Origin of the sequence: Shewanella algidipiscicola (assembly GCF_003605125.1) — a bacterium.
Lineage (GTDB): Bacteria > Pseudomonadota > Gammaproteobacteria > Enterobacterales > Shewanellaceae > Shewanella > Shewanella algidipiscicola.
The window spans coordinates 230,687-288,357 of record NZ_QPQT01000003.1; the positions used below are offsets into that span (position 1 = coordinate 230,687).

48 protein-coding genes and 1 pseudogene (2 of these 49 running past the window's edge) are annotated in these 57,671 nt (G+C 40.3%); 47 read left to right on the top strand and 2 right to left on the bottom strand.

Annotation, left to right across the window (positions count from 1 at the left end):
- The 45 genes and pseudogenes from DVO77_RS04700 to DVO77_RS04920 form a co-directional block, all read left to right on the top strand.
- Positions 1-464: the 3' portion of a prepilin-type N-terminal cleavage/methylation domain-containing protein gene (locus DVO77_RS04700; RefSeq protein ID WP_119977511.1), read on the top strand. Its footprint begins 175 nt before the window's first position; only the last 464 of its 639 coding nucleotides appear in the window; its start codon lies beyond the left edge, outside the window; it ends in the stop codon at positions 462-464.
- Positions 465-471: 7 nt separating this feature from the next.
- On the top strand, positions 472-906 hold the full coding sequence (locus DVO77_RS04705) for a PulJ/GspJ family protein (RefSeq protein WP_162924143.1): 435 nt from the start codon (positions 472-474) through the stop codon (positions 904-906).
- Positions 903-1,598, top strand: a complete 696-nt coding sequence (locus DVO77_RS04710; protein WP_119977513.1) for a prepilin-type N-terminal cleavage/methylation domain-containing protein — start codon at positions 903-905, stop codon at positions 1,596-1,598. Before DVO77_RS04705 ends, DVO77_RS04710 begins: the two co-directional genes overlap by 4 nt.
- 74 nt (positions 1,599-1,672) lie before the next feature.
- Positions 1,673-2,503 (top strand): type II secretion system protein GspK, encoded by an 831-nt coding sequence (locus DVO77_RS04715; RefSeq protein WP_162924144.1) that lies wholly within the window; start codon positions 1,673-1,675, stop codon positions 2,501-2,503.
- A 343-nt stretch (positions 2,504-2,846) separates the two neighbouring features.
- Entirely contained in the window at positions 2,847-4,079 is a 1,233-nt protein-coding gene (locus DVO77_RS04720) for a hypothetical protein (protein WP_162924145.1), read from the top strand.
- Positions 4,079-4,645, top strand: a complete 567-nt coding sequence (locus DVO77_RS04725) for a hypothetical protein (RefSeq protein WP_119977516.1) — start codon at positions 4,079-4,081, stop codon at positions 4,643-4,645. The genes DVO77_RS04720 and DVO77_RS04725 overlap by 1 nt, the downstream gene beginning before the upstream one ends.
- On the top strand, positions 4,645-5,328 hold the full coding sequence (locus DVO77_RS04730) for a hypothetical protein (protein ID WP_119977517.1): 684 nt from the start codon (positions 4,645-4,647) through the stop codon (positions 5,326-5,328). The genes DVO77_RS04725 and DVO77_RS04730 overlap by 1 nt, the downstream gene beginning before the upstream one ends.
- 152 nt (positions 5,329-5,480) lie before the next feature.
- A complete protein-coding gene (locus DVO77_RS04735) occupies positions 5,481-7,595 on the top strand; it encodes a type II secretion system protein GspD (RefSeq protein ID WP_119977518.1) in 2,115 nt (704 codons plus the stop codon).
- Between the two features lie 914 nt (positions 7,596-8,509).
- Positions 8,510-9,934, top strand: coding sequence for a hypothetical protein (locus DVO77_RS04740; protein ID WP_119977519.1), 1,425 nt, complete (start codon positions 8,510-8,512; stop codon positions 9,932-9,934).
- Between the two features lie 152 nt (positions 9,935-10,086).
- Complete coding sequence (locus DVO77_RS04745) at positions 10,087-11,721, top strand: tetratricopeptide repeat protein (RefSeq protein WP_119977520.1); 1,635 nt, start codon at positions 10,087-10,089, stop codon at positions 11,719-11,721.
- Positions 11,722-12,017: 296 nt separating this feature from the next.
- Positions 12,018-12,734: a glycosyltransferase family 2 protein gene (locus tag DVO77_RS04750; protein WP_119977521.1), complete on the top strand. Its 717-nt coding sequence runs from the start codon at positions 12,018-12,020 to the stop codon at positions 12,732-12,734.
- Between the two features lie 10 nt (positions 12,735-12,744).
- A complete protein-coding gene (locus DVO77_RS04755; protein WP_249038102.1) occupies positions 12,745-13,098 on the top strand; it encodes a DUF2304 domain-containing protein in 354 nt (117 codons plus the stop codon).
- Positions 13,099-13,161: 63 nt separating this feature from the next.
- A complete protein-coding gene (locus DVO77_RS04760; RefSeq protein WP_119977523.1) occupies positions 13,162-14,568 on the top strand; it encodes a mannose-1-phosphate guanylyltransferase/mannose-6-phosphate isomerase in 1,407 nt (468 codons plus the stop codon).
- Between the two features lie 103 nt (positions 14,569-14,671).
- Positions 14,672-15,445, top strand: a complete 774-nt coding sequence (locus tag DVO77_RS04765; RefSeq protein ID WP_119977524.1) for an ABC transporter permease — start codon at positions 14,672-14,674, stop codon at positions 15,443-15,445.
- The gene (locus tag DVO77_RS04770) at positions 15,442-16,149 is read left to right on the top strand and encodes an ABC transporter ATP-binding protein (RefSeq protein WP_119977525.1); all 708 of its coding nucleotides are present in this window, start codon (positions 15,442-15,444) and stop codon (positions 16,147-16,149) included. The genes DVO77_RS04765 and DVO77_RS04770 overlap by 4 nt, the downstream gene beginning before the upstream one ends.
- Positions 16,150-16,151: 2 nt before the next feature.
- A complete protein-coding gene (locus tag DVO77_RS04775) occupies positions 16,152-17,291 on the top strand; it encodes a coiled-coil domain-containing protein (protein ID WP_119977526.1) in 1,140 nt (379 codons plus the stop codon).
- 2 nt (positions 17,292-17,293) lie between these two features.
- Complete coding sequence (locus DVO77_RS04780) at positions 17,294-18,250, top strand: hypothetical protein (RefSeq protein WP_119977527.1); 957 nt, start codon at positions 17,294-17,296, stop codon at positions 18,248-18,250.
- Between the two features lie 62 nt (positions 18,251-18,312).
- A complete protein-coding gene (locus DVO77_RS04785; RefSeq protein WP_119977528.1) occupies positions 18,313-18,696 on the top strand; it encodes a hypothetical protein in 384 nt (127 codons plus the stop codon).
- A complete protein-coding gene (locus DVO77_RS04790; RefSeq protein ID WP_119977529.1) occupies positions 18,689-21,682 on the top strand; it encodes a glycosyltransferase family protein in 2,994 nt (997 codons plus the stop codon). The genes DVO77_RS04785 and DVO77_RS04790 overlap by 8 nt, the downstream gene beginning before the upstream one ends.
- Before the next feature lie 8 nt (positions 21,683-21,690).
- The gene (locus DVO77_RS04795) at positions 21,691-22,410 is read left to right on the top strand and encodes a sulfotransferase family protein (RefSeq protein ID WP_119977530.1); all 720 of its coding nucleotides are present in this window, start codon (positions 21,691-21,693) and stop codon (positions 22,408-22,410) included.
- Positions 22,411-22,421: 11 nt separating this feature from the next.
- Positions 22,422-23,537 carry a GDP-mannose 4,6-dehydratase gene (gmd, locus tag DVO77_RS04800; protein ID WP_119977531.1) on the top strand — a complete coding sequence of 372 codons (1,116 nt, stop codon included), beginning with the start codon at positions 22,422-22,424 and terminating at the stop codon, positions 23,535-23,537.
- Between the two features lie 84 nt (positions 23,538-23,621).
- Positions 23,622-24,581 carry a GDP-L-fucose synthase gene (gene fcl, locus DVO77_RS04805; RefSeq protein WP_119977532.1) on the top strand — a complete coding sequence of 320 codons (960 nt, stop codon included), beginning with the start codon at positions 23,622-23,624 and terminating at the stop codon, positions 24,579-24,581.
- A 556-nt stretch (positions 24,582-25,137) separates the two neighbouring features.
- Positions 25,138-25,863: a hypothetical protein gene (locus DVO77_RS04810; RefSeq protein ID WP_119977533.1), complete on the top strand. Its 726-nt coding sequence runs from the start codon at positions 25,138-25,140 to the stop codon at positions 25,861-25,863.
- A 17-nt stretch (positions 25,864-25,880) separates the two neighbouring features.
- A complete protein-coding gene (locus DVO77_RS04815; RefSeq protein WP_119977534.1) occupies positions 25,881-26,789 on the top strand; it encodes a hypothetical protein in 909 nt (302 codons plus the stop codon).
- A 65-nt stretch (positions 26,790-26,854) separates the two neighbouring features.
- Positions 26,855-29,005 (top strand): glycosyltransferase, encoded by a 2,151-nt coding sequence (locus DVO77_RS04820; protein ID WP_119977535.1) that lies wholly within the window; start codon positions 26,855-26,857, stop codon positions 29,003-29,005.
- A gap of 7 nt (positions 29,006-29,012) precedes the next feature.
- Complete coding sequence (locus DVO77_RS04825; RefSeq protein ID WP_119977536.1) at positions 29,013-29,777, top strand: glycosyltransferase family 2 protein; 765 nt, start codon at positions 29,013-29,015, stop codon at positions 29,775-29,777.
- 114 nt (positions 29,778-29,891) lie between these two features.
- Positions 29,892-30,797 carry a sulfate adenylyltransferase subunit CysD gene (gene cysD / locus DVO77_RS04830; RefSeq protein WP_119977537.1) on the top strand — a complete coding sequence of 302 codons (906 nt, stop codon included), beginning with the start codon at positions 29,892-29,894 and terminating at the stop codon, positions 30,795-30,797.
- Between the two features lie 66 nt (positions 30,798-30,863).
- Positions 30,864-32,273 (top strand): sulfate adenylyltransferase subunit CysN, encoded by a 1,410-nt coding sequence (gene cysN / locus DVO77_RS04835; RefSeq protein WP_119977538.1) that lies wholly within the window; start codon positions 30,864-30,866, stop codon positions 32,271-32,273.
- 159 nt (positions 32,274-32,432) lie between these two features.
- A complete protein-coding gene (locus DVO77_RS04840; protein ID WP_119977539.1) occupies positions 32,433-34,160 on the top strand; it encodes an SLC13 family permease in 1,728 nt (575 codons plus the stop codon).
- Between the two features lie 135 nt (positions 34,161-34,295).
- Positions 34,296-34,928, top strand: coding sequence for an adenylyl-sulfate kinase (gene cysC, locus DVO77_RS04845; RefSeq protein WP_119977540.1), 633 nt, complete (start codon positions 34,296-34,298; stop codon positions 34,926-34,928).
- Between the two features lie 131 nt (positions 34,929-35,059).
- Complete coding sequence (locus DVO77_RS04850) at positions 35,060-36,028, top strand: DHHA1 domain-containing protein (protein ID WP_119977541.1); 969 nt, start codon at positions 35,060-35,062, stop codon at positions 36,026-36,028.
- A 437-nt stretch (positions 36,029-36,465) separates the two neighbouring features.
- Positions 36,466-37,854: a phosphohexomutase domain-containing protein gene (locus tag DVO77_RS04855; RefSeq protein WP_119977542.1), complete on the top strand. Its 1,389-nt coding sequence runs from the start codon at positions 36,466-36,468 to the stop codon at positions 37,852-37,854.
- Positions 37,855-37,856: 2 nt separating this feature from the next.
- A complete protein-coding gene (locus DVO77_RS04860) occupies positions 37,857-39,014 on the top strand; it encodes a glycosyltransferase (RefSeq protein ID WP_119977543.1) in 1,158 nt (385 codons plus the stop codon).
- Between the two features lie 328 nt (positions 39,015-39,342).
- Positions 39,343-40,311: a Wzz/FepE/Etk N-terminal domain-containing protein gene (locus DVO77_RS04865; protein WP_373317405.1), complete on the top strand. Its 969-nt coding sequence runs from the start codon at positions 39,343-39,345 to the stop codon at positions 40,309-40,311.
- Positions 40,311-41,636, top strand: a complete 1,326-nt coding sequence (locus DVO77_RS04870; protein WP_119977545.1) for a flippase — start codon at positions 40,311-40,313, stop codon at positions 41,634-41,636. The genes DVO77_RS04865 and DVO77_RS04870 overlap by 1 nt, the downstream gene beginning before the upstream one ends.
- Positions 41,637-42,698 carry a nitroreductase family protein gene (locus DVO77_RS04875; RefSeq protein WP_119977546.1) on the top strand — a complete coding sequence of 354 codons (1,062 nt, stop codon included), beginning with the start codon at positions 41,637-41,639 and terminating at the stop codon, positions 42,696-42,698.
- Entirely contained in the window at positions 42,699-43,838 is a 1,140-nt protein-coding gene (locus DVO77_RS04880; protein ID WP_119977547.1) for a polysaccharide pyruvyl transferase family protein, read from the top strand.
- A gap of 15 nt (positions 43,839-43,853) precedes the next feature.
- A complete protein-coding gene (locus tag DVO77_RS04885) occupies positions 43,854-45,077 on the top strand; it encodes a hypothetical protein (protein WP_162924146.1) in 1,224 nt (407 codons plus the stop codon).
- Between the two features lie 34 nt (positions 45,078-45,111).
- Positions 45,112-45,990 (top strand): glycosyltransferase, encoded by an 879-nt coding sequence (locus DVO77_RS04890; RefSeq protein ID WP_119977549.1) that lies wholly within the window; start codon positions 45,112-45,114, stop codon positions 45,988-45,990.
- Positions 45,991-46,068: 78 nt separating this feature from the next.
- Positions 46,069-47,175, top strand: coding sequence for a glycosyltransferase (locus tag DVO77_RS04895; RefSeq protein ID WP_119977550.1), 1,107 nt, complete (start codon positions 46,069-46,071; stop codon positions 47,173-47,175).
- A 57-nt stretch (positions 47,176-47,232) separates the two neighbouring features.
- Positions 47,233-48,459, top strand: a complete 1,227-nt coding sequence (locus DVO77_RS04900; protein WP_119977551.1) for a glycosyltransferase family 4 protein — start codon at positions 47,233-47,235, stop codon at positions 48,457-48,459.
- Positions 48,452-49,051, top strand: coding sequence for a sugar transferase (locus DVO77_RS04905; RefSeq protein ID WP_119977552.1), 600 nt, complete (start codon positions 48,452-48,454; stop codon positions 49,049-49,051). The genes DVO77_RS04900 and DVO77_RS04905 overlap by 8 nt, the downstream gene beginning before the upstream one ends.
- Complete coding sequence (locus tag DVO77_RS04910) at positions 49,048-49,674, top strand: acetyltransferase (protein WP_119977553.1); 627 nt, start codon at positions 49,048-49,050, stop codon at positions 49,672-49,674. The genes DVO77_RS04905 and DVO77_RS04910 overlap by 4 nt, the downstream gene beginning before the upstream one ends.
- Positions 49,675-49,682: 8 nt before the next feature.
- Positions 49,683-50,861, top strand: a complete 1,179-nt coding sequence (locus DVO77_RS04915) for a DegT/DnrJ/EryC1/StrS family aminotransferase (RefSeq protein ID WP_119977554.1) — start codon at positions 49,683-49,685, stop codon at positions 50,859-50,861.
- A gap of 275 nt (positions 50,862-51,136) precedes the next feature.
- Positions 51,137-53,104 (top strand): annotated as a pseudogene (locus DVO77_RS04920) (polysaccharide biosynthesis protein).
- Positions 53,105-53,564: 460 nt separating this feature from the next.
- Here DVO77_RS04920 and galU read toward each other — a convergent pair.
- Positions 53,565-54,503 (bottom strand): UTP--glucose-1-phosphate uridylyltransferase GalU, encoded by a 939-nt coding sequence (gene galU / locus DVO77_RS04925; protein ID WP_119977555.1) that lies wholly within the window; start codon positions 54,501-54,503, stop codon positions 53,565-53,567.
- Positions 54,504-55,078: 575 nt separating this feature from the next.
- A complete protein-coding gene (locus tag DVO77_RS04935; protein WP_119977585.1) occupies positions 55,079-56,245 on the bottom strand; it encodes a nucleotide sugar dehydrogenase in 1,167 nt (388 codons plus the stop codon).
- 94 nt (positions 56,246-56,339) lie between these two features.
- Between DVO77_RS04935 and rfbB the strand changes: the two genes are divergently transcribed.
- Positions 56,340-57,416, top strand: a complete 1,077-nt coding sequence (gene rfbB / locus DVO77_RS04940) for a dTDP-glucose 4,6-dehydratase (RefSeq protein WP_119977556.1) — start codon at positions 56,340-56,342, stop codon at positions 57,414-57,416.
- Positions 57,413-57,671, top strand: the 5' end (the start) of a protein-coding gene (gene rfbA / locus DVO77_RS04945; protein ID WP_119977557.1) for a glucose-1-phosphate thymidylyltransferase RfbA. The gene runs 617 nt beyond the window's last position; the window shows 259 of its 876 coding nt (coding positions 1-259); it begins with the start codon at positions 57,413-57,415; its stop codon lies off the right edge, out of view. Before rfbB ends, rfbA begins: the two co-directional genes overlap by 4 nt.

Below are 57,671 nucleotides of genomic sequence, written 5' to 3' on the forward strand. Positions count from 1 at the left end.
TGCTACAGCGCTGGTTGCAAAGGCAGAGTTTCAGTGCGTTCACCAGCGACAGCCCGATACAGTTAAGGTTTGACGGCAAAGCGGTTTATCGAACCTTGTTACCCGGCACGCCACTGTATAACCAGGAGGTTCTTGGTAGCGCTCAAGGGATAGATAGTTCAGATCACGGTACCGGCTATGGTAGCAGTTTTGGTGAGAGTTATGACTCTGTCGCAGGGAATGAAATGGCTCCACAGTTTAATGACCTGAATGATTACCTTAACCATGATAAGTACCTTACCAGCCAGAATAACAGTGACTATGTCGTTCCTGATATTATCTTTAACCATATTTTTTTTGAGCCTCAAATACTTAAGATAAATAATCATGGTTACATCAAAGCTGAGACATTAAATTATCACTATCGCGGAACTGAGGTCTCTTTGAATCTTTCAAATCTATTAACAAACCCCCATGGTGGCTAAGCAAATAATGAATTGCCGTTATAGTCGTCCTCAAAAGGGCTTTACCTTAATCGAGGTACTTATTGCCGCAACCATCTTGTTTGCCGTTATCGGGGTGGTCAGCCAAACCTATCGCGGTGCCACGATAGCAAGCAGTAAGGCAACACGCTCGGCTGAACTTCTGGGTATCACACCACTATTGCTTGATACTATACGTTTCAGGCTTAAGATGGAGCAAACCGATAAACAGATAGACGATGAGGGAGTACTCAACGGCTTTGAGTTTCAGTGGCGTGCCAACGTTATCAAGAAAGGGGCACCGCCTTCAAGATTCAGCCCGGATGATGGAAGAGTGGTTACTTTTGACAATAAGTTTTATTTATGGCAAGTGAGCCTGACGTTAAAAAAGCAGGATTATAGTCAGACCTTCGAGTTTGAAGAGTTGACCTGGGGCACACAATGATAAGGCGAAAAAAATCATCGGGCTTCACCCTGATTGAGATCCTGATCGCTATGCTTGTGCTGAGTATAGTGATGTTTATCGGTAGCCTTAGCTTCTCAACCTTTAGCCAACGCTGGCAACAAGATATGGGCAGTTTTACCCAAGAGGTTGCTACTGCCAAAAACTTAGTGCTGTTGCAAAAAGCGTTGAATGGCGCCTCCAACTATATAGTAAAAGATGACAAAGATGACAAAGATGAGGCAGTCTATTTTTTCAAGGGTAATGATAAATATCTTCTGTTCGTTACTAATAATCCTGTTTTTAATACCGATGGCCAAGCTTTAATCAGACTCAGTGTTACTGTCTTAGCGGATGGCAAGCAACAACTAAGGTATGAGGAGACGCCATTTGGGCTATCCCCACTGCTGAGGTTAAGCTCACTGCCTAAATCGAATTACAGTCAAATACTGCTCACAGACAATGATATCCGCTTTAATTTTTATGGCTGGGAAGATCAAAAACAACGGACTGCATTTTTTGAAGGGGAGCCTATGGCCCCCAAATGGATGAAGGAATATTTTGGCGAGAAAACTGGCATGTTACCCTATGCAGTTAATATTACATGGGGCAACAATGAACCCATTATATTCCCACTGCTTAACGATAACAGATATCAAATGTTCTATGCCCGTGAGAAAAGTACTGATGCTTAATTTATTCATTTTTATCGTCGTTAATCATTAAGATGCAATCAATAAGGTTGAATGTTGCTCAACGAGGCGTAGCCTTGATTCAGGTACTGCTTCTTACCGCCATTTTATCTATGATGGCCCTGCAGTTTACCCTGTCCAGCCGACAGCAGGTGACTATTGCTACCGATCTGCAGCACAAGATACAGGCCGAAGTAAAACTACGGACTCTGGAAAGTCGGCTGCTTTTTGCTCTGTTGACAATTTCTAAAAATGATGTTGACCGCGCATTGCAGCAACAAGATGAAATAGGTCGGTTATGGAACTTTTATGGCAAGCCATTCACAGTTTCAGATGGGGCTACTGTGTCCATTCAGGATATTAATGGCTTGCTATCGGTTTATGGTGTGCATAATTCATCACAATTGCAGCAATTACTACAGTTTCTTGGTAAGCAGCCTCAAGAGGCTCAAACTATTGCCTCAAATTTACAGTATTGGCAAGGCTATGAAAGTAATCAATTTACAACTATGAATGGAAGCGTTGTCAGGGGCGAACACATACTCAGTGTCGGTGAGTTAAGAAATGTTGACGGTATCGACGATAAGCTTTATCAGCAACTCTCGCCCCTTGTTACCACATTACAACAACTCATGTTCAACCCCATGACGGCGCCACTGCCTCTGTTGCAGGCTAAGTTAACTCCTGAAATCGCCATGGAAGTCGACAAGCTGCGCAGAGAAGGGAGATTAACCCGTCAACGTTTTTCCGAGCTGACGCAGATAGAGGAGGGAGATACCATAATTTTTGCACCAGGGAGACGCCTTCAAATTGAGTTGACGGCCTCTGTTGGCACAGCGGTAGCAAAGCGGCGCTTCATTGCTTACCTTCGGCCCGAGAATAGGTTTCCGGTGGTATGGTTTCAATAAGGTGGAATGAAGTGCATAAAACAACAGGTGTATAGTTGCTCTCCACTGCCATTGACGATATGACTTTTCCTCTTATTCTCGATAAATGGCGCAGAATGGAGGGGGCGCAGCAATAAAGTGAGATTTAGGCATTATTTAAGCTGGCCTTAATTTCATTTTGTTTTAATGCTTCGCCAGTTACTGATATGATGCACGCTGTTTTGTTGAGAGAAACGCCAAATCAACAATCGAACATAATGGTAGCCTAAGCAGCTCGTATGGACGTTAAAAGAACCCAAGATGATAAGAATGAATGATGCTAAGTGCTAGTCCAAAAATAATCAATAAAATCAAAAGAATGGTTTTGAATCAGGTTATCTATGTCGATAGCCGAATTTACCGTTTCAATCAAACAGCAGCTGATGCTGTTCTTTCATTTGAAACCATCAAAGCTAGTGCTAATCAAGATTCTCAATCTGAGTCTAAAGAGGAAACTCTCACTTCGGTTAATGCCCATCTACATAAAGGCAAAATTGCCATCTTGAGTCGTAACTGTTATCGCGAACAGCTGCAATGGTATCCGATAGCTAAAAAATCCGATGTGGTTAAGTTGGTCAAATTACAGGTACAAAATAGCCCTTCTCAGGTGTTATTTATTGTAGGGACAATCATCAATGGTAAAACGCCCGTCACCTATTATTACCTCAATGAGCTAACTCATGGGTTGAAAGCCTGGTTATTGATCCCCGAAACAAGTTTATTAGGTCATGGGCTTTCATCAGATAGCTTATTAAGCTATCAAACGGTAAACCCTTGTAACACCGTATTTGTCTCTAACAGTGTTGCCGGTATTGTGTCAGCACTACAGGGCGGGATAATTCAAAATCTCGAGCAGTTTGCTTTGTCACAAGGGGTGACAGCTCAACATAAAGTTCACCTTTCGGCTCAAGAGCATATATTGTCGTTAAAAGCGCGATTGAAGCACCTTTATCAACTGCCGCTAAATGGTCTGGTAAACAGAGCGGCTCTGTCATTTGACGCGAGCTCTACAGTCTTATATCGCATGGCTTTGCCTGGACTTGTCGTGATCACCCTTTATCTTGTGTTAGCCGCGCAGGTATCGGAATTTAAAGCCGATAGCACCAAGCAAGAGTTGCGCGCAGCCACCAAAGAAGCCAACCAAGTATTAAACCAATATCAGGATATCAATGAGATGATTGACCGCTATGGTCAATTGGCAGAGAACCGGCCGCAAAGTACTCAACTGCTCAGTGTGTGGAAGATACTTGCCCCCATGTATGAATTGGGGGTGATTTTTAGTGATGTGCAGCAGCAACAGCAAACAGTCACCTTACGTTTTACCGCAGAGTCTGCCTCGCAAGCCCTGCAGCAACTCATTAAACAAGCTGGCGTAACCAATGCTAAATTTGTCGGCTCTGTACGCCGCCAGCGTAATATGGACGCAGCAACGGTTCAGTTTGAGCTACTACAAGTCAAACCAACCTCAGTTCATACTGCTTCGGCTATGAAGGCCGAAACTGAAAGTGACAAGATGATCGACTCGGCTGCATATAAGCCCAGCGTGGAGGCTCAATAATGCAGGAGCTAATCAAGTATAAGCGATACCTGATCTTAGTCGCCGTGTTAGTGTTAATGAAATTTGTCTGGGTCCCATTGTGGGAAACCAAACAGGATAACTGGCAACAACAACAACAAGCCCAGTCAAACCTGAATAAAACCCGCGCCTTGCTGGCACTTAAAGATGAAATGCTGGTCAGAAAAACAACGATGTCAGTGCGACTAGAGCAAGCCGAGTCCGGTTTTGCTCAAACGGCTAGCATCACTAGCTATAAACTGACAGCGCAATCGAAATTGGAGAGCCTATTCAAACGTCATAACATCGAGCTTAGTAACTCATCATGGCGTGATGGCCTGAAAACTAACGATATTCAGACCTTGTTATTGGATATTCGATTTACGGGCTCTCTTAAACAATACCTTAGTTTACTGCAAGAACTGCAACAAAATGGCGATTTCGCCAATGTTAGTTTGGACTCTAATCAGTTGAGTATTCGCGGTCAAACGTCAGACAAGCTTGGCAGTGTAAATGGGCAAGTGTCGTTAAAACTCGCCGTCAAGTTGCTTTCAAGTGAGGAATCCTGATGACAATCTCGTTAACTCGTGTGTTTGGCAGCATATCGCAGCAGGGCCGTGATAATGCTACTTTTGCCGAAAAGCTAACATGGGTAGCCATTAGCCTGGTACTCTTGTTTGCGCTGCTCGTTATCGATTATTTTATTAATCAGTCAGATGAGCAATTCCGAGAGTCGGATCTGTTACCTGAGTTACCTGTTGAGATTCAAATGAAACAGAGCAGTGGTGACGAAATCGAGGTGATTGGATTATATAGTCAATTCGATCAACCCAAAGTTGTTGAAGTTAAAAAAGAAGTTAAATTGACAACTAATATTATCGACAGTATGTCACTGGTAGAGCAAAACAAGCAGTCAGGACTGTTGAGTAAGTTGTATATCGGCAATGCGATATACAGACTCAGTGGGGTTGTCCAAGCGGGAGAGTATAAAGCCGCATTTAGTGTCTCTTATACACAGGCTCCCGAGAGCCGTGTTGTGTCAGAAAGTGATGCGAATGAGGACCGTTTAAGGGAAAAGGTGCAACAGAAGGTAGGTAAAACAAATATCAGTGTGTTCAAAGGTGATTTACTGGGGCCATATACCGTCGAATCGATTGATAGCAGGCGGGTGGTTTTGGTCGATAACGGGCGGCGCCTTTGGCTTGAACTGTTTGCCCCATTACTAACTAAGCAAGATTCAGTTATTAAATAGTAACAGATGAGAGAATGGGTAATTTAGTTCAATTTAACTCTTATCTTGGAAAGCATAGCTAAGAAAATTTTGTAGACAGATAACAGATAACAGATAACAGATAACAGATAACAGATAACAGATAAAACCATAATTTTGGATTGGATAATTTAATGATGTCACAAAAGCGAGACTACTTTATTACGCTGCCAGCATTACCCGAAAAGCAAATCCCCCGCCAGCTAAGGGTGGGAGCTGCTGTGTGTATCAGTATCCTGCTACTTAACGGCTGTGCGAGCTTAGAGAGTCAAAGTGAAAGAAATCATAAGAAGGTAGGTTCCTCTTACCTTCTCAACACCAGTATTGGTGAGAGTCAGGTAGGGTTAGCTGACAAGTCTGAAGATGATGGAGTATATGAAGCTAAAAGTGAAACTTCACTAACGCGAGTCCCCACGTTGTCCAAACCTCAGGTGGGCTTTAGTAACGATGACGCAATAGCAGACACCTTTTCAACTAAAGCCAGCCTTACTATTGCAGCTGATAAAATGCCTCTGGTAGATTTCCTGCATTACAGTTTTGGTGAGCTTCTACAAAGTAGTTATGTTTTAGGGCAAAAATTAACTGATGTACCAAGTACAGTTACTTTGAATGTTCAAAATAAGATTAGCCCACAGAAGCTATACAGCCTAACAGAACAGCTTTTGCTCGAACGTGGCATAGGCATAAAGAGTCAAAATAATGTTATTTATATTCACAAGATCGAGAAAAATGATGGGCAGAACACGTCGGTGGGTTACGGCAGAACGGTAGATAGCATTCCAAATGCGCTTCATGTTCAGCAGATAGTGCCCTTAAGGTATCTAATTAATAGTAACTCAATCAGAACGCTCAGAGATATCACAGGCGTGAATACAGCTGTTGATATGGCGCAAGGAGTATTATTTTTAAAGGGAGAGCGCGAGCAGGTAATTCGCTCCCTCGAGCTTTTGGCGATTTTGGACTCTCCCGGCAGTCGCAGCCGAAATATCGGCTTCTTAAAACTGACCTTTATCGATACCGATGTCTTTATCGAATCACTTACTGAAATTCTACAAAATGAAGGGATTATGGGAGTCGATAAGAGCGTAGATAGTCGAATCTCTATGGTACCAATCTCTCAGCTAGGTGCTGTGGCCGTATTTGCCAGTGAATCTGATTTTATTGAGCGGGTCGAATTCTGGGCAAAGCAGCTGGATAAGCCGAGTAAGGGTAATCAGAAGCAGTATTTTGTCTATACACCAAAGTTTGCCAGAGCATCCGACCTTGGGGCAAGTGTATCTGCTTTAATATCTGGGCGTAGCGCCTCGACGCAGAGGGCCGAAAAAGCTTCCGGTGATAAGGCGGCGGCAATAGAGAATAGGGCCCCAAGTAACATCAGCAGTGCCAGCAATGAAAATATCAATATGGTAGTGGATGAACGCTCAAATGCACTTATATTCTACTCTTCTGGGCCTGAATATCAGGCTATTCTACCTTTGGTTGCGCGTCTTGATGTCATGCCAAAACAGGTCATTTTAGAGGTCTCTATTGCCGAAGTGACCCTGACAGATGAATTTAAGTTTGGTGTCGATATGGCATTTAGTTCGGGTAAATTTAGTTTTAGTAATAAACATGGTGCGTCTGCTATTGGGGGAAGTGTTTTTAGCTGGGCCAGTGGCGGTAATAAAATCGATGCTCAGGCATTTGAAAGTAATAAATGGGTCAATGTACTGTCAAAGCCCAGTTTATTAGTGCGTGACGGGGTCGCTGCAAGTATCCAAGTGGGTACAGATATTCCTGTTGTCGGTAAAACGACAACCGATCCCACCAATGGGGTAACAAAATCGATTGAGTACCGTAAAACGGGTATCGATGTTACGGTAACGCCGACCATTAATGCTCAGGGGGTGGTGATTATGACCATACAGCAGAGCAATTCTAATCAGGTTGATGGCGGCGCCGAAGTTGAGGGGAATCCGCAAATTTTTGAGCGCAGTATCGATACTGAAGTTGTCGCTGAAAGTGGGCAAACAGTGATCTTGGGTGGTTTAATCAGTGAAAACGCCACCGATAACCAGGTTGGATTACCTTGGATAAGTAAGTTGCCGTTAATTGGTGCGCTATTTGGTACCACAACACAGAATACTGTAAGGACGGAGTTAGTCATCATGGTTACGCCAAAAGTTATTACTCGCAGTGATGAGTGGGATGACATCAAAAATAATCTGGCTCAGGGGTTGAGGTATATGGATCTGAATCCGGTACAATGATGTGAGTCAATCTCTCCTTTGAGCAAACCAAACAACAGCGCTGGAAACATACATGCCAGCGCTGTTGTTCTGTATGGGGTGTAACATTGCTAATAGCGTTTTAACTTTAGGTTGTTAACAAACGGATGGTTGTTACTTACTTGGTGGTGAAAAACTGCTCAGATAGACATGGGGGGGGCAAAAGTGGTGAACCAATCGCTTGATTTTTTCTGCCTAGCACTATAATTTGATTGCGAGTTTTTACTCTGGTTTGTTACTTATTTAACTGGCTGTTTATTTGGCATTAATCAGTGTGTTTAGTTGGATATCTACTATTGAGTCGATGTTCAAAAATGAGAGTGTTAATGCGGATTACAGGCATTCAAAGACATAACCGTGCAGGTGACTAGACGCTGGCAGGCTATAGTCAGACCGTAATTTAAAGGCCAGTTAAGGGAAATAAAGTAACGTGGTGATGCTTAAACTGGTTTATGTTACATTCAATGCTACAGCATTCTCGTAACATGTTTATTGTGGTAACCAGTTGAGTTGGGAGCATATCTGCCTCCTAACAATGAGTGTTACTTTAAATAATAAGAATTGGTTGAAAATTGAGCGAGTTACTATATGTTTAACAATATGGTTAGCAATTTTGTTTATTTGTACTTGAATAGTTCAATCTGCAGTTGACTTATCATGTTGAATACATAAACTAGAGACCGGAAAGTTAAAGTAAATGTGCGCTAGGGGTTTCTAGTGCTCCCAGCTTAGCTTTACATTTCTGATTGTTCAAAGGACAGTAGCTTCTTAGCAATTTAGATAATAATTTAACTTTCTCAAGGAAAGTTGTAAAAAAAAACGGAACAAAAGTTGTCAATGCATAAAAATTGATATTGTAACTTGTTCCAATTTCATGAAATTGGAGATTTTGAAATATGAAAAAGGTATTTAATGCCTCAATCCTTGCAGCTGCAGTTGCATTGTCTTTTGGTGCTAGCGCTGCAGACGTAGAGATCAGCACTGTTCTTGGGCTGACAAATGAAGCTGCTGCTGCAGGCGTAACTTTGGTCAGTGCTTATGATACAGACTTCACATTCTATAACCGTGAAGAGCTATCTGCAGGTGATATCGTTACTATCACTTTCCCAATCGGTACTGTAATTGGTTCTGCAGTGGCTCAAGTCGGTGCTGGTGTTGGTACTTTTGAGACGCCTGGAGTTGTCGATCTTGGTTCTGCAACAGTTGCTCCTACCGTTAAGTTAACTGTTGCTGTTGGTAGCCCAGTATTAAACAACTCTAAGACAGTTGTAAAACTTACTGATTTTAACCCTAAAGCTGGCAACGCTGTATACACAGCTGAAGATGGTTTCAGTGGCGAACCAAAAGATACAACAGGGTCAAATGCAGTTGCATTAACTTCAGCAGCTGACCAAGAAGTTGCTTCAGTAGTGACTAAATTAGACGGTTTCGTTAACCGTGAAAACCGTGATACTTTTGTATTTTCTAAGGGTACACTCGTTGGTGAAATTCAAATCACTCGACCAGTAGTAAAGGGTGATACGTCTTTAACTGCTGCTGTATCTACTGACACAGTTGTTCTTTCAGCTAAATCTTTCAAAGATCTAACAATGAAAGCAGCAACTTGTTCTGATGGTTCAGCTGTTTCAATCGATAGTTCTTACACCCCTAGCTGTGCTGGTGCTGCAACTGTAGTAGCTCCAGTAGCTGCTGTAGTTAGTTGTTCTGACGCAACAGCCATTCCAGCATGTACTGATACAGCTACATTTGACGTAAGTACTCTAACTGGAGCTCTTCCTACTGTAGCTGCACCAGGTACTGGTAAAGCGGGTAAGATTTCAATCTGGGGTGAAGCGACAGCGACTAAAGATATCCAGCTAACTAACTTCGACATCACTCGTACAGTAACTTATGCACCAGTTGCACCTGTAACAGTTGCTCCTAAGTTAGACTACATTAAAGATGCTTCGTTTGGTGAGTACCAACTTGACGCATCTGTTGTTAACGTTCCATACCTACCAGTTGGTTACGATTTAACTCCAAACGTAGAAATTGCTAACAAAGCAATGACTGATGCTGAAATTATCCTTGAAGGTTTTGACCACAAGGGTAACCAGTATGGTCCAGTGACTCTTACTAAGAAAGCTGCAGCTCATGCTGTAACTAAAATAAGTGAAGCTGATATTGCTGCTGCATTCGGTATCACTGGTAAAGCTAAGTTAAGTGTAACTTTCATTCTTGATGCTGATGAAGACGAAATCACACTTGCTCCTTACTATCGTGAAGGCGAAAGCCGTGTAAACGTTCTGTCTGACCAATATAAAGCTGACAGCATCCGTTAATATAGCGTTTTTCAATAAAAAACGAGCCAGTGGCTCGTTTTTTTTTGTATCATATTTTGCTACTAATAGATCTTGTCTTGACTGGTTTTATGACTTTCCAGTTTGAGTAAACGCCTGAATGGTATTTAAGTGATGTTTTATGGGATAAAGGTATGGCTAGATTGTTGGAAATTAAAAATATGTTCTTTACCAAACATAGTTTGCTAATCCTATTGCCCATTATTTGTTTTATATTTGTGCTTACTGCGTACTGGCCAAGCTTTAGTGTGCCCTTTTATTTTGATGATACTGTTTCAATTGCAAAAAATCAGTTATTACAAACTGGCACTATTCAAGAGCTTTTATCTGCTTATGGTATGAGATTTTTTGGTTATCTTACTTTTTGGATAAACATTCAATCAACAGGACTTAACTTATATGCATTTCATGTAACCAATTTTATTATTCATTTATTTAACGGCATTGTATTATTCTATTTGTGCTTGTTATTGCTTAAAGAGTATCAAACGAATACAACTTACAAATATAAGCTGTTAGTTTCAATGTCGATAGCTATGCTATGGTTGCTCCACCCGCTTAATACTCAAGCAGTGACTTATGTTGTTCAGAGGTTGGCATCTTTAACCACATTATTTTATTTAGTTTCACTCTATTGTTATTTCAAACTGCGTTTAGAATACTTTTCTAAGAAGTGGTGCTTCGGATTAATTTTAACAATACTGTTTGGATTGATGACAAAGCAGAATTTTGTAGTTTTCTTTGTTTGTATATATTGCTTCGAACTTATTTACTCCAATGTAAGAATACGTAAATCGATAGTAATTCTAACTGCTGTAGCCGTATTATCATTCATTATACTCGCTCACATACTGCCAGCATCAATCATTGAAGCTTTAAACCAGTCAACGAAAGAAGTTCAAGAATATTCTAGGCTCGATTATTTTTTGACTCAGTTATTTGTAGTTTTGGAGTATATAAAGAAATTTTTTATACCAGTAAAACAACAACTTTTCATGACGAATTTGTTATCAACAGAAGTTAGTGTTCTACATGTTTTAGCCCTTTTGGCTCATGTTTTTTTGATTTTTTTAGCGGTAGCGCTTAGAAATATATTACCTTTGTTTACAATTGGAGTGGTTATTTTTTACACTGGACATTCAGTTGAATCTTTTATCATTCCTATAAGAGACATTGCATTTGAGCATCGTACTTATTTACCAAATATTGGCTTGTCGATTTCATGTGTAAGCGTCTTTGCTCATCTTTTAAATCGTTACCCAAGGTTCAACGTTTTTGTATTAATCAGTCTATGTGTGACCTTAACTGCGATGACTTATAATCGTAACCAACTCTGGCAAGAGCCATTTAAGTTTTATGAAAATGAGTATAGACTTTCTCCTCAAAACCCACGTGCGATGGAGCAATTTGCAGTAGAGCTAATGTCAATTGATAAAAGAGATGCTGCAGAAGTATTACTTAGAGATGCAATAAATATTAATTTGTCCTCTGGTAAACTTAGTGCGAGCAGTCTAAATAATCTGATCGTTATTTTAACAAAACGAAGAGATTTAAATGGAGTTATAGAAACAGCTAATATTGCATTAAAATATGTAACGAATCGTCATGATCGTAGCATGATAATGGCAAGTACTAGCTACGCTTATCTAAGTATGGGTTATTGTGAATTCGCTTATGAGCTTAGCCAATCAGCACTAGAGCTAGATCCAACAAATATAGATGCTAAACGATACATAGATAAGTGCTCTAGCAGTATTTCTCATCATTAGTCGCTGAATGAACAGCGGTACTTTGTACTGCGCTTTATTGTGTCGGTTATGATAATTTAGCATCTCTGTGCACAAGAAGAATGTTGCTAGTTTCTTTGGCTTTACAGTTAACACTAGATTGAGTCAGTACTGAGAAGGCCGGCGACGACACCTCGGATTGAAATCGATTTCTTAGTAAAAGCTGCTATAATCCGCGTTTGGATTTTATTAACCATTTGAAGTATGCAGGGATGCGGGCTCCATGGATTATGGACCGTAGCATGTCTTAAACTTTTGCTCAAAGTATCGAGGACAAGATGAAAACCGCTATAGTCATACCCGCTTTTAATGAGCAGGTCAGTATTTGTGAAGTGTTAGCGCCTCTACTTCAAATGACAGAGTTTGATATCATAGTTGTAGATGATGCAAGTACGGATCATACATTAGAACTGGTATCCGCAAATCCTCAGATCATAGTGCTTCCTTTAGCCGTCAATATTGGTGCATGGAAAGCGATGCAAACTGGTATACGTTACTGTCACCTAAATAATTATCAGCGGGTTATAACATTCGATGCTGATGGTCAACATTTGGCTAACTGCATCCCTGCGTTATGTTGTTATCAAGAATCTAGTGGTCATGATGTGGTGATAGGTTCCTGCCCGGAGCGAGGAAGTATTGCTAGACATATTGCATGGAAATTATTCAGAGCCCTTTCTGGCATTAAAGTCGAGGACTTAACTTCTGGATTGCGTGTATACGGTCGTGCTGCCATAGAGATTCTAAGTACTAGAGAAGCTTCTCTATTAGAGTATCAAGATGTTGGTGTGTTGCTAATGTTAAAAACATTTGGTCTCAGCTTTAGCGAAGTGCCTGTAGATATGAACCGCAGAGTTGATGGCATTTCCAGGATTTTTTATTCGTGGGGGGCAGTGGCTTACTATATGACACATACGACTTTACTTTGTATTAGTAAGGTGAGGATGAGTAACGAGTTGAGTTATCAAAAGACAATCCAAAATTACACTAAATAAGAGTATTCTAGTGCAACATTATCAAATTTTTTCTTCGTTAATTGCGGTTATCTTTTTCATTATAGCATTTGTTTTAGTCCGTAGAGATAACATACATCCTAGCTCTGCGATACGATGGACCATGCTATCTGTTGCAATCCTGATAGTAGGATTGTTCCCTCAGATATCAGACAAATTAGCAAGACTATTAGGGATCAGTTATGCGCCAATTATCCCTGTCTTATTTGCCTGCATTATTTTACTGTTAAAAGCGCTTTTGAATGATATTGAGCGAACAAAAGATAGAGTCAAAATTGACAGGCTTATTCAGCGGGTTGCAATTTTGGAACAAAAACAGATGGATATTAATCGTCAAGAAAAGTAATAAAAAGCAGCTTTTTGAGATTCAAAAGCTATACATCATATTACATTTATTAGGTTGTAGATCATGGAACACAAAGTATATCCAGTAATCCTTTCTGGTGGCTCAGGGACTCGTTTATGGCCTCTTTCCAGAAAGCACTACCCAAAACAGTTATTAAAATTAACTAGCTCATATACCATGTTGCAAGAAACCGCATTACGCCTTACTGGTTTCGAAAAACCTATTGCTGTATGTAACGATACCCACCGATTTATGGTTGCCGAGCAACTGCAAGAGATCGGACAAAATCCTACTGCTATAATTCTTGAACCCGTTGCACGTAATACCGCGCCAGCGATTGCCTTAGCTGCATTTGCTGCATTAGAACAAAATGCTGATGCAACGTTAGTTGTTTTACCTGCTGATCATGTCATTGAAGATGTAAATGCATTTCAGAATGCAGTCTTATCTGTTTTAGACGTTGCTCAAAATGATTCGCTTGTCACATTTGGGGTTGTTCCTTCAAAGCCTGAAACTGGCTACGGTTATATACAAGCAAGTGATGACAGTGGAACAATATCGAGTATTGCGCAGTTTGTTGAAAAACCAGATCTTATAACGGCTGAGCACTACGTCAATAGTGGAAAGTTCTACTGGAACAGTGGCATGTTTGTCTTCAAAGCACAGGCATATCTCAATGAGTTGAGTAATAACAATCCAGATATTTACAAGCACACAAAAATGGCGTGGGATAACTCCACGCGAGATTTAGATTTTATTAGAGTCGATAAAGAGGCATTTTCTCAATCTCCTGATGACTCTATCGATTATGCGGTGATGGAAAATACCCGCAAAGGTATGGTTTTACCTATCAATGTTGGTTGGAGCGATGTCGGCTCTTTTTCTGCACTTTGGGAAGTACTAGACAAAGATGAAAGTGGTAACGTCAGCCTTGGGGATGTTAAACATATCGATTCTAATAATTGCCTTGTGCAATCAGAAAACCAATTTGTAGCGACAATTGGTGTACAAGACTTAATTGTTATTGGCACTAAGGATTCGATTTTGGTTGCGCATAAAGACGAAGTTCAGAAAGTGAAAGAGGTGGTTAACCATCTTAAAAACACCGGAAGAACTGAGCATCTGTTACATCGTGAAGTTTATCGTCCCTGGGGGAGTTACGACTCAATTGAGTCAGGTAAGCGCTACCAGGTTAAACGGATAGTTGTTAAACCTGGAGCCTCCTTATCATTACAGATGCATCACCATAGGGCTGAGCACTGGATTGTGGTATCAGGTACGGCTTTAGTTGAAGTAGATGCAAAGGAAACCTTACTAACCGAGAATGAATCAGTTTACATTCCTCTGGGCGCTACCCACCGTTTAACAAACCCTGGTAAAATTCAGCTTGAATTGATTGAAGTGCAAAGTGGTTCTTATTTAGGTGAAGACGATATTGTGCGTTTCGAAGACGTATTTGGTCGTTGTTAGAATGACTAATTTTTTATAGCACTTGATTTACTAAGGTTACGTATTTTTTGTATTGACTGCATTTATGTAGTCAATTGCATTATTACGATTAAGAGAGTTTTTAATGTCGTTAAAGAAAGACTTGTCGTTAATTCATGTCATGTCAATCATGAAGCTAAAAAGTCAATCAAGTAAGTTAATACTAAGTTACCTATGGTGGGTGTTGGAACCCATTTTTCATGTTCTTACTTTTTATGTTGTGTTCAAGTATTTACTTGGACGCGGAGAAGGGGACTTTTTTACTTTTTTAATGGTTGGTCAAATTCCATTTCTTTGGTTTCAAAAAGGCGTAGTAGCTGCTTCTACAAGTTTAGGGCAAAACTTGAGTCTAATGATGACGAAACCTATTCCTAAATACATATTTCCTACGGTGGACATCCAAGAAGTTACCTACAAGCAGTTTTTTGTGTTCTTTGTATTGCTGTGTTTTTTGAGTATCAACGGTAGTTTAGTGGGTACTAACTGGTTTGACTTTATTGTGATTATCGCTGTCCAATATCTGTTTATGCTAGGCATAGGTTGGCTGTTTTCCATATGTGTTGCCTACACCCCGGACTTCTCAATGATTATTCAAGTGCTAATGATGGGGTTGATGTTTGGTTCAGGCGTGTTTTGGGATGTTAATGCATTAGAAAATGAATCCTTAAAAGAGATTGTTTTTACTTTTAATCCCATGGTATCGATTTTAGATGCATATAGAGTGGTATTGATGCACAAAACTGAGCTTGATTACGCGCTTTTATTGCCCGCTATTGTTTTTGGTTTGATGTTTTGTATTCTTTCATTGGGCATGTTTAAATTTTGCAATGCTAGTCTAACCAAGAGGTTAATGGCATGAGTGATATTGTGTTAACATGTGAAGGCGTTTCATTAACCTACAAATCAAGAAATGGCTTGTTTTCTTCTTTCACGCACAAAGCACTCAGCGACGTTTCATTTTCAATAAATAAGGGTGAAGTTTTTGGTATTCTAGGTGGCAATGGATCCGGTAAGTCATCATTGCTTGGTATTATAGCTGGAGTGATTCCTGCAACAACAGGGACGGTTATAATTGCACCAGATAAGCAAACTTCACTGTTGTCTTTAGGCTTAGGGTTTAACAATAGTTTGTCAGGAAGAGATAATACTATTTTGAGCGCTATGTTAAATGGTTTTTCACAAAAAGAAGCTAAGGACTTGACTTACAAAGTAAAAGAATTTTCTGAGTTAGCGGATTTCTATGAACAACCTGTTCGAACATACTCATCAGGTATGCGCAGTAAACTTGGTTTTGCTACAGCTTTGTATACAGATGTCGATATTTTACTCATCGATGAGGTGTTAAGCGTGGGTGACCAGTTATTTAAAAATAAAGCTGAAGAAGCTTTATTAAAAATCATAAATAACAACGATAAAACTGTGATATTTGTTTCTCATAGTGCTCAGCAGGTTAAAAGAATCTGTCAACAAGCCATGTGGTTGGACAAAGGTAAAATTAAAGTGATTGGTGATATCACTGATGTCATGAATTGTTATCAGACTAATTTTAAGAATATAGGTTAACCATGATGCAGGATAATTCAGAGTTAGAACTTATGGCTTTACAGAACGCACAGCTGCAGGAAGAATTAGAGTTTCAGCATAACAAAATGTTGAAAACGGAGTCTTTGGAATCACAAATTCTTGAGCTTGAAGCTGAATCAGAGCTTTCATTATTACAGATAGCCCAACTACAAGAAGAGCTGGAGTATTACTATTGTAAATATTCACAGTTAAAAAGCGAGCGTGTGAAAATTAATTCGCCACAGTCAGTAGCGGCTTCTTTAGTTCGACAAGCCAGATTAAGTGATAGAGATTACTCAACGTCAAGCCATCAAAACTATATTGAAAAACTCATCGCAGACCAGAAGATATTGGTAGCGGAAAATTCAAAACAAGCATCCTATATCACACAGCTTGAAGAAACTAAGGTATCGCTCGAAACTCATAATTCACAGCTAGTTAAGGGTAAGGCGGAACTAGAAGCCTCTCACGCACAACTCGTTACCCGTCATAGTGAGCTTGAAGCGTCTCACACGCGAGTCGTTACTAGTAATAGTGAGCTTGAAGCGTCTCACACTAAACTCGTTACCCGTAATGCTGAGCCTGAAGCGTCTTACAGGCATCTTGTTCCCCGTCATACTGAGCTTGAAGCGTCTCACTCGCAACTCGTTAGCCGTCATACTGAGCTTGAAGCGTCTCACACGAAACTCGTTACTAGTAATAGTGATCTTGAAGCGTCTTACAGGCAACTCGTTACCCGTCATGCTGAGCTTGAAGCGTCTCATACGCAACTGACTGCTAGCTTTAATAAAGCAGAATCAGAGCTTGCAGACATGGTTAAACAACGTGATGAAGTGCGTAACAGGTATTCTGAGCATAAACATTTATCTGAATCACTAAATTGTCAATTGGAAACGCAAAAAAATGAGTTGCTAAATATGAGCCAAAGTAATCATTTAGGGCAAAAAATGCTAGCCAAATCTCAATTGGATTTAGACCATCTGCGTAATAGCTACGCTGATAAAGTGCAATCGGAACAAGAGTTGATTGAGTTGGTTAAGGAGTTAAAGCAAAAGTTAACGTTGGCTTCTCGATATTATGTCAAATTACAACAAGATCATCCTGAATTATTAAGCTCTGTCGAATTATCAGAAGAAAATTAGTCATGACTTCTACATTTGAATTATTTAAAAACCAGTTGGATGATGCGCTAGCGCTAATTGATCAAACAGAGTCGTTCGCTGGTCAAGCGAAAAGTAGTGATTTGACTCATATATCTAGTTCAGTTAATACGGTAGTTGACACCCAATCGCTATTAGCACGCTGTGAAAAAGTTTGTAATAAGCATGAACCTAAAAAGCCAACCATTAGAATTATTCATCATTTAGCTTGTAGTGGGGGCACTCTGATTTCTAAATGTATTTCAGCCATGCCGAACGTATATTTGTTAAGTGAAGTTCATCCGTATACGGATTTGGCAATGGGTAAAGATAAGCCAAAATATGCGCCGTCTGATATTATTTCTTTAACTAAGTATTCTGGGATACCTCAGCAAAAGGAACTCGCTCAAAAGTTGTTTAAGAGTGCCATTGATGAGGTTTATCAACATGTAAACAAGCTAGGTGGCACCCTAGTACTAAGAGACCATACCCATGCGGACTTCCATACCAAGTCCCCTATTCCGGTACGATGCACTCTTGTTGAGTTGTTAGAAGAAGACTATGACGTTAGGTCAGTATTGACCATTCGTAATCCGATTGATTCCTACGCTTCGCTTATAAAAAATGACTGGGTCCATTTTGAGCCACAAACGTTTGATGAATATTGTCGTCGTTTTTTGTGTTTAATAGAACAGTTTAAACCTGAGCAAATCTTCAAATACGAAGATTTTGTAGAAGGCTCTGAAGTTGTAATGGCCAACATCGCTGCTTATTTACGGTTCAACTATTGCGACAGCTACAAGGATACTTTCGCTATATTCTCGGTAACTGGAGATAGTGGAAGGAGCGGGGGCGAGATATCCAAAAGAGTGCGGCGTCCTTTGGATGAAAAACTTATACAGGAAATTGCACAGAGCAATAACTTTAGGCGAGTATGCGAAATGCTCGATTATCAAGGATAAACTGTAGCCTTTGACAACAAACGCAGTGTTACAGTTGATAATTAATATAAGAAGATAATCATATGCTTTACCAACAATTTGAACAAGCCATATCTCTAGTAAAGAAGCCGGAACAGAATCCAAAGTCATTGCAAGAAGTCATTGAAAAGATTGTTTGTGAAATGACTAAAAATGGTGCAAGCGGATCCACGTTGAAGTTATTTAAATATTTATTCCTTCGAACGCGCAGAAACTCCAATATTAGTTTTTTTAGTGATTCCGTATTTCACTCCTTAAAAGCGGATTTTCAGAGAGATCCATCGGATTTCACGTTAATGTTCGTCTATTCTCTGGCAATTTTTGAACGTGATTCAAATAGTTACTTACTTGAAAAGTTGCTGTTTTCAGCTTGGAAAAATAAAGCGGTGGTTGAAGAAGTATTGAGGGAATTAAAAGTATATGGATAAATTTGATGTAATAACTTCTTTCGCGTTTTTTGATGGCGTAATAAAAGAGCCTATCGAAAAAGCCCTAAAGAGCCATATTGATAACGATAGCATTCACTTAATCCATATTGTTACCGAATCAACTAAGCAAGCTATCAGACAGCATTTTAAGTACGCTGATCATGCTAAGGTACACATCATAGAAAGTGAGTCGCGGCCTACATTTCAAGTACTTATAGATTACAGTAATCAGCTTTTATACGCAGAGGATGCGCAATTCACTGCGCTAATTAACGGAGATGTCAGCTTCGCTGGAGCAACCGAGGTAGGAAAAGTAACCAATTTTTTTGAGCACAAAAATTTTCCAGATAGTGGGATGTTGGCACTCAGCAGACATGAGATTATTGATGGAGAATTGAAGCTTTATTTATACCTCGACAATGGACTCCCGAATTACTTATCGGCCGATGCATGGATCTTTAGACGTCCATGCATTTTAAAGCAAGACGCTTTCTATTTTATGGGGCAAATGAACTGCGACCTTATGTTAGCATCTGATTTAATGTCAGCAGGATACAAGCCAATAAATCCATGTTTAGATATTGTTATAATTCATCATGAAGATGAGTTTAAAAACGACACCTTTTACAGTGGTGAAAATCAGAAAGAAAGTAATATTGATGCTCAATATAAGTTTTTCGCTTCAAGACTAAATACCCATGGGGTAATGAGAGCAGTCCCATGGGTATCATGTTCATGGTTGGATTCTTACTACTCTGGTGAAGGGTATTATTTCAGTAGCAGAAAAGTAATGTGGTTGCTATTGAATAATGATGGTAATAACAATAATAAAAAGGTGAATTCACTTAAAGTTTTAGAAATTATCGCTGCTCATTATGGTATGCAAATTAATATTGTAGCGGAAGGCGAATTCGATACATCGTTCGTATCACTTTTCAAAGAAGTACTCAAAGAAAATAGTACAATCTATTTCCATTTCGTTCCTAATATAAATCGAATTATTGAAAATTCGCTATCAGGGACAGTTTCATGGTCTGATTCTTTCGTTTTGGTTAATGATATTTCTCGGCTGAGTGAAAATATACTCACTAGAACTCAAGAAATAATTATTGACTTAACTCAACTTGATGAACGCGTAAGGCTAGAGTGTAGCGCGAAGGATGTTCTCGGAGTCGATGTGAAATGGTGTTTGGACGGTAGGTATGGACCATCCTCTTCGGAGTTAATTAACTACGAACGCTATAAAATCAGGAAATGCTCATTCATCACTTCTATGTTTAGAACAGACGAGTTTATAGGTACATTTATCATCAACTGTAATCAGTTAGATAAGTACGGCGATATTGACCATTTCTATCTAATAACTAACCCAACGAAAGTGGAAGTACAGAGCATTAAGCGTGTACTTTGGGAGCAGCGAAATGCCATTTTCGTTTGGAACAGGCAAGATCCTGGGCTTTACGAATGCTGGAATATCGGTATTCGTATGTCCTCCACCGAATTCGTGTCCAATGCTAATGTGGATGACTTGCGAGATCCGGGGCATGTAAGTGTACTATTGCAGGATTTAACAACTAAGAATGATTATGCGTTCGCTGCCAGTGCACTTCATCCCTTTTACACTTTTTCGGGAGATTTGGACGCTCATAAAATAGAATGTCCTTGGTATAGCGACCAAGAGGGAACGGTTGACTTTCTTTCTTTGGCTAACGTTGAGGAAGATGCTAACGGTAGCTATGTCCTAAATCCGCACAACATTCCCCATTGCATGCCCATATGGCGACGCGACTTACACGATAAATACGGCTTTTTCGACGAAGCAAGGTACGGCACATTCGCTGACTGGGCGTTTTGGCTAAAGGTTACTAATGAAGATGAAGTTGGATATTTGAATGGACAGGGGCTAGGGTATTACTACGTAAATTTAGAATCACATAATAGACGTGGTGATAAACTGGCGGCCTTCCACAAGCAAGTAGAAGATGATTTCATTCCTTTTTTTCTGTATAAGCAAAATTCGAAGAAATTAGCCCCCCCCAGGAAATTAAATATTTTCGGTTCCGATTTACATTATGGAGAGCACAGAAACAGTTTTAACAAAATCGCAGAATCTTTGTCCCCTCTCGAAACTGATGGTGAGGGAGTGTTGCTTCTGCCATTTATTGAGCGATATTTTGTATGGGGTAATGAGCCGGGTGAGGCCGCATCGTCAACACCAAAATCTATACAAAAACCTTGGGTTGGCATCATTCATGTGCCCTTCTTTGCGCCATCATGGTTCCATACGCCGGTTTCACCGGAAGCTTTTTTTGAAACTGAGCTCTGGAAAAAATCGCTACCACACTGTAAAGGTATCATCACATTAAGTGACGACCTTAAAAGAGATGTAGAGTATCATTTACCGAGCGTTCCGGTTGTATCCTTACTGCATCCAACAGATTTTGATAACCTAAAGCCTTTCGACTTTGAGGTGTTCGCCATTGCACCTACCTTAGTACAGGCAGGAGATTGGCTTCGTAAGTTGCAAGCCATACATTTGATAAAAGCCGAAGGTTATCGCCGTGTAATGCTAAAAAAAACCTACACAGATGATTATCTTGCTAATGAAATTGCTACCTTTGGCAACAACATTGACCCCAATGTTGAAGTGTTCACTATGGTGCCAAATGATGAGTACGATGAATTACTTAGTAGTTCGGTCGTTATTTGTTGGTTATATGCGACGGCTGCGAATAATTTAGTATTGGAATGTATAGCCCGAAAAACACCGCTGCTGATAAACCCACTGCCGAGTGTGGTGGAATATCTGGGAGCCGACTATCCGCTTTACATAAACGACATGGATGAAGCTGAAGTAATGCTGGCGGACAAGGCGCGCATTAAAGAAGCGCACCTTTATTTAAGTAATGAGAGATTTCGCACGGATTTGTCGTATCAGACATTTTTTGAAAACTTCTTGGATTCTAAGTTTTATAATAATTTATAGGTTTTATTATGTGGAAACCGCTATTTATTTGTGGTTGCCCTCGTTCTGGAACGAGTGCATTAAGAAATGTATTTAACGCGGACCCTAGGTTTGCTTTAGGTATGGAAAGGTATTATTCAAGAGGGAGTACAACGTTTAGTTTAAAACGGGAGCACTTTAGTAAGTCGCGTTTTTATGATTTACAAGAGGGCGATACTTTTTGGGCGTCACTTGACAATTGTAGTAGTAATAAAAGTTATTTTGATGATTCCATTTATCGTGGTGATAAAATTCCACTTTTATATAAGCACTTACAATCATTATTTATTGAAATGCCCGATAGTACAGTGTTGTTTATTGTACGAGATATTTACGAAGTTGCGGCATCTTATAATGTTAGAGCTAAAGATGAAAATGATAGCTTATGGGCAAGAAATCAAGACTTTAAAGTTGCTGTTGATGACTGGAATGAGTCACTTGTACATTTTTACCAATCTTTTCAGGAGAGGAAAGAAAAGGTTATTCCTATTTTCTTCGACGACTTTTTTTCAAATGAAGCTGCGCTGGATGTAATATTCCGTAAATTAGGGTTAAATAACGAATACATTGACTTCGTGCCCTTTGTTAGTAAATACATTGATATAAAAACAAAGAAAAAAGATACAATACTTTCATATGAAGAAAAGAATTACATCTCTGAAAACGCAAACTTAAAACTTCTTGCATGGTTGAAAGAAAAATTTAAATAGAGAAACAAGAAATGAAGAAAGCACTAATTACCGGTGTAACCGGCCAAGACGGCTCTTATTTAGCCGAGTTTTTATTAGAAAAAGGTTATGAGGTACATGGCATAAAGCGTCGTGCATCTTTATTTAATACGGCGCGCGTTGATCACATTTATGAAGATCCCCACGTGGAAAATGCGCATTTTAAGTTGCATTATGGGGATTTGACTGATTCGTCTAACCTTATTCGTATCATGAAAGAGGTTGAACCTGATGAGGTGTATAACTTAGGCGCGCAGTCTCACGTTGCCGTTTCGTTTGAAGCGCCAGAATATACCGCTGATGTTGATGCCATGGGTACATTGCGCTTACTTGAAGCGATTCGCTTTTTAGGGTTAGAGAAAAAAACCAAATTTTATCAAGCGTCTACCTCTGAGCTTTATGGTGAAGTACAAGAGATACCGCAAAAAGAAACGACACCTTTCCACCCGCGTTCGCCTTATGCCGTTGCAAAAATGTACGCCTATTGGATCGCGGTGAATTATCGTGAGTCTTATGGCATTTATGCGTGTAATGGTATTTTATTTAACCATGAGTCGCCGCGCCGTGGTGAAACCTTTGTGACCCGTAAAATTACTCGTGCGATTGCGAACATAGCCCAAGGGCTAGAGCCGTGTTTGTATTTAGGTAATATGGATGCATTGCGCGATTGGGGTCATGCAAAAGACTATGTACGTATGCAATGGATGATGTTGCAACAAGACAAGCCAGAAGATTTTGTTATCGCCACGGGCAAACAAATTTCAGTGCGTGAATTTGTGCGTATGTCTGCTGAATACGCCGGCATAACTTTAGCCTTTAGTGGTGAAGGTGTCGAAGAAATCGCCACAGTTACAGCAATTACGGGTGATAATGCACCGGGTGTTAATGTAGGCGATGTTATTGTAAAAGTGGATCCGCGTTATTTTCGTCCAGCCGAAGTAGAAACCCTGCTTGGCGATCCGACTAAGGCGAAAGAAAAATTAGGCTGGATACCAGAAATTACCGTAGAAGAAATGTGTGCTGAAATGGTCGAGCATGACTTAAGCAAAGCCAAACAGCATGCGTTGCTTAAGCACCATGGTTATGAGGTATCAGTAGCAAAAGAATAATTCACCTATATTGTTTGTTATTGCATACGTTAAGGGGCCTATATTTTTTAGCCCCCTTAGTTCTGTGCGAATTAAGGTTTTGTTATGAAAAGAATTTTTGTTGCTGGCCATCGAGGCATGGTCGGCTCGGCGATTGTTCGCCAGTTAGAAGCGCGTGGCGATGTTAATGTCGTTACAATGACGCGTAGTGAATTAGATTTAACCTCTCAAGCTGCTGTAGCTGCATTTTTTGCTACGGAAAATATTGATCAAGTGTACCTCGCTGCTGCTAAAGTTGGTGGAATACACGCGAACAATACCTATCCAGCTGAGTTTATTTATGAAAACTTAATGATCGAGTGTAATGTTATTAATGCTGCGTATCAGTCGGGAGTGAAAAAGTTATTATTTTTGGGTTCTTCTTGTATCTACCCTAAACTTGCATCGCAACCGATGGAAGAGACGGCATTATTAACCGGGACGCTGGAAGAGACTAATGAGCCTTATGCGGTTGCTAAGATCGCAGGGATAAAGCTTTGTGAGTCTTATAATAGGCAATACGGTGTTGATTATCGCAGTGTCATGCCGACTAATTTATACGGACCGCATGATAACTTTCACCCTGAAAATTCACATGTAATTCCTGCCTTATTGCGCCGCTTTCATGAAGCTAAACTACGGGGTGACAAAGAAGTAGTCGCTTGGGGAAGTGGTAAACCCATGCGAGAATTTTTGCATGTTGATGATATGGCTGCTGCGTCGATTCATGTTATGGAGCTCGAACAGGCGGTTTATAGTGCTAATACTGAGCCGATGTTAAGCCACATTAATGTTGGGACTGGAGTTGATTGCACCATACGCGAGCTGGTCGAAACAGTTGCCAAGGTTACCGGTTTTGAGGGGGAGATTGTTTGGGATGAGTCCAAACCTGATGGTGCACCGCGCAAACTGATGAATGTTGAGCGCTTGTCGGCTTTAGGTTGGCAATACCGATATAGTTTAGAAGAAGGGTTGCTCGATGCTTATCGGTGGTTTTTAGATAACCAGCATACTTTTCGTGCGTGATGCTTTTTAAAGGACAGCCTCGCGTCAGGTCATTTTGATTACGTATTGTTGTAATTATCTGTGTATCAGCTGTCGCAGAACCGTTATTACATAGTCATATGTGCCTTGAAAAAGGCACGATAAAGTCGTGATCGATTCTATCCAGTGATTTCAATTGATTCAGTAATCATAAATTTGTTGGTCTGGGTTGGTTTGGTATATAAGGTTTAAAGTTACAAAACAATAGACAGCACCTGATGAATGCGTTTTAAAAATAAAACGCGAGATACTAGGTTTAAGTGGTTAAGCCTAAATGCATTAGGAATTGAGTTAGTGCACAAAGTTACAAATACTGGTAGTTTTTCAAGCTTTTTTATTATGGTAGCATGTGCGCGAAGAATACTTTTTTAACCCATTATGGTGTTGTTGCTTGTTTTCTGACCGCCCGAATTCAGATAGCGCATCTGCCTAGCTTGCAAGTGGATTATGGCAAAGAGTATTTTCTTGGCATTAATATCCAAGTAGATTCAGTGTTACGTTGAGTAAAAAAGCACCTCATTAATATATAGAAGATGACATGAATATAGACAGTGATGAATCAAAGCAGATAATTGAAGATATTTGTTATTTAGAAAATTTAATTGACACTGAAAAAACTCAATTTAGACAGGCAGTTGCTACAAAGCTGGCTAATGCTGAGTCAATTGACGACAAAGCAGAGGTCATAGTTGATGAGGTGGCTCTAGTTTTAGCAACCATGTCGGCTCGTATTTCGGTGATTGAAAAGGTTCTTACTAGCGATGAAAAGATAAGCCCAAATACTGTGTTGTCACAGAAAAAAACGAGCTCTAAAGTTGAGGTAAATAACACTGCATTGCTCGATGAAGTTAAGCTGTCAATTGTTGATATAGGTAAGCGTAATGACTTATGGCATTTAACGCATACGCCAGACAATAAGCCATATTATGCACTTGCACCAAATAGTAAAGTAAATTTTGTATTGCCGATAAACAGAAAAATAAAGCAAACGCTAGCGGTCGATATTATCCAAGCTAAGCCCCACGGCTTATTAAATGGTGTTCAATTTCATATCGATGGCCATAAACTGAAGCATAAAGTTAAAACTGTTGACGGCATTACACGCTTAATATGCTACCTACCAAAAAGTAAAACGGGTAATACCACTTATGTAACAGTCATTTTGCCTGATAGTAATGGCGATGAGTACAAATTTATGATGTCAGATGTTAATTGTGTGCCTAAATTATCGCTGTCTTCTTTTGCACAAAAACTTGTTAATTAATGTTTTCAGAGAATGAAATGGAGACTAATTTTGATGTTTTGACGCAGCGTGCAATCACTCTCCATGTTGGCTTACCTAAAACAGCAACCACCACTATACAAAACGCGTTGTTTGCTAATGCTGAACTACTCAAGAGTCATTATGGTATTGATTATTGTAAGGACTTGTGTGGTTTAGCTGACGTAAATTGCACGGGGCATCACCCTCTGGCTTGGGCTGAATTTTTACCTACTCATTCTCACTTTAAACCAATAGATACTGCACTTGTTAAGGCTCGTTTTAAGGTGCCAGGTAATATTTTGCTCAGTTCTGAATGGTTTTCTATGGCAACAACAAAGCAATTATCTATAACTCTCGAAAAATGGGATCTGCCTTCAGACCGCCGTGTGCTTTTAATTTATCGCAATGAATTTGATCATATTAGATCTAGCTGGTTACAAGCCATCAAAATGGGGTTGTGTTTCTTGTCTCTTCAAGAATACTATTTGCAGCGTTATAAGCCTTGGCGTTCGCCGATATCAATGAAAGTAAAGAAGTGGGCTGATCTTGGCTTTGCTGTTGAGGTGATGTCATTCGATGAGTTAAAAACTGCTGAAAATGATATGACGTTAGAAATTTTGAATAAGCTCTATGGTATCAAAGTGGATAAGAAATTGTGGGTCAATGTTGAAGCGAGTAATGTATCACCGCCACGAGTTGCTGTTAACTTGTACCGAAAACTGATTACGCTGGTTAAACGTTTTTATCCTTCCTTGACTTCCAATTGGTCTGAAGCAGAGTATCATGTAGCACATGATAAATTGTGTCGTGTTTTAGCTTGGCTACCTTTGAAAGACAGAAGATATGATGAAGAGGAAGCCAATGTTCGTCATGATCTGGAAATGCAGCCTCATTTTTATGATTATCAAAAAGACAGTGTAAAATAATTAAGTCATTTTTTCTTCAATAAGGCCGTGGCTTAATTTGAAAACTTTAATTCTGGAAGTTTAATTTGTTAGATAAAAATATTAGCCTGGCATGGCCAAAAATCAGTGTAGTTACCCCCTCTTTTAATCAAGGTAAGTATATAGAACAAACCATTTTATCTGTGATTGAACAACACTACCCTAATATTGAGTATATTGTTATTGATGGTGGGTCTAATGATGAAACCAATCATATTTTGGCTAAATATGCCGATACTATAGACTACTGTGTTAGTGAGCCGGATAAGGGGCAAAGCCACGCAATTAACAAGGGCTTCGCTGTTGCAACGGGAGATATTTTTTGCTGGTTAAACAGTGATGACCAGTTTGCGCCAGATGCACTTAAATCAGTCGCACTAGCATATTTAGAAAAGAAAGCGGATGTTATTGCTGGTATTTGTGAAGTTTATCAAGATGATAAACTAGTGCATCGCCATTTCACTTCTTGTCAGGATGGTCCTCTTCCTCTAAATGAAATTCTAGACTTGGATAATGGTTGGAATGCAGGTCAGTTTTTTTATCAACCAGAGGTGTTTTTCACTCGTGAACTTTGGCAAAAAGCCGGTGGCGCGGTGAATGAAGATTGTTTTTATAGTATGGATTACGAATTGTGGTGCCGTTTTGCATTACATCAAGCGAATTTGGTCGGCATTGGCGTTCCATTGGTGCATTTTAGGATGCATAGTGAGCAAAAAACGGCTGATGAAGCTGCGTTTAAGTCTGAGCTTATTAACGTGCGGGATCGATTTCTGCTCGAACACAATATTAATTGGACGCAAAGTGAAAGGCCTCCAGTTAATTGGTCTCGTAAGTTAAAAGTCGCCTTTATTAATGACTTAGGCTATAAATTTGGTGCTGGTACGGCTCAATTACGCATTGCTGGGGCTTTTGATTTAGCTGGGCAGGACTGCAGTGTGTTTGATTTGCTTACTTATCAGCAGGCGGACGGGAGTTATCGATGTTTATTTGGGAAAGTTGCTGAATTTGACCCTGATGTTGTCATTTTTGGAAATCTTCATGCTATTACTCCCAATGATATTTCAGTGCTAAAAAGTATCGAACAGTTATATCCCACGTATTGGCTTACCCATGATTTCTGGTTGTTAACAGGGCGCTGTCCATACCCTTCTAATTGTACTAAATATATAACTGGTTGCGACTCCGATTGCCCAACCAAAGACGCTTATCCTGTCATAGCGAGTGACGACATTGCCAGAAGTTGGCAAAGTAAGCACGAATTTTTGTCTGCAACCAACCAGTTAACGATTCTTGCTAATTCAGAGTGGTCTAAAAGCTTTATTGATAACGCCTTGCCTAAAAATACATCAGCTCCAACTGACTTGATTAGGCTTGGGGCCCCTGTTGAGATATTTAAACCCCAAGATAAGTGGGAAGCAAAAAAGCAGATTGGAGTTGAGAAAAATTCATTTACTATCGCCTTTAGCGTTTCTTCATTAAGTGATTTACGTAAAGGTGGGGATTTGTTACTAGGTGCTTTGAAACTCCTCAGTGATATGAATATTACTTTATTGCTTATTGGTCGTTTGGACGTTGATTGGGAGTTCCCTAATGTTAAATGCATCTCACTTGGCTACATAGATAATGTAAAGCAACTCGTACTTGCTTTAAATGCTGCTGATCTTTATGTTGGCCCAAGTCGTGAAGAAACATTTGGGCAAGTTTTTATTGAGGCTGCACTGTGCGGTACGCCAAGCCTAGGTTTTAGTGCTAGCGGTGTAACGGATGCCATCATTGACAATGTCACTGGTTTTAAGCTCGAATCTCAAACCGCTGAGGCTCTCGCTGCGGCTATTGAAAGCCTTTACCTATCGCCAGATACTTGTTTACGAATTGCAGAGTTAGCGCCTATTTATGCAAGAGCTTTTTATTCTTTAGAGGCGAGTTATCGCACCTTTTTTAACGTGCTTGATCGACAAAATGTGATTGATACTTGTAAGGCTCCCCATAAAATTAGTTTTAGTGCTACCAGTGATTTGATTGCTAATTGCACTAAAGGTTGGGTGGCATTATCGTGGTTTGATAACTTAAACTGGAAGCTACGTGGGGTGACTACTAGATTGATAGGATGTTTTTCTCCTGAATTTACATCTAAAGTGCGTCAAAGCTTGCCTAAATGGCTAGAGAAGAGAGTTATGATTTGGCTTTTAGGGAAATAATTAGTTCATGAATAGCAAGCCTCTTATTACTGTGGTCGTTCCATCTTATAATCAAGGGCGCTTTCTTGAATGCAATCTTGAGTCAATATTTGCACAAGATATTCCTGTTGAAGTTTTTGTTATAGACGGTGGTTCAGACGATTGTTCGCTTGAGATTATTAAGAAGTATGAGCATAAGTTGGCGGGTTGGCGCAGCCACCCTGACAATGGTCAGTCTGCTGCGATTAATGAAGGGGTGAAACTTGGGACTGCTCCCTATGTTTGTTGGCTTAACTCTGATGATTTTTTCTATCCTAATGGTTTGAAAGCATTACTTTTAAAATTAGAAGCGGCCCCCTTATCTCCTTTTGCTTACGGCCGCTGCTGGACAACTGATAGTTTGGGCCGCCAACTAGCAAAGTACCTTACGCTGCCCTTTATTCCTTATTTATTCGCTAATTATTGCTTTATTTGCCAACCCGGTACGTTAATTAGAAGAAGCAGTTGGGAGCAAAACGAAGGGCTAAATGAGCAGTTGCAGATGGCAATGGACTATGATTTATGGTGGCGGTTGTTTAAGTCTTCTGGAAAACCGATTTACATCGACCATATTGTCGCTGCAACTCGAACACATAATGATGCTAAGACCTTAAACAATATTGATGTGCATTATCTAGAATCAAAAAAATTAGTTAGACGTTATTGGGGCAGGTTGCCTCTTAAGTGGTATTTGTCTTTGCCATTGATGAAAATCATACGTCGAATTGAAAAAATATCATACAGAAAGAATTAGGTTTTATTTAGAATTAAGATTTCAGTTTTGCTTATTTTTTATCATATGGCCCTTGTTTTTTGTTTTTTACTTTTGCTCATAATGAGTGACTTTTACATTTAAAATGGAATAGGTATGCGACAATATTTAACTCATCTAAAGCAGTTAGAAGCTGAGTCAATTCAAATTATGCGTGAAGTTGCCGCAGAGTTTGATAATCCTGTGATGCTGTATTCAGTTGGCAAAGATTCTTCTGTACTGCTGCATTTGGCTCGAAAAGCCTTTTATCCAGGTAAGCTCCCGTTTCCATTAATGCATGTCGACACCAATTGGAAATTTAAAGAGATGATCGCATTTCGCGATGAGACTGCTAAGAAATATGGTTTTGAGCTGATTGTTCACAAAAACCCACGTGGTATACAGATGAATATTTCACCTTTTACTCATGGTAGCGCTAAACACACCGATATCATGAAGACAGAAGGACTCAAGCAAGCTCTTGATATGCATGGCTTTGATGCGGCTTTTGGTGGGGCTCGTCGTGATGAAGAGAAGTCTCGTGCAAAAGAGCGTGTTTATTCTTTCCGTGACAATAAGCATCGCTGGGATCCGAAGAATCAACGCCCTGAGTTATGGAACATCTATAACGGCAAGGTCGATAAAGGCGAAAGCATTCGTGTGTTCCCCTTATCCAATTGGACTGAGTTAGATATCTGGCAATACATCTATCTTGAAGGCATTGATATTCCATCTCTTTATTTAGCCGAGCCTCGCCCTGTGGTGAAGCGTGGTGGCACGTTGATTATGGTTGATGATGAACGTATGGAACTCGAACCAGGGGAAGAAGTCGTACACAAGATGGTGCGTTTTAGAACTTTAGGGTGTTATCCGCTTACTGGTGCTGTGGAGTCGCAAGCGACGACATTACCTGAGATTATTCAGGAGATGCTGCTGTGTACAACATCTGAGCGTCAAGGGCGAGTGATTGACAATGACTCAGCTGGTTCGATGGAAAAGAAAAAGATGGAAGGCTATTTTTAGGCTGCCGCTCCACAACCGTATAAATGCCTTAAGTGTGCCGTTCACCTACAGAATATGAGAAAGACCATGACAACAGAACAGACGTTATTGCAAACCGATATTGAATCCTATCTTAAGCTGCATGAAAACAAAGATATGTTACGTATCTTGACTTGCGGCAGTGTCGATGACGGTAAGTCTACCCTTATTGGTCGTTTGCTGTTTGATAGTAAAATGATTTTTGAAGATCAGATGGCGGCTATTGAGAAAGACTCAAAGCGTTTTAATACCACTGATGATGCGTTTGATTTGGCATTGTTGGTCGATGGTTTGCAATCTGAGCGTGAGCAGGGGATCACCATTGACGTAGCCTATCGCTATTTTGCTACCGAACAGCGTAAATTTATTATTGCCGATACTCCTGGTCATGAACAATATACCCGTAACATGGCGACAGGTGCATCGACTTCGGATTTAGCCATTATTCTTATCGATGCTCGCCACGGTGTGCAGGTGCAGACACGGCGTCATAGCTTTATTTGTTCGCAATTAGGCATTAAACATGTGGTGATCGCTATTAATAAGATGGACGCTGTCGATTATGATCAAGGCGTTTATCAAAAAATTAAGCTGGAGTATCGTGAGTTCGCCAAATCATTAGCTTTTGAAGACATCCGTTTTGTGCCTATTTCTGCTTTAAAGGGCGATAATGTAGTCAATGAAAGTGACAATATGCAGTGGTACCCCGGTTCTACGTTGTTGAAGTTGCTTAATACTGTTTCTGTTACACGAGATGATAATGCTTCATTTCGTTTTCAGGTGCAGTATGTTAATCGTCCAAACCTTGATTTTCGTGGATTTTGCGGAACAATCTCCTCGGGAGATATTCGTGTTGGCGATAATCTTATCGCCTTGCCATCTGGTAAAGAAAGCAAGGTTAAGTCAATTGTTACTTTTGATGGTGAGCTTGAAAAGGCATCAGCAGGTATGGCTGTTACCCTTACGTTAACGGATGAAATTGATGTAAGTCGCGGAGATATGTTAGTTAGACCCCACGATCAACCATCTTCATCAAGCCATTTTGCGGCCGATGTAGTATGGATGGCGGAAGAGTCGTTACATTTAGACCGTGAATACGCTATCAAAATGGGTAGTAAATCAGTCTACGGTTATGTCGATGCAGTAAATTATAAAGTTGATGTAAATACACTTGAACAACAATCTGCTCAGCAACTTGTATTGAATGAAATGGGTAATTGTTCTTTTACGGTAACATCTCCTGTGCAGTTTGATTCGTACCGTGACAATCGTACGACCGGCTCGTTTATTATCATTGATAGGTTAACAAATGTTACCGTAGGTGCCGGGATGATCAGTAGTGCCATTGATGGAAGTGATAAGAAAGTTAATGAATATTCAGCGTTTGAGATTGAAATGAACGCATTGGTCCGTAAACATTTCCCACATTGGGGGGCTAAGGATATTTCAAGGTGTTAAGATGTTTTGATGGGCGGATAATGACTCCACTTTAAGTAGTATGATAGAAATGGAACTCGCTTACAGCAATTAGCAAGTTTGTTGTAAGCGTTTTTTGTTTTATCAACTCTTAGAGATAACCTAAAGATTGCAGATTATAATCCGATCAATAAGAAAAATATGCCATTAAATACTTATATAACAGTAGCCATTTTTGTTCTCACTATTGTTGGTTTGATACGTTATCAGCGTAAACCTGCTGCAGTTTTAGGAAGTGCGTTACTCGCTTTATCTTTATTGGGGATAGTAAGTAAAGAACAGTTACTCAATAGTATGGTTAACCCTGGATTAGTGACGCTTATTTTGCTTATCTTATGTTCTTTTGTACTTGAAAAAACCCATTTTTTGCGTGTTATTGCTTCGAAGGTAATTGTCTGCAGTTATACATCGACTTGGATTCGCTTATTTGGCGTAACGGCATTGTGTTCAGCTTTTCTGAATAATACTGCTGTTGTGGCAACGCTCATCTCTCCTATTCGTAATAATCCACATCATACAGCCAGTAAACTCTTATTGCCCTTATCTTATGCCGCTATTTTAGGTGGTACACTGACGTTGATAGGCACTTCAACTAACTTAATAGTGAACAGTTTATATATTGATGCGACAGGCAATGGGTTAGCCTTTTTTTCTTTTACTGCTTTAGGGGGGATATTGGTTATCGGGTGTGGAATTACCTTGTATTTCACTTCTAAGTGGCTACCGAATGTTGAGGTGAACGAACTTGATTTTAAAGGCTACTTTATCGATGCAAAAGTTAAACCTGGGTCCGATTTAATTGGGCGCTCTGTTGAGTCAAATGGTTTACGCCATTTAGAGTCTTTGTTTTTAGTTGAAGTCGTGCGAAAAAATCGGCTTATCACGCCTGTAAGCCCGAGTGAGGTTTTGCAAGAAGATGACAGATTGGTGTTTAGTGGTGATATTACTAAGGTGATGCAAATTAGTCAGTTTTCAGGTCTAGAGTTGTTTGCCGATAAAAATGGGCTACTAGGGACTAATCTCAATGAGGTTGTTGTGAAAGAAGAGAGTGTTTTAGTTGGTAAAACACTAAAATCTGCGGGATTCAGAGCGCTATTTGATGCTGCTGTTGTCGCAATTAGTCGCGATGGCGCACATATTTCAGGGAAATTAGGTGAAGTCGTTATTAAAGCGGGAGATTTTTTAATTTTAGCTGTCGGTAATGATTTTAGTTCACGACGAAATTTGACTAAAAACTTCATTATTCTTAGTGGTGTATCTCCTGAAAGCAGAATTAATGGGGTCAAAGCTTGGGGAGTAACAATAGGTTTTATCGCTGTTGTTGCACTTAGTGCATTAGATTTTATAGACATGCTGCTTGGTTTGCTGGCGCTTTTAGGAGCGTTCATTTTTAGCCGCTGTCTCACCGCCAATGAAGTTGTTAGGCGTTTCCCTATTGATATTTGGATAGTGGTGACTGCGGCTATTTTGATGTCTCAGGCTCTAGTTAATGCTGGTGTTGATACTATCATTGCCCAATGGGTATCGGGATTTACTAGTTTGGGGCATGCATACATCGGATTAGTGTTAGTGTATTTGTTAACTTGGGTGTTGACTGAGTTGGTAACGAATAATGCCGCTGCTGCGTTAATGTTTCCGATAGCCTATAGCATTGCTTTGGGATTTGGTGTTGATGTAATGCCATTTGTTATGACCGTAGCCTTTGCGGCCAGTGGTAGCTTTATGAGCCCTTATGGTTATCAAACAAATTTGATGGTTTTTAATGCTGGTCAATATAGATTGATCGATTTTATCAAAGTAGGTCTACCGGTGAGTCTAGTGTATGGCATTATCGTATTAACGGCCGTACCGGTATTTTTCCCGTTCTAAAATCAAAGAGATGGCAAGCTAGGTTATGTCATTGGAGAAAAGATGTGGGGCTCTGAGTCATATTATACTGGAAACTAGATGTTGCGAGATAATATCAATTTAAAACGTTACCTTTATTATTGTTAAGGATTGGACATGTCACCTTATAAAATCGTAGAAAGTGATGATAAATCCACTGATTTGATGTGGCACCTTGCTAGCGTGTCGCATCAAGACAGGGTTGCAGCTAATGGCCATCAAGGGGCTGTTATGTGGTTCACAGGCTTAAGCGGTTCGGGAAAATCAACACTTGCGAATGCGGTTGATAAGATACTACATGAAAGAGGAGCCAGTACCTATGTGCTTGACGGTGATAATGTACGTCATGGTCTGAATGGTGATTTAGGTTTTTCAGACAACGACAGAGTCGAAAATATTCGCCGTATCGGTGAGGTGTCTAAATTATTTGTCGATGCTGGCTTGCTAGTTTCTTCTGCGTTTATTTCGCCGTTTGCCGAAGATAGAACCATGGTGCGGAGGTTACTCGGTGATAAGAAATTCGTTGAGGTCTTTGTGGATACCCCACTTGAAGAGTGTGAATTACGTGATCCCAAAGGTTTATATAAGAAAGCCCGTGCTGGTGAGATAAAAAACTTTACTGGTATTGATTCGACCTATGAACGTCCTATCAGCCCCGAAGTACATATAAAGACCGCTGAGCAATCCATCGAGGTAAATGCTTTGCAAGTAGTCGATTATTTGAAAGACAATGGCTATCTCAATTTTTAGAGCCGTTCGTTTTATTATGGATAATCTGCTTTAGCTAGGTTTCACCATATTGAACTCGCTTCAGGGGGCTGTATTTTTTCTTTAGCTTGCGACTCGAAGCTTTTAAGCAAATAGCTTCTTTTAAGGAATTTATGAATTACGATATTTTTAATGGTGATGCCGATGGTATTATTGCATTGCTGCAACTTCGATTAGCTAATCCTATAGAGAGCGAGCTGGTGACAGGCGTTAAGCGTGATATTGACTTGCTTACAAAGCTTACTCGAAACGTCAAACTGGTTAAAGGGGATAAACTTACAATTCTAGATATTTCCATGAAGAAAAACCAAGCCGGTTTAATGAAAGCTCTTAATGATGGGATAAGTGTTTTTTATGCCGATCATCACATAACGGGTGAGATTCCAGTGAGTAAGCATTTAAGTGCACATATCGACTTGGATGCTAACATCTGTACGGCTTTGATTGTCGATAAGCTGCTGAATCGGAAATATCACCATTGGGCTATTACTGCTGCTTATGGTGATAACCTAATTGGAGTTGCTGATAATTTATCTAAAGTTGCAGGCCTGACACTTGAGCAAGCGCGTTTTTTAAATGAGTTAGGTACATTGATTAACTACAACGGCTATGGCTCTGATATTACAGATCTTCATTACCATCCTGCCGAACTGTTCGCTGAGTTATTGAAGTATGAATCACCTTTTGACGTAATTGCAGAGTCAAACTCTCCATTTTATAAGTTACAAGATGCATACCAAACAGATATGACTCAGGTTGAGTCTATCTCACCAATGTATCAAGCTGATAAATTGTTTATCATTGAGCTTCCAGATGAAGATTGGTCACGTCGTATTAGTGGCGTTTACTGTAATGCTCTTGCCAATAAAAACCCACATGCTGCTCATGTAGTATTAACAAAAAATAATGATGGACTGTCATACACAGTTTCATTACGTGCGCCACTTTCAAATAAATTTGGCGCCGGTGATATCTGTAGTCAGTTTGATACTGGTGGAGGTAGAGCTGCGGCCGCTGGGATTAACACTCTACCTATAGATAAGATACAGCAACTGATCAACGTTATTGAAGCTACCTACTGAGTGGAAGAAAGGTTGGCAAATGAATACAATAGAAACAGAAGTTTGAACAATAATTGGAGTCATTAGTTTAAAAGCTCTTTCAACATGATTGCTGCCAAATGTAAACTTGTTTAGATAGTATTTCCTTAATCAGGTATGCGAATTTTTATCAATCTTAGATTATGAATATCCAATTTGGTCTGCCAATATATTAAACGGATAAGTCAATAGGTTGTGAGTTTTTGGGGTTGTTGATGCAGTTTTGAATGAGAAGCGATTAAATTTGCTGGTGTGAAGTATTGCATTGGTGGCGAATAACGAAAGTGCTAGTTGTTAATTATTTTTATGACATCAAAAGCTTCTGTTATATGGCTATTTAAAACCCAGATAGCAAATAGTAATAAGTTTATAAAATGCATGCATATGTTAAATCACAGAATATAGATTAGGACTGTTAGATGTTAGAAGAATTAACTTGTTTTAAAGCGTACGATATTCGCGGGAAGCTAGGTGAAGAACTCAACGAAGATATTGCTTATCGAATTGGCCGAGCGTTTGGTCAAGTATTAGTGAGGGAAGGCGGTGAGTTAGGCTCTAAAACAGTAGTGGTCGGGGGGGATGTTCGGCATACCTCTGAGACGCTTAAAAATGAACTGGCAAAAGGACTTTGTGATTCAGGGGTTAATGTTCTCGACATCGGGTTGACGGGTACCGAAGAGATTTATTTTGCAACGAAATATTTGAATCTTGCCGGTGGCGTAGAGGTGACAGCTAGTCATAACCCATTAGATTATAATGGCATGAAATTAGTTAGAGAAGATTCAAAACCTGTTAGCGGGGATACGGGGCTTTTTGAAATTAAACATTTAGCAGAGCTAAATGAATTTGCAGATGTTGATATCAAAGGGGCGCTGAGTCAGAGAAGTAACTTACCAGCTTATGTTAATCACTTGATGACGTATATTAACGCTGAAAATATTACCCCCTTAAAGATAGTTGCTAATTCTGGTAATGGTGCGGCTGGTCATGTAATCGATGCATTAGAATTATTATTTAATGAGTTAAATATTCCGATAGAGTTTATCAAAGTACATCATCAACCCAATGGTGACTTCCCCAACGGGATCCCCAATCCTTTGTTGCCTGAGTGTCGGCAAGATACCTCAGATGCTGTGAAAAAGTTTGACGCAGATATGGGCATCGCATGGGATGGTGATTTCGACCGCTGTTTCCTTTTTGATGAAACGGGTGAGTTTATAGAGGGATACTATATTGTTGGTTTGTTAGCCGAGGCTTTTTTACAAAAAAATGCAGGAGCAAAAATAATCCATGATCCTCGATTAACTTGGAACAGTATCGATGTCATTGAGCAAAATGGCGGTTTACCGATTATGTCTAAGACAGGACATGCATTCATCAAAGAACGCATGCGGGAAGAAGATGCCGTTTATGGTGGCGAGATGAGTGCTCATCATTATTTTAAAGATTTTTCCTATTGCGACAGTGGTATGATTCCATGGTTACTTGTTGCTGAACTATTATGTGTAAAAAATAAGCCTTTATCGGTATTGGTTAAAGAACGAATCGCTGCATTTCCATCTCCCGGTGAGATTAACTCAGCTGTTAAAGATGCCGATCTTGCAATTGAACGAGTTTTGCATAAATACATTGATTTAGCCATCAATGTAGATAGGACTGATGGTATAAGCCTTGAGTTTAATACTTGGCGTTTTAATTTAAGAAAATCAAATACAGAGCCATTATTAAGACTTAATCTAGAAACTCGAGGTGACAAAGAATTGATGGAACAAAAAACTAACGAGTTACTCGAGATAATACGAAGCTAAAAATGAAATCAATCTTACACATTGGCAAGTTCTACCCTCCATTTTATGGAGGGATTGAAAACTATATGTCGGAATTGTTACCTTTAACCAAGGGCTCTGAATATCGAGTTTCAGCTTTGGTTCATCAACATAAAATTACGCCATATAGTGATAATGAAACGATAGAGGGAGTTAAGATATATCGCGCAGCTTGTTTTGGCAGTCTGATGTTTGCTCCTATTAGCCCTTGGTTCTTAAGAGATGTTAATCATTGTCTCAAACTTGAACAGCCTAACGTTATCCATATTCATATGCCAAACACTTCAGCTTTCTGGCTATTATTAAGTGCAGAAGCCAGGAAGTGCTCTTGGGTGGTTCATTGGCACTCTGATGTGGTGGGTGACAAGCCAAAATGGTTTATCAAAATGTTGTATCCGATGTATCGAATATTTGAAAAGGCGGTGCTTAAAAGGGCTGAACGCATTATTTGTACATCGCCAAGTTATTGTGACTCCAGCAAGCCTTTAGCTAACTTTCGCGCTAAAGTGACAATAATCCCTTTGGGCTTGCCTCGATCTAATTCTAAGACAAGTTTAATTAGGGCAAGTGAGGAGCAAAAGCTTAGAATTCTCGTTGTAGGAAGGCTTTCTTATTATAAAGGTCACAGGGTATTATTTGACGCTATTGCTTCTTTACCGGAACCCGTTCAACGCTGTATTGAGGTAAAGGTAGTAGGGAGAGGTGAGTTATTTCAAGAGCTTAATCATCACTTGAATCGACTTGGAATTAATTGTGTTCAAATGTTGGGTGGAGTAAGTGAGCAGCAACTTAATGATTGTTATGCTTGGTGTGATTTACTCTGCCTCCCTTCGATTGAAAGAACTGAAGCTTTTGGTTTAGTGATATTGGAAGCTGCCCGTCAAGCAAAGCCAGCGTTAGTGACCGATGTGCAAGGCTCTGGTATGGGCTGGGTTGTCCAAAATGATAAAACTGGCTGGGTCGTACCTTCAAAATCGCCTTCGGCAATAGCGGAAAAGTTAATAAAACTGTGTGAACAGCCTAAAGTTTGTAGTGATTACGGGCAGGCTGCTTTGAAACGTTTTGAGTCAAATTTTTCCATCGAAAGCGTAGCTCAACAGACATTAGATCTTTATGAGTCTATCTTTGCTGATAAAAAATAATGTGGTATTGGGCCTATGGTCAAGTTAGTGGTGTTTGTGTTGCAGGCAATATATGTTGTAAAATTTTACGCTATTTACTCAGAGGTTTTCAGTTTTTAAGCGGTGTTACCTTTTGTAGCTAGTTGTAGAGGTTTTCATCTATTTAGCGAAACCTCAATTTTGTAGCATTTCCATTGCTTTAAATTTGTGTGGAAAGCCGCTATCATGCGTCTCTGTTGCCTTTTGGTGCCGTTGTGAACGTAAATACCTAGGTATTTACGCTTGCTGCGCACTTCAGGTTAGTCTGACTTACTTCTTAGATAGATTAGTGTGTAAATTAATGAATAATATGTCACCTCAAGTTCCCCAAGAGCCTAATGTATCTGCTTCTGGCTATGCCATTCCCCCAACAGCTAATGAGATAGATTTACGAGCGCTTTTCTCGGCCGTCTGGGACGGAAAGTGGTTGATAGTGGCAGTCACCTCTGTTTTTGCTATTGCCTCTGTCGTGATAGCCCTGATGCTGCCTAATATCTATAAGTCTGAAGCCTTGTTGGCTCCGGCGAACGCTGAGCAGCAGGGCGGGCTCGGCGCACTGGCATCTCAATTTGGTGGTTTAGCTAGCATGGCTGGCTTGAATTTAGGCGGCGGAAGCAGTGTCGATAAGACTCAACTTGCGATCTCAGTGCTTAAGTCGAGGCAGTTTGCCAATAGCTTTATTGAAAAGCATGACATTTTACCTCAGCTTATGGCGGGTGAATCCTGGAATCAAAATGATGATTCATTAACCTATGACCTAAGCCTATATGATAGCAGCAGCAAGTTGTGGGTCAGAGAGGTTGAAGCGCCGAAGCAACCTAAGCCTTCGCCGCAGGAAGCGTATAAAACCTTTGCTGAAATTGTTGAGGTTCAAGTTGATAAGGATACCGGTTTAATTCGAATTTCTGTTGAACATCTCTCGCCCTCTATTGCCCAGCAGTGGGTTACCTGGCTGGTTGAAGATATCAATGCCGAAATGAAGCAGAGAGAGGTCGCTGAGGCGGTAAAGAGCAGTGAGTTTCTTGAAAAACAGATTAGCGAGACCCATGTGGCCGATATTCGCACCGTACTGTATCAGCTCATTGAAGAACAGACTAAAACCATTATGTTTGCCGAGGTGCGTGATGAGTATGTTTTTAAAACGATCGATCCGGCCATCGTCGCCGAAGAGAAGTTTAAGCCCAAACGTGCCTTAATCTGTATTGTAGGTACCCTGTTTGGCGGTTTCTTGGCGTGCCTGTTTGTTTTTATTCGATTTTTTTTACATAAAGCAGATTAATGACGCCATTTATTAAGAAGGCACTGGCTAATACCTCCTGGCTGGTGTCTGAAAAAGTGATCTCCATGTCGGCTAACTTGCTGGTTAGCTTAGCGTTGGCGCGCAGTCTCGGGCCAGAAGGGTTTGGGTCATTAAGTTATCTGATTGCACTGGTTGCTTTAGTTGCGCCTTTGGCGGCATTAGGCCTGAATGCCATCATTACCCGGGAGTTAGTTAACGACCCTGATAACCGTGATAAGATCATTGCCAGCGCTACCTTTTTTAGATTAATTGGGGCGTTAACCGGTACACTCGTTTGTGTTTTGCTTGCCGTTAATGGTTGGGGGGTGTCGTCCGATGTCGCCAGCCATGGCTTAATACTGCTTGCGATTGCAAACATATTTTATGCCTTTAATGTGTTAGAGTTTTGGTTTCAGGCTCAGGTCGCTGCTCGTCAGGTTGTGCGTATGAGGTTGAGTGTTATCCTAATATTTGCCTCATTAAAGCTTGTTGCCGTTGCTATGAGCGCAAGCTTATTAACGATAGTTGCCATTTTCGCCGCCGAAACCCTAGTGCTGGGTATTGGTTTTGTTGTTATCTACTCTTTTTATGCTTCACCCATTCGTGTTTCAAGTGTTGATTTTTCCTATGGACTCGGCCTGTTAAAGCAATCTTACTGGCTGATTTTGTCGGGAATTGCGGCGGTTATCTACCTTAAAGTCGATCAGGTGATGCTTGAAAATATGGTCGGGACCGAAGCTGTCGGTATTTACGCTGTCGCTGCTAGGCTGTCTGAGGTGTGGTACTTCTTTGCCGATGCCGTTGTCATTACGCTTTTTCCGGCGCTATTGGCGCTAAAGAAGAAGCAGTTATTTGACGCTTACCAAGTAAAGTTACAGCAGATATCTGATCTGCTGTTTGTGTGTGCATTCATCATCGCCATTGCGGTAAGCTTGGTCGCTAAGCCTGCCATTGTCATCCTGTTTGGACAGGAATATCTGCAATCTGCGTTTATTTTACAGCTGCATATTTGGGCTGGGTTATTTATCTTTATGCGGGCATTGGTGAGCAAGTGGCTTCTGAGCGAACATTTACTTGCTTTTTCGTTGCTGAGCCATGGCTTGGGTGCGGTGATTAATGTGATCGCAAACCTTATGCTTATTCCCCTGTATGGTGCTAAAGGCGCGGCGATTGCGACCGTTTTTTCCTATTTCATCGCATCGTACATCGCGTTTTGGATAAGCCCTAAAACAAGGGACATCGCGCGTATTATGTCCCGTTCTTTATTACTTCCATTTACACTTGGGCATCGTTATTGGCCTAAGCAGACCAACGAGATTTCTTGAATGAAGCAAGCTCTTGTAAAACTATTGCCGAAAAATACCATTTCGACACTCAAAAGCAAGGTGGACAATGTCGATTTAATGTTCATTCGTCTGTTTTCTAAAAATGGTTTTTTAGCCTCTTTTTACTATACGTTTTTCAGTCGTCAGTTTTACCGTGAACACAAGGCGGTACTGGATGGCAGACTGGCTTATGAGCACTCTTTAGCCTTGATAGGTAAGAGCTGTATATTATTACGTAGAAATATCCATCGGCTCGAGAAAGGGTTGATCATGCAGCCCAGAAGAGAGATTTTCGCCGACGGATATATTCTTGAGACGGTTGAGTGTTATAACGCTGCCATCAACAGTACTGAGTTATGTAGTGATGAAAAAAAATGGGCAACAGATGTGTTAACCCGTTATTTTGAAGTTGTGGGACATAACAGTAAAATTGATAAGGCTAGGGCCATCTTCACCTCCCAGACTACTGCTGACTCAGAGACACTCAGTGTACCCTATGCTTATAAAGATCTGCCTGATTGCCCGGTTGATTTTGATCAGTTGTTAACGCTGTTTCAACGTCGAAGATCTGTGCGTTGGTATCAGGACAAGTCGGTAGACATCGCCGATATTCGTAAAGCCGTCAATGCCGCGAGTCTCGCTCCGTCTGCTTGTAATAGACAGCCATTCGAGTTTCATGTTGTTAATGACAGTGATAAAGCCACCGATATTGCCAACTGCGCCATGGGTACTGTTGGTTTTTCAGATAATTTACCCTGTATCATTGCTATTGTCGGTAACCTCAATGCTTACCCTGCTGAACGTGACCGTCATATTATCTACATTGATGCTTCATTAGCCAGTATGCAACTCATGTTATCTCTTGAGACACTGGGACTATCAACTTGCTCTATCAATTGGCCGGATGTTGAACAACGTGAAAAAATGTTAAGTAAAAAATTAAATCTTAAATATCATGAGCGAGTCGTCATGTTACTTGCCGTCGGATACGCAGATCATGAGGGTGGGATCCCATTCTCACAGAAGAAAAGTGACAGTTTGTTAGTTAAGGAAGTTAAGTAGATGATGATCGAAATTAAGGGTTCTCAATTCGTTAATAAAGGTGCCGAGTTAATGGTGCATGCTGTGATTGAACAGATCAAAGCGAATTGGCCTGATGCGGAACTTGTGATGGCGACAAACCCCAACTCACCTTATGTTGAACGTGCCAAGTTGGGCGCTTATCAGAAGCTTTCTATTCGTAAAAATATTATTGATCTAAATTTTATCAGCTATAAATTACCAGTAAAATTCAGAACTTGGCTGAAGCATAAGTGGGGAATCGTCACTGAGGCTGACATCACTCATGTTTTCGATGCGTCAGGTTTTGCTTATGGTGATCAGTGGGGCAGTTTAACGATTAAAGCGTTAGCCGGTGAGATTATTCGCTCTAAGGCTCATGGGCAAAAGTATCTATTCTTACCTCAGGCATTGGGCCCTTTTACCCGAAGCAAAGATTTGAGTTACCTTAAAAAAGCACTGCCACAAGCCGATCTGATCTGTGCCCGTGAAGAGACCAGTTACCAACATGTTAAAGGTATTGTCGGAGAAAACAGTAACTTGCACCAGTTCCCGGATTTTACCAATCTGGTCACGGGTGTTTTACCTGACTATTTTGTTAATGGTGATCAGAAAGTACTGATCATCCCTAACAGTAATATGGTGGGTAGTCGTAATAATCAATCAGCATGGAAAAGTAATTATCTCAGAGTGTTACAAGATGCCGTTGCGATGATCCGTGAACTTGGCTTACAGCCTGTTTTGCTTAACCATGAAGGTGCGGGTGACGGTGCTATCTGTGAGCAAGTTAATCAAGCTTGCGGTGGCGACTTAGAGTTAATTCATGAAACCGATCCATTAAAAGTGAAGGGGATTATCGGTGCCAGTCATGGCGTTATCTGTTCTCGTTTTCACGGTTGTGTGAGTGCGCTTTCTCAGGGGGTGCCATGTTTAGGAACCAGCTGGAGCCATAAGTATGAACGCCTGTATGAAGAGTATCTGCAGTCTGAATGTTTAATCACACCAGAGATCACCGCAGAGCAGCTAAGAGAAGCCTTCAGCACTGCTAAGCAGTTAGCTTGTGGTGAAAAGCAAGTTAAAGCTAGAGATCATTTTAAACAACAGTCCAAAGATATGTGGAAGACTGTTTTTCAACGTGCTTAGAAGATAATATTGCTGATGCCACTTCCTAACTATAAAGATAGAAACTCTTTGTTTATGTATTCTATCTTTATTTTCTTTATTTTCATTGGACCTTCAATTAGTTTAGGTCCTTTGAAAATGTATCATTTCTCTGTTGGGGTAATACTGGCTGTTGCATTTTTTTCATGCCTAAAATTCATGCATGTCGCCAAGGAGGAATTGCTCTCTTTTCTGCTTTTATTAGCCTTTTTATCTGTTTTGTTTATTAAACACCTTGCATTCGATACTATCGATTCTCGATATTTCTTATATGTCTTCTATTTCTTTGTAACTTATTTTGTATTTACTTTTTCACGGCAAGCTCTACATCGTCTAGGGCTGGAAAGAGTTGCTGAAATAATTATTTTTGTGTCATATCTGAACTTTGCCGTAGCCTTTGTTGAGTTACTTCTTGGGGTTAGTATATTTGGGTTGAATCCACTGAATGGTGATTTTCAAAATGCCTCATCTCTATGGGGAAATGTTAACTCTAATGCAATCTGTCTTTTATTTTCATCCGTTGCTGTTTATTATTCAGGTAAGAAAGGGCATTATTTCTATTTGACCATATTGTTAATTGCCTATTGTTTGGCTATTCATTCCAAACTTGCTCTCATGGCAACTTTAGGGCAAATGTGTTTCTTACTTATGGCAAATAGTAACAAGGCTAGGGTTTATTTTTTAATTTTTTCCGTGATTGCAAGTACTATTGGTGTTGTGTTTTTGTCTAATCACCTTGAGTCTCTTATTGAAGCGGTGTCTAGAGCATGGCATTTTTTGGCGAATACTCAGGAGTTAAAGTCTGTAGTCGAGAGTGGCTCTTTAGAGTCTATTGCGGTGCGAGCTTATGCGTTAAGTGAAATGATCAAAATAGTCAATGACTTTGGTTTATTAGACTTTATGTTTGGTGTCGGTTTTGGAATAATTAATATTTCATTTTATAATGAAGTATGGATGAAAACAGTATCACATTTTCCTCCACACTTTTTTTATATGGAAATGCTGATTTATTCTGGACTTAGCTTTTTTATATTTTATTTTTTGCAATTTAAAATTCTGTCTGGAAGGTTTGCTTTGAAGTATGTTTTGATTTTATCGCCTTCATTGCTTTCAATTATATCTGTTAGTTCAGCGGTATATTTTACACCGTATTACTTCTTTTTAGCATTAATTGTATATTTGAGTACTGTTAACAGTAAACGGGATTTTAGTCAGGCATGAGTAGAAACATTATTTTTTGTAAGGATGTAATTATATGAATCAGCCTGCTCAGATGCCATTAATCAGTGTTTATATACCAACACACAATCGCTCAGGTCTGCTAAGGCGTGCTGTGGATTCAGTATTAGGTCAGAGTCACAAAGACGTTGAGATCATTATTGTTGATGATGGTTCTTCTGATGATACTGTTTCTACTGTACAAAGCTATCTTCAAGAATATGACAATATTGTATTTCTTCGTCACGATAAGCCCAAAGGAGCTTGTGCTGCTCGAAACTATGCAATTTCAGTGGCCAAAGGTAAGTACATTACCGGCTTAGACGATGATGATGAATTTAAGCCGGATCATTTATTGGGTTTATATAATGCGTTCGATGAAAACTATGCTTTTGTTGCGGCTTGTTTGCTGGAGGATACTGGAACTTCGCAGATTGAAAGGTCTCTCGATTGTGGCGTCATAGAATTATCAAGTCTACTGCATTACAACAAGGTGGGTAATCAAGTGTTCACGCTGACCTCCAGAATGAGAGATATTGGGGGATTCGATGAAGCATTTCCTGCGTTTCAGGATTACGATACTTGGGTTCGACTCGTGGCTCGGTTCGGCCCTGGTATAAAGGTCTCACAGGCGACCTATGTATGGCATACTTCTCATGAGCAAGATAGGATCAGTAATTTTCCCACCAAAAGACTGGCCGCTTTGAGACTTTTTACTGAAAAGCATAACGATATGATGTCTCAGGGTCATAAAAATTCGTTAGAGGTCATGCGTATTCGTATGGCAAGTGAAGCGTTTTCACTATCCAGCTACTTAAAGCTGGTTAATAAAGGTAATTGGAAAGCGGCTACCGCTTTATACCTAAATATGAATTTGAAAGTTGTCAAAAGTCTTATTGATCGATTTAGGTTTTAGTAGGGTTGCGCAATCAGTTATCACGACACCATACAACGCAGTATAATCGTTGTGATTTTGGGGCGATAAGGCTTTTAAATGAAAATTGTTTTACTTTCTGCAGCAAATAATGTTCACACCGTAAAATGGGCCAATGGCCTAGCTCGAAGTGGTATCCATGTCCATGTGATCTCTCTTCACGGCGTTACTCAGGATTTTGACCCACGAGTGTCTGTACATGAGCTCCCTGTCAAGGCGCCTTTCGGTTATTTTTTGAATGTTTTTAGACTTAGAAAACTATTAAAACAGATTCGACCCGATCTGTTAAATGCTCATTATGCTACGGGTTATGGATTATTATCTGTTTTAGCATGTCAATATTGTCCTAATGTGATCTCTTTATGGGGCAGTGATGTTTACCTGTTTCCTAAGAAGTCTGCTGTACATTCATGGGTGCTAAACCAGATTCTAAGTCGAGCAAATGCGATTTTTTCAACAAGCCTTTGCATGCAGAATGAATTGAATGACCAATCATTGGCTAAGGGTGTACCTGTATATATTACTCCTTTTGGAGTGAACACTGAGTTGTTTAAACCTATGCCAGTCATTCAAGAACACAATGGTCAGCGTTCTAAAATTGTCATAGGCACAGTTAAGTCACTTAAGCATATCTATGGGATCGATGTGTTACTTCACGCCTTTGGCCGGGTAGTGAGAGAGATGCCTGAATGTGAGTTTGAACTGCAAATATACGGTGAAGGGGGAGAAGCTGATTCATTGGCTAAACTCACAGCAGAACTTGGTCTCTCTAATCTAGTCTTTTTTGGCGGTTTTGTTCCTAACATAGAAGTACCGAATATATTAAACCGTTTCGACCTGTATGTTGCTTTGAGTCGCTCGGAAAGCTTTGGCGTGGCGGTACTAGAAGCATCCTCTTGCGAATTACCGGTTTTAGTTTCAGATGCCGATGGTTTATGTGAGGTTGTATCAAACCGTTCTACTGGGTTGATTGTCCCTATCGATGATATCGCTTCGACAACCGCAGCATTAAAAGAGTTAATAATGGACCCCGTTAAGAGACGCTTATATGGCCTTGAGGGACGCAAGAATGTTGTCGATAAATATTCTGAAACAGCCTGTATCGACACTATGATAGCGGCTTATAAGCAGGTCATTAGTGCTAGTCATCACTATGTGAAAACATAGCAATAGATTTTTACTATAACAAATGGATTTTAAAGGAATACAGTTGGGGCACTCACTTTGAGAATATTATATCTACATCAATACTTTGCGACTCCTAGCTCAAATGCTGGGACGCGCTCATACGAAATGGCTAAACGGCTTGTTGCTAAAGGGCATGATGTTACCTTCGTGACCTCTTCAGCTTACCTTTCTACTGAGAGTGCATTTACAGAAGGTTGGAACTTTCTTGAGCTTGAGGGTATCAAGTTACATGTCTTACACCTGCCTTATTCTAACCGGGATTCCTTCATAAAACGTATATTCAAGTTTTTACAGTTCTCACTTTTATCTACATTTAAATCTTTAACCGTTAAAGCCGATGTTGTTCTGGCCACCAGTACACCTTTGACCATTGCTATCCCGGGATTGATTTATTCGAAATTGAAGCGTAAGCCTATGGTGTTTGAAGTTAGGGACCTTTGGCCGGAACTGCCGATTGCTGTTGGGGTCATAAAAAATCGCTTTGTTATCAAGCTTGCTCAATGGTTCGAAAAGTACACTTACCATAACTCAAAAAGGCTTATCGGTCTTTCACCAGGTATGTGCGATGGGATCACGCGGCACGGAGTTGCTAAAGAGCATGTTTTTCTAGCGACCAATAGCTGTGATACCACATTATTCGATGTTGAAAAGTCAGTGGGGGAAAGATATAAACAGGAAAAACTCCCTTTTTTGAATGGACGAAAATTGGTGGTTTATACCGGTACCTTTGGTCTAATCAACAATGTTGGCTATCTGGTCGAGCTGGCTGCAAAGATGCGGATAATTGATAACAATATCTGTTTTGTTGCGATTGGTGATGGCATGGAGAAGCAGGCTATTATTGAGAAAGCTAAGTTGGTGGGTGTATTTGAACATAATTTATATTTTCTCGATCCTGTGCCAAAAACTGAAATCGTTTCCTTATTGTCTGCAGCCGATCTCTCGATGTCGCTGTTTGGTGATGTCGAGCCGATGTGGCATAATTCTGCCAATAAATTATTCGATGCATTAGCCTCTTCGACACCTATTGCAATCAATTATGGTGGGTGGCAAAAAGACTTTATTGAAGAGTACAAGTGTGGGTTGGTTTTGGATCCAAAACACCATGACAACTCTGCAGCAAGCTTGTCTGATTTCCTCTTGAATGACATATCGTATCAAACTGCAGTGACAAACTGTCACTATCTTGCGTATAACAAGTTTTCACGAGATATTATGGCTGGCAGAGTTGAAACAGCTTTGATGGAGGCGGTGAATGATTAAACGATCTCTCGATATCATATTATCCTTGTTTGCGTTGATTCTACTGTCTCCGGTGCTTTTTGTTGTCAGTCGGAAAGTGAAAACTCATTTAGGTTCCCCTGTTATTTTCAGACAAAAGAGACCCGGTCTGAATGGTCAGATCTTTGAGATGTTAAAGTTTAGGAGTATGAAAGATAGCGTTGATGAACAGGGCAATGTGTTACCTGATTCTGAAAGACTGACACCTTTTGGCCAGAAATTGAGGTCGACAAGTTTAGACGAATTACCCGGGCTTTGGAGTGTACTAAAAGGAGACATGAGCCTTGTAGGTCCGCGTCCTCTTCTGGTTGAGTATCTGCCGTTATACAATGAAGAGCAGGCTAGGCGGCATGAGGTGCGTCCAGGAATTACCGGTTGGGCACAGATAAATGGCCGTAATGCAATTACCTGGGAAGAAAAGTTCAGACTTGATATATGGTATGTTGAGAATCAGTCACTCTTTTTAGATCTGAAAATCCTCTTGTTGACGGTTAAGAAAGTATTTTTCAAAGAGGATATTTCAGCGCAGGGCCATGTTACCATCGAAGCTTTTAAGGGAAGTAAACAAGATTGAGTAAGCTTGCAATATTTGGTGCCAGCGGCCATGGAAAAGTTGTCGCTGAGATTGCTGAGTTAAATGGTTGGTCTGAAATTGTATTTTTCGATGATGCATGGCCAAGTATAACTCAACTGGAGGGGTGGCGTGTTAACGGTGTTACCGATACGCTTATCAACTCTTTGCATGAGTTTGACGCCTTCTTTGTTGCTATCGGCAATAACGCAATCAGACTCGATAAACATATCACTTTTGAATTAGCTGGTGGGAAGGCTACAAGCCTAATTCATCCGTCAGCTGTTGTCAGTAAATATAGTAAACTTGCATCTGGGACGGCTGTAATGGCTAATGCCGTTGTAGGGGCTTTTACCAGTGTTGGCAAGGCTGGGATAATTAATACAAATTGCACCATTGATCATGATTGTAAGCTTGAAGAAGCCGTACATATTAGCCCTGGTGCTAATCTTGCCGGTGGCGTCAAAATAGGGCGCTGTTCTTGGATTGGTATTGGAGCAAGCATCATTCAGCAGATACAAGTTGACTGTAATGTAATAGTCGGTGCTGGGGCAGTTGTGATAAACGATGTCATGCAAGGTTTATCTGTGGCAGGCGTTCCTGCGAAACGTATTCATATAAAATAGAGGTTTTTGTGCTTAACACTCCTTTTTCCCCTTGGCCCTCATATTCTATAGAGGAAGCTAATATTGTCCGTGATATTTTATTGTCTAACAAAGTTAATTATTGGACCGGTCATGAGGGACGTTCTTTTGAAACTGAGTTTGCGGCTTTTGCGGGCACCGAATATGCGGTCGCTTTGAGTAATGGTACTTTAGCGTTAGATATTGCCTTAAAAGCGTTAAATATTGGTTCAGATGATGAGGTGATAACAACCCCTCGCACTTTCCTTGCTTCAGCTTCTTCAATCGTCACTACAGGTGCTAGGCCTGTTTTTGCTGATGTTGATTTGAATAGCCAAAATATTACTGCTGAATCTATCGAGGCTGTACTAACCCCTAAGACTAAAGCTGTTATTGTGGTCCACCTTGCTGGTATGCCAGCAGATATGGATCCCATTATGCAACTTTCCCAAAAACACGGTTTTTATGTAATTGAAGATTGTGCACAGGCTCATGGGGCCCGCTATAAAGGCCGTTCAGTTGGGAGTATTGGGCATATAGGGGCTTGGTCATTCTGCCAAGATAAAATCATGACCACCGGAGGTGAAGGTGGAATGGTAACAACAAATGACAGGCTATTATGGTCAAAAATGTGGTCTTATAAAGATCACGGTAAAAGTTTTGATGCTATCTATAACAAACAGCACCCTCCTGGGTTTCGCTGGCTACATGAAAGCTTTGGAACGAATTGGAGAATGACTGAAATACAGGCTGCTCTGGGACGGTACCAACTCAAAAAAATGGATGAGTGGACACTTAAGCGTCAGGCTAATGGATTGGCCATTGATGAAGCGGTAAAAGATATACCTCTGGTACGGACTGTGCGAGTTGATGATGATTTAGTTCATGCTGAATATAAACATTATGTCTTTATCAATGAATCATTTTTGGCGCAAGGCTGGAGCCGAGATCGTATAATAGATTCGATAAATGTCTTAGGTGTTCCAGCTTTTCAGGGGAGTTGTTCTGAAGTTTATTTAGAAAAGGCATTTGATGACACTGGTTGGCGCCCTAAAGATAGACTTAAAAATGCGGTCGAGTTAGGTGATACTAGCTTAATGTTTCTTGTTCATCCGACATTAACTCCTGAAGAGATCGACACTACATGTGCTGTGATCCGTCAAGTTTTAACGCAAGCAAGTACATTGTAGTTACTTCCTAGTACGTTCAGACAATCAGCTTTGACTGCGTCGTAAGGCGTCATAAAGGAGAATATTGGCTAAGTATTCTCCTTTTTATGTAATCAAATCTTAGTTCATTGCTTTTAGTCAATAGCAGGATTCATCGGTGCACATGGGATGGATTATGTTAGTGTATCCGGTGTGTTTGGAGTCCTTATATGGTAGTCTTACTTGTTTTTATTATGTCTCTATGTGCCTTGTGCTATAGTCGTGCGAGCTCGTTAGTTCACTAAAAGTAGTCTTATATGCTAAATCGTACAAATCTTGAATTAAATTCGGGTTTTTTGAAGTTTTTATTTTCTTTGAAGCGTTCCCATAAACGCTTTATCAGTATGTTTCTCGACTCCATATTTCTGCTGACAGCTTTTTGGTGTGCATTATTCGTTCGATTAGATGTTATCAATATCCTCTCTCTAGGGCATTTTTGGGCTTTAGGGTTTTCATTAATTCCCATCAGTATTATGGGTTTTTATAGGTTAGGTTTATATCGGACCGTTCTTCGTTATCTTGGTTTTCAAGCGTTAGATGCCATATTTTGGGGCGTATTTCTTTCTACTATTTCATTAGTACTCATATCTTACTTTTTTTAAGTACCTCTCCCCCGTACCGTACCCGTAATATATGCTGCTTTTGCGTTAATATTTGTCGGTGGCTCTAGGGCATTTATTCGCTCATTTGTAGGCACAGGTTTAAAACGTATTGGTGAGCCTGTGGTTATTTATGGTGCGGGTGTCGCGGGCCGACAATTGATGACGGCATTAGTACAGAGTCATGAATATTATCCTTTCGCTTTTGTTGATGATGATTCGGCTCTACACGGTACCGTGATCCAAGGGGTGCATGTTCATTCTCCATCTATCATCAGAAAGCTTATTCGACAAAAGAAAGCGACTAAAGTATTGCTGGCGCTGCCGAGTGCTTCCCGCAGGAGAAGACAAGACATTATATTGTCTTTGGAACCGCTGGCTGTACAAATTTTAACTCTCCCTTCGATGGCTGATCTAGTGAGTGGCAATAAGCTATACAGTGATATTAAGGAGGTTGAGATTGATGATCTGCTAGGTAGAGATGCTGTCACTCCTAGAAAGGAACTTATGGCTTCAAATATTACGAACAAAGTTGTTATGGTCAGTGGTGCTGGTGGTTCAATTGGCTCTGAGTTGTGTCGCCAGATATTGAAACTTAGTCCTAAGAGTTTAGTGCTGTTTGAAATCTCAGAATTTGGTTTATATTCAATTGAAAAGGAGCTTGTTTGTACCGCTGAACAATTAGGTATTGATGTGAGGATTTTTCCTATTCTTGGATCAATTCAGCGTGAAAACCGTGTTCAGGCTGTGATGGAGGCGTTTCAGGTACAGACCGTTTATCATGCTGCAGCCTATAAACATGTGCCACTTGTTGAACATAATGTCGTAGAGGGGGTGCGTAATAATATCTTTGGCACTCTGTATACTGCAAAGGCCGCTATTGCTGCAAATGTTGAGACTTTTGTTCTCATTTCAACCGATAAAGCAGTTAGACCTACCAACGTCATGGGAACAACTAAACGAATGGCTGAGTTGGTGCTACAAGCTCTATCTGATGAGCCACATAATACTCGGTTTTGTATGGTGCGTTTTGGTAATGTTTTAGGTTCATCTGGCTCGGTAGTACCATTATTTAAAAAGCAAATTGCTAGTGGTGGGCCTGTTACAGTAACGCACCCAGAGATTACTCGTTTCTTCATGACTATCCCAGAAGCCTCACAGCTTGTGATTCAAGCTGGTGCAATGGGTAAAGGGGGGGATGTGTTTGTTCTGGATATGGGAGAGTCAATAAAAATTGTAGACCTTGCTTCTAAAATGATCCGATTAAGTGGTTTTGAAGTAAAGGATTCGACTCATCCAGATGGGGATATTTCAATTGAATTTACAGGTTTACGACCTGGTGAGAAGTTATATGAGGAGTTATTAATTGGGGATGACGTGACAGGCACTGAACATGAGCGAATTATGACCGCAAATGAGGTGTGTTTATCATGGGATGATTTAGAACCTATTTTAAGTCGGCTCGATATGGCTTGTCACAATTTTGATCATGAGGATATTCGTGATTTATTGATTAATACACCTACTGGTTTTAGCCCGACTGACGGTATATGTGATTTAGTTTGGCAAGTAAAGGCGATTTCAAAGGACAAAACAAGTAATGTCGTCAATCTAGTCTCTTTATAACCCTCTCTTTATCGATAAAATATCAAGGAGTTCCTTTTAAGAGGACTCCTTTGCTAATCCCGCCGAAAAATAATCGCCGCTAAAAATAGAATTTTCTCGTAAGTTAAATATTGGAGATTCTGCAGTGAAAAAAATGATGATACTCGGATAGTCAAATTATCACGATTTTCAAGTAATCAGAAGCAGGCACTGTAGCTGAGCTTTGTCGAGAGCATGGTAGGAGTAACACCACATTTTATAAGTCGATGTGCTAAATATGGCGGGATGCATCACTAGTGGCTCGGATGAAAGCGCAGGAAGATGAAAACCAGCGATTGAAAAAGGTGTTGGCTGAAGAGGGTTTTAAGGTAGAAGTGATTCAGGAAGCCATAACAAAAAAGTGGTGAAGCCCTGATAACGACGCCAAACCACATAAAACTTATAATGGCAGACCATCACTGATGGCTGCCTAAAGTCTACTTTAACTACGGTTACAAATGGGGGGGAGCACCGTTGAGGGGGGGGCTGTTACCGGATTATCATCCAGTAGTGTTCTTATCTGTGTTTTAAAAGCATCACCTAATTTAGCGTCACGCAAACCATATTCTACGAAGGCTGCCATGTAGCCAAGCTTATCGCCACAATCGTGTGATTTGCCTGTCATATTGAATGCTTCGACAACATCCGACTCAATAAGCATATCAATAGCATCAGTTAACTGGATCTCATCGCCAGCGCCAGCTGGTGTCTTGGCAAGCAGCTCCCAGATTTTAGCTGATAGTACATAACGACCTACGACCGCAAGGTTAGAGGGCGCTTCAGCAACCGCAGGCTTTTCAATCATGGCCTTAATAGGTGCAGCGTTACCGGGGGCGATATCTACCCCATAACAATCTGCGATACCATATTTGTTGACTTCACTTTCAGGCACTGGGGCAACCATAATTTGACTTGCTGATGTGGCTTGATAACGCGCGATCATTGCAGCCAAATTTTCAGTTTTTTGGTTAGCGCTATACTCATCCAAAATTACATCAGGAAGTACTACAGCAAAAGGATTGTTACCTATACAAGGTTTAGCACACAATACCGCATGACCAAGCCCTTTAGCTTCACCTTGACGGATATGCATGATGGTCACATCTTTGGGGCAAATAGATTGTACTTCCTCAAGTAATTGACGCTTAACGCGTTTTTCAAGTGTTGACTCGAGTTCATAAGAAGTATCAAAATGATTTTCGATAGCGTTTTTACTAGCATGGGTAACCAAAACAATTTCTTTAACCCCTGCTGCTACACACTCATTGACGATATATTGAATAAGCGGCTTATCAACAAGAGGTAACATTTCTTTAGGAATAGCTTTAGTAGCGGGTAACATCCTTGTACCTAGCCCTGCCACTGGGATTACAATTTTCATTAAAATATCCAACACCTGAAAACAAGCTTTTACAAGACATGAAGCGCCAATCGCGACATGTGGTTATTTATATCTAACAGCGTTAGTTTTTACCTACATAAATGGTTAGCATGAATTACATCTTTGGCAACTCTATTTCCCTTATGAAAACCGGGATACTAGCTTAATCAATAATTAACAGGCAGCACAGCACAAATACTTTCAGATAAAAATTAAAAGGATAATAACTTATTATTAGAACCTTTAAATCGAGTTAACTGTCTAGGGCCTGTTGATCTTTCAAGGTTATTTTTGCAGCGAGTTGCTGGGTATTCATACAAGGCAGAAGCTTTGTAGTGTAGTTATTCTACATAAAAAGCTGAGAACGCAGTAGAAATACCCAACAAACGCTGCCCTAAGGGGTCGGCTAAAAACGTTTTACTCTTTGTTAAGTGAATTTTGCTTAGATGACTAGGCTGCAATCCACTCGCCTCGATTAAAACGTTTTTGTCTCGAACAAAATTCAACCAGCAAAGATCAACAGGCCCTAGTGATAAGTATTTTGTTTTTGTTGTTGGCTTTATGTTTTGGTATTGTTAGTCAGAACCAAATAAGTCACGGGTATATACTTTATCTGCAACATCATTAAGTTCATCAACCATACGATTTGATACAATTACGTCCGCAACTTCTTTAAACTCATCAATATTTTTTATCACTTTTGAGTTAAAAAATTCAGTTTTTTCAAGTACGGGTTCATATACCACAACCTCGATACCTTTGGCTTTAATACGCTTCATGATACCTTGAATTGATGAGGCTCTAAAGTTATCAGAACCACTCTTCATCACTAATCGGTAAATACCTACTGTAGTTGGTTTTCGCTTTATTATTGCATCTGCGATAAAGTCTTTACGTGTAGTGTTTGCGTCTACAATTGCACCGATAAGGCAATTAGGTACATCAGCATAGTTTGCCCGTAACTGTTTAGTATCTTTAGGTAAGCAATAGCCGCCATAACCAAATGAAGGATTATTATAGTGGCTTCCAATTCTTGGATCTAAACCTACGCCTTCTATGATCTGTCTTGTATTTAAACCATGGCTCTCAGCATAAGTATCAAGCTCATTAAAGTAAGCCACACGCATAGCTAAATAGGTATTTGAAAATAGCTTAACAGCTTCAGCTTCAGTGGAATCTGTTAATAGAATCGGAATGTCATCTTTAATCGCAGCATCAGTTAGTAGGGATGCAAAAACTTGCGCCCGTTGTGAGTTCTCACCAACGATCACTCTAGAAGGATGGAGGTTATCGTATAAGGCTTTTCCTTCTCGCAAAAATTCAGGAGAAAAAATAATATTATCGCAGGTAAACTTGGCCCGAACACTCTCAGTAAACCCAACTGGAACTGTCGATTTAATGATGATAACTGCATTGGGGTTTATTGCTAATACGTCCAGAATGACAGATTCTACTGAATTGGTATTAAAGTAGTTTGTTTCAGGGTCATAATCAGTTGGTGTCGCTACAATAACATAAGAAGCATTTTCATAAGCAAAGAGCTTGTCACTAGTCGCTATCAGATTTAATGATTTAGTGGACAGATAATGCTCAATCTCTTTGTCGGCAATGGGGGATTTCTTATCATTGATTAATGCGATTTTTTCTTCATTTATATCTACAGCAACAACCTCATTATGTTGCGCTAATAATACTGCGTTAGACAAGCCAACATAACCAGTGCCAGCAATAGCTATTTTCATCTTAAAACCTTTCCAAAAAATATCGGCGTACGTTACCATCTAAAAAGCAAAAAGTCTCGGTTCCATTGCACACAAAAGGTACGGAAGTACGTAAATGAAATTTTTAATTACTGGGGGGGCGGGGTTTATTGGCTCTGCAGTTATTCGACATATTTTAAAGAATACTGATAACTCAGTAGTTAATGTCGACTGTTTAACTTATGCTGGTAACTTAGCATCCCTAAGTGATATTGATCAAGACGCTCGCTATGTATTTGAACTCGTTAATATTTGTGACCTCGCCGAGCTTGAACGAGTTTTTACTGAACATAAGCCGGATGCCGTTATGCACCTCGCGGCTGAATCTCATGTTGATCGCTCAATCACAGGGCCTGCTGCTTTTATTCAAACCAATATTGTCGGTACCTTTACTTTGCTCGAAGTAGCACGAGCATATTGGCAACAGTTACCAGATACGGCCAAGCAAGTTTTCCGTTTTCATCATATCTCGACCGACGAAGTCTATGGTGATCTAGAGGGTGGCGATGACTTATTTATCGAAACCATGCCTTACCAGCCCTCAAGCCCTTATTCAGCGTCTAAAGCCTCTAGCGATCATCTTGTACGTGCTTGGACAAGAACCTATGGTTTTCCGGCGATTGTGACTAATTGTTCTAATAATTATGGTCCTTATCATTTTCCTGAAAAACTCATCCCATTGATGATCCTCAATGCCTTAGAGGGCAAACCGTTACCGGTTTATGGTGATGGTATGCAAATTCGAGATTGGCTCTATGTCGAAGACCATGCTCGTGCACTCTATAAAGTGGTCACAGAGGGCGTTGTGGGTGAAACCTATAATATTGGCGGTCACAATGAGAAGGCCAATATTGAGGTGGTTAATACCATTTGCAGTTTACTTGAAGAATTAGTCCCCCATAAGCCTCAAGGTGTAGCTTTGTATGCTGATTTAATTACTAAGGTCGCAGATCGCCCTGGCCATGATGTTCGCTATGCTATAGACGCGTCGAAGATTGAACACGAGCTTGGCTGGACACCGCAAGAGACGTTTGAGTCGGGCATGCGTAAAACCGTTGAGTGGTATTTAGCTAATAAACAATGGTGGTCGCGAGTGCTAGACGGCTCATACGCGGGTGAGCGTTTGGGGTCGTTAACAGGAGCGGTTAAATGAAAGGGATAGTATTAGCCGGTGGTTCAGGTACGCGTTTATATCCACTGACGCGTGGCGTCTCTAAACAATTACTGCCCATTTATGATAAACCCATGGTGTTTTATCCTATTTCAATCCTCATGTTGGCCGGTATTCGCGAGATATTAATCATCTCGACACCCGAAGATAGTGATAGCTTTAAGCGTTTATTAGGTGATGGGGCTGACTTTGGCGTCCAGTTTGAGTATGCCGTGCAACCTAGCCCTGATGGACTCG

Coding starts and splice junctions, on each gene's coding strand:
- DVO77_RS04705 (WP_162924143.1), top strand. CDS start 472: ATGAATTGCCGTTATAGTCGTCCTCAAAAGGGCTTTACCTTAATCGAG.
- DVO77_RS04710 (WP_119977513.1), top strand. CDS start 903: ATGATAAGGCGAAAAAAATCATCGGGCTTCACCCTGATTGAGATCCTG.
- DVO77_RS04725 (WP_119977516.1), top strand. CDS start 4,079: ATGCAGGAGCTAATCAAGTATAAGCGATACCTGATCTTAGTCGCCGTG.
- DVO77_RS04730 (WP_119977517.1), top strand. CDS start 4,645: ATGACAATCTCGTTAACTCGTGTGTTTGGCAGCATATCGCAGCAGGGC.
- DVO77_RS04735 (WP_119977518.1), top strand. CDS start 5,481: ATGATGTCACAAAAGCGAGACTACTTTATTACGCTGCCAGCATTACCC.
- DVO77_RS04740 (WP_119977519.1), top strand. CDS start 8,510: ATGAAAAAGGTATTTAATGCCTCAATCCTTGCAGCTGCAGTTGCATTG.
- DVO77_RS04745 (WP_119977520.1), top strand. CDS start 10,087: ATGGCTAGATTGTTGGAAATTAAAAATATGTTCTTTACCAAACATAGT.
- DVO77_RS04750 (WP_119977521.1), top strand. CDS start 12,018: ATGAAAACCGCTATAGTCATACCCGCTTTTAATGAGCAGGTCAGTATT.
- DVO77_RS04760 (WP_119977523.1), top strand. CDS start 13,162: ATGGAACACAAAGTATATCCAGTAATCCTTTCTGGTGGCTCAGGGACT.
- DVO77_RS04765 (WP_119977524.1), top strand. CDS start 14,672: ATGTCGTTAAAGAAAGACTTGTCGTTAATTCATGTCATGTCAATCATG.
- DVO77_RS04770 (WP_119977525.1), top strand. CDS start 15,442: ATGAGTGATATTGTGTTAACATGTGAAGGCGTTTCATTAACCTACAAA.
- DVO77_RS04775 (WP_119977526.1), top strand. CDS start 16,152: ATGATGCAGGATAATTCAGAGTTAGAACTTATGGCTTTACAGAACGCA.
- DVO77_RS04780 (WP_119977527.1), top strand. CDS start 17,294: ATGACTTCTACATTTGAATTATTTAAAAACCAGTTGGATGATGCGCTA.
- DVO77_RS04785 (WP_119977528.1), top strand. CDS start 18,313: ATGCTTTACCAACAATTTGAACAAGCCATATCTCTAGTAAAGAAGCCG.
- DVO77_RS04790 (WP_119977529.1), top strand. CDS start 18,689: ATGGATAAATTTGATGTAATAACTTCTTTCGCGTTTTTTGATGGCGTA.
- DVO77_RS04795 (WP_119977530.1), top strand. CDS start 21,691: ATGTGGAAACCGCTATTTATTTGTGGTTGCCCTCGTTCTGGAACGAGT.
- gmd (WP_119977531.1), top strand. CDS start 22,422: ATGAAGAAAGCACTAATTACCGGTGTAACCGGCCAAGACGGCTCTTAT.
- fcl (WP_119977532.1), top strand. CDS start 23,622: ATGAAAAGAATTTTTGTTGCTGGCCATCGAGGCATGGTCGGCTCGGCG.
- DVO77_RS04810 (WP_119977533.1), top strand. CDS start 25,138: ATGAATATAGACAGTGATGAATCAAAGCAGATAATTGAAGATATTTGT.
- DVO77_RS04815 (WP_119977534.1), top strand. CDS start 25,881: ATGGAGACTAATTTTGATGTTTTGACGCAGCGTGCAATCACTCTCCAT.
- DVO77_RS04825 (WP_119977536.1), top strand. CDS start 29,013: ATGAATAGCAAGCCTCTTATTACTGTGGTCGTTCCATCTTATAATCAA.
- cysD (WP_119977537.1), top strand. CDS start 29,892: ATGCGACAATATTTAACTCATCTAAAGCAGTTAGAAGCTGAGTCAATT.
- cysN (WP_119977538.1), top strand. CDS start 30,864: ATGACAACAGAACAGACGTTATTGCAAACCGATATTGAATCCTATCTT.
- DVO77_RS04840 (WP_119977539.1), top strand. CDS start 32,433: ATGCCATTAAATACTTATATAACAGTAGCCATTTTTGTTCTCACTATT.
- cysC (WP_119977540.1), top strand. CDS start 34,296: ATGTCACCTTATAAAATCGTAGAAAGTGATGATAAATCCACTGATTTG.
- DVO77_RS04850 (WP_119977541.1), top strand. CDS start 35,060: ATGAATTACGATATTTTTAATGGTGATGCCGATGGTATTATTGCATTG.
- DVO77_RS04855 (WP_119977542.1), top strand. CDS start 36,466: ATGTTAGAAGAATTAACTTGTTTTAAAGCGTACGATATTCGCGGGAAG.
- DVO77_RS04860 (WP_119977543.1), top strand. CDS start 37,857: ATGAAATCAATCTTACACATTGGCAAGTTCTACCCTCCATTTTATGGA.
- DVO77_RS04865 (WP_373317405.1), top strand. CDS start 39,343: ATGTCACCTCAAGTTCCCCAAGAGCCTAATGTATCTGCTTCTGGCTAT.
- DVO77_RS04870 (WP_119977545.1), top strand. CDS start 40,311: ATGACGCCATTTATTAAGAAGGCACTGGCTAATACCTCCTGGCTGGTG.
- DVO77_RS04875 (WP_119977546.1), top strand. CDS start 41,637: ATGAAGCAAGCTCTTGTAAAACTATTGCCGAAAAATACCATTTCGACA.
- DVO77_RS04880 (WP_119977547.1), top strand. CDS start 42,699: ATGATGATCGAAATTAAGGGTTCTCAATTCGTTAATAAAGGTGCCGAG.
- DVO77_RS04885 (WP_162924146.1), top strand. CDS start 43,854: ATGCCACTTCCTAACTATAAAGATAGAAACTCTTTGTTTATGTATTCT.
- DVO77_RS04890 (WP_119977549.1), top strand. CDS start 45,112: ATGAATCAGCCTGCTCAGATGCCATTAATCAGTGTTTATATACCAACA.
- DVO77_RS04895 (WP_119977550.1), top strand. CDS start 46,069: ATGAAAATTGTTTTACTTTCTGCAGCAAATAATGTTCACACCGTAAAA.
- DVO77_RS04905 (WP_119977552.1), top strand. CDS start 48,452: ATGATTAAACGATCTCTCGATATCATATTATCCTTGTTTGCGTTGATT.
- galU (WP_119977555.1), bottom strand. CDS start 54,503: ATGAAAATTGTAATCCCAGTGGCAGGGCTAGGTACAAGGATGTTACCC.
- DVO77_RS04935 (WP_119977585.1), bottom strand. CDS start 56,245: ATGAAAATAGCTATTGCTGGCACTGGTTATGTTGGCTTGTCTAACGCA.
- rfbB (WP_119977556.1), top strand. CDS start 56,340: ATGAAATTTTTAATTACTGGGGGGGCGGGGTTTATTGGCTCTGCAGTT.